Source organism: Spirosoma oryzae (genome assembly GCF_003002825.1).
Classification (GTDB): Bacteria; Bacteroidota; Bacteroidia; order Cytophagales; family Spirosomataceae; genus Spirosoma; species Spirosoma oryzae.
Window position 1 is genome coordinate 1 of record NZ_PVTE01000037.1, and the last position, 45,970, is coordinate 45,970.

A 45,970-nucleotide genomic window follows, 5' to 3' on the forward strand; every position below is an offset into this window, starting at 1 on the left:
GATGACAGCGTCAAGGGTCATAGTGAAGATAGATACAGAATGTCCAAGAACGGAAACTTACGATCAAAGCCCGACTTGTGGGTAAACCTCACCCCCCTGAAGGGGGAGCGCTCCGCAAATAGATTTCTCCCCCTTCAGGGGGCGGGACGGTCGGCCGCTGCCGGGTAAACGGGCCCGCACTTAACAGCCTCTGAAGGGGATAACTGCAGACTGTACCGGACAAGCCAGCTGTCCGCTCTACGCACCAGTTGTCCGCGATTGGACAACGAATCGTGTATACTATTCAAAAAGATACTTGATAATCAGGTCGATAGTTTGATGGCACAGCGATTGACCGTGGCTATACAGCCGTATCCGTAAACGCACTGACGAGCCGGGTGTGCTGGGCGGTGGTGAACGCACCGGAAAAGACCTGGATGCCCATGACGTTGGCCGAGAAAACAACGTCGGCGGTCGAGAGGACATCCGGTATAAAGAAGCCCTGCTGCTGATCGGGAAATAGCCGCAACAACTGCTTGCGGGCCGTCCCGTCAATACAGCCGGTTTTCAGGTCGGGGGTGTATAAGACGTTGTCAGTCAGCCAGAAGAGATTGGCCGCCTGACACTCGGCCAGGTGGCCGTCCGTGTTCAGCAGGAGTACATCGTCGAGCTGTTGCTGCACCTTATAGATACCGGCCAACACATAAGGTAACGAATTCAGAGTTTTATGCGCCGAAACAGGAGAGTTATGCAAACGAAATGTATCGTAAACACGTATTTTTGGTTTTTGGGTAATCGCGAACGGATGACCCGCGCGGGCCGTAAGCAGGTAGTTTGTCTGGCTGGTAGCGGGCGTATACAAACCACCCGGTTGTCGCCAGACCTGAATCTTGATGCGAGCGGTAGTATCTGTCAATCCATTGCGTCCCAGCAGGCCGAGCAACTGATTGTGCAGTCCGTCGGCAGTGAGGTTAGCCGGCCAGTCGAGGTGCAGTGCCGTCATGCCGGCCTGCAAACGGGCTACATGGTCGGGCCAGAACCAGACTCGGCCGCGCTCGTAGCGAATGGTCTCGAACAGACCGTCGCCGTATTGAAACGCCCGATCGGCGGGCGGCAGCGACAGGGTATCGTCGGCCAGAATAGTCGAATTATAAACCAGGCTCATGGGATTTTACGCCGTTCATCCAAAACTGACGACTGGCTCAAAGGTAAGTTCGTAACATTGATCGCTCAAAGAATACTAACTATGCACGTTTCTACGTCGACAATTGGTTTGCTAACGGGTCTGGCGCTGACAGCGCTGTCGCCCGTATCAGCGCAGACAACCCCAGGCGTGGCTACGCCGGGTGTAGCCACGTCGGAGTCGGCCGTAAAAACGTCGGGACGCCTGAACCTGCAACAATGCATAGACATCGCCCGGCAGAACAACATCCAGCTTCGGCAAGGGCAGCTCACCGTTGCCAATGCCGATTTGCAACTGCGTCAGTCGCGCCTGAACAAGCTACCGACGGCGGTGTTTCAGGGAAACCAGTCGATTAATGGCGGACGCAGTATCAACCCGCAGTCCAACGAATTCGTCCAGCAGACAATTAACTCCAGCAGTTTTCAGCTGAATACGTCGGTCACGATTTACAATGGTGGCGTGTTGCAGGCGTCCATTCAGCGCGATAACCTGGCGCTTCAGGCCAGCGAGCAGGAACTCCAGGCGACGCAGAACAACGTAGCGCTGACGGTAGCGCAGAATTACCTGAATGTGCTGACGGGTACCGAACAACTGGCCGTGGCCCAGCGGCAGGCCGACGTAACCCGCGCCCAACTCGACCGGACACAACGGCTGGTTACTGCCGGTTCGGCACCGGAAGCCAACCTGTTTGAATTACGAGCTACGCTGGCCAGTAACGATGTCGACATCATCAACGCGCAGAATACGCTCGACCTGGCACGGGTCGCGTTGTTGCAGGCAATGAACGTACCCATCGATCAGGCGTTCGAGGTCGAGCCGATCAACGTTCCCGACCCCGGTCTTGACCCGTACACGGCTTCGGTCCAGCAACTGTACGATGTTGCCGCCACAAATCTGCCGGAAGTAAAAGGGGCCGACCTGCGGGTGAAAAGCGCCAATGTGGGCGTGCAGGTAGCCAAAGGCGGTTTGTACCCGACTCTGTCGCTGAACGGTAACCTGAGCACAATCTACTCCAGTGCGGCCAGTACACTCATAGCTACCGGATCTTCGACGCAGACCACGGTAGGTTTCACTACAGACCCGGTTACGGGTACCAGCATTCCTATCTACACAACCACGCCTGACTACAGCCGGGCTGGTATTAATTACGGCACGCAATTGCGTAACAACTTCAGCCAGTCGGCGTCGTTGTTCCTGCGGGTACCGATCTTTCAGGGTAACCTGTCGCGCAACCGGATTACGACGGCTAAAATTCAGCAACAGACGGCTGAGTTGACCGCGCAAAACACGCGGCTGCAATTGCGGCAGCAAATCGAAACGGCGTATACGAATATGAAAGCGGGCGCTAACCGCTTCCGGGCCACGCAGGCGCAGGTGGCTTCGCTGGAACGGGCATTTCAGGTTGCCGAAAGCCGCCTGAATGCTGGCGCTATCAACGCCACCGACTACAGTATTGCCAAAACAAACCTCGACCGGGCGCGGGCCAGTCTGGTACAGGCTAAATACGATTACGTGTTCCGCACCAAAATTCTTGACTATTACCAGAATAAACCGTTGACCTTCTAACGGTTTATGGTATTCAGTTTACGGTTTTCAGTGAGGCTACGCGCCAGCTAAACACCGTAAACTGAATATTGTAAACTGAAAACTTTACCCCCTCTATGAAGAAAAGTAACCGAATCTGGTGGCTGCTTGGCCTGGCAATTGTGCTGTTGGCGGGTGGTCTGATGGCTGCCAAACAGATGGGCGTCATTGGCAAACAAAAGGCTACCGAAGTTGATTTTGCAACGGTTAAAACGGTTGATATCACCGAACGCGTCAGTGCGTCGGGGCGGGTTCAGCCACAGGTCGAAGTAAAGATCAGCCCCGACGTGTCGGGTGAGATTATCGGATTGTATGTCAACGAGGGGGACCCCGTCAAGGCGGGGCAGTTGCTATGCCGTATTCGGCCCGACAACTATGAGTCGGTAATGGCACGGTCGAAAGCCACCGTCAACCAGAATCGGGCGCAGCTGGAGCAATCGAAAGCATCGGTGGCTCAGTCGAGTGCGCGGCTGTTACGGGCTAAAGCCGACTACGACCGGAACCGTAAGCTGCTGGCCGACAAGGTTATTTCAACGGCTGATTTTGAAACCAGCGAAGCAAACTACAACGTAGCGAAGCAGGAACTGGAAGCGGCCAATGCCAGCGTTCGGGCGGCTCAGTTCAGCATCCAGAGTGCCGAAGCCAACATGCGCGACGCCAGCGAAAACCTGCGTAAAACCACGATTTACGCACCCGTGACCGGGACCGTATCCAAGCTGAACGTCGAACTGGGTGAGCGTGTGGTCGGTACGTCGCAGATGGCTGGTACGGAGATCATGCGCATCGCCAACCTGCAAAACATGGAAGTGCGCGTCAATGTCAACGAGAACGACATCGTGCGGGTGGGCATGGGCGACACGACCGATATCGAAGTAGACTCTTACACAACGGCCGGTCGTAAATTCAAAGGGATCGTTTACGAAATCGCCAATACGGCAAACGGGCTGGCGTCGGGTTCGTCGGCCGCGTCGACTTTGTCAGCCGATGCGGTGACGGAGTTCGAGGTGAAAATCAAGATTCTGAACAACTCCTACACTGACTTGCTGGCGCAGAAAGACAAACGCGGGTATCCCTTCAAACCCGGTATGACGGCTTCCGTCGAGATTATCACCGACCGGCGGCCGGGGGTGCTGGCTGTACCGATTGCTGCCGTCACGACGCGGGCCGACAGCGCTGCCGTGAGCGACGACCGCGACGAGAAAGCGGATGAGACCGTGCGGGAGAAGAAAGAAAAGCCTAAAGAGATCGTGTTTGTCAACGTGGGCGGTAAGGCCCAGCAGCGCGAAGTGAAGACGGGGATCAGCGACTACGAGAACATCCAGATTTTATCGGGTCTGAAGCCGGGCGAACAGATTATTTCGGGACCGTTTATTGCCGTGTCGAAGAAGCTGAAAAATGGCGAACTCGTCGCCAAGCGTGATCCGAAGAAACTAAAGAAGGAAGCGACGACGGAAGAATAAACGCAATCGCTGCTGTACATACACCATAAGACGCCCGGTAAACCACCGGGCGTTTTTGCTTTTCCGGTAAACCAACTGTGCCGATGAAACGCCTGCTTACCACGCTGATACTTGGCAGTTTGCTCTGCCTGCCAACCCTGCTGCCTGCACAATACCAACCCAACTGGGCGTCGATCGACAGTCGGCCCGTACCAGCCTGGTTTGAGAATGCCAAGTTCGGCATCTTCATTCACTGGGGACTGTTTTCGGTTCCGGCCTTCGGCCCGACGGCCCGCGACGGCGTCGGCGTATACGATCGGTATGCGGAGTGGTACTGGCAGAAGTCGACCGACCCGAAATCGAAGACGTACCCTATTTTCAACGCCTTTCAGGACCGTGTCTATGGAAAAGATTTCAAGTACCAGGATTTTGTCAAAGGGTTTACCTGTGAGCTGTTCAAGCCCGACGAATGGGCCGATATGTTTAAACAGTCGGGGGCGAAGTATGTCGTGCTGACCAGTAAGCACCACGAAGGCTTTACGTTATGGCCGTCGGCGCAGGCCTGGAACTGGAACGCGGCCGACGTGGGACCGCACCGCGATCTGGCGGGCGATTTAATGAAGGCCGTGCGGGCCAAAGACCTGCGGATGGGCTACTACTACTCGCTCTACGAGTGGTTCAACCCGCTCTATAAGAAAGACGTCAACGCCTATGTCGATCAGCACATGATGCCGCAGCTGAAAGACCTGGTAACGCGCTACAAACCCGATATTGTCTGGACTGACGGCGAGTGGGATCACCCGAGCGAAACCTGGAAAAGTACGGAGTTTCTGGCGTGGCTGTACAATGAATCGCCCGTGAAAAACGACGTGGTGGTGAACGATCGCTGGGGGAAGGAAACCCGCTCGAAGCACGGCGGTATCTACACGACCGAATACGATCTGGTTCACGACGCCAACTCGACCGGGATGACGTTTAATCACCCCTGGGAAGAGTGCCGGGGAATCGGTTCGTCGTTTGGGTACAACCGCACCGAAAATCTGGAAGACTACTCGACCAGCGATCAACTGATCGGTATGCTGATCGACAAGGTGGCGCGGGGCGGTAACCTGCTGCTGAATGTTGGGCCTACCGCCGACGGCCGTATTCCTGTCATTATGCAGCAGCGGCTGCACGACATCGGCGATTGGCTGGCTGTCAATGGGGAAGCGATCTACGATACGCGCAAGTGGGAGGGGGCACCGGCGGTTACCAAAGACACGAAGGTCTACTTCACTCGCAAAGGCAGCGATCTCTATGTACTCTGCACCGAATGGCCGACCCAACCCATCACGGTGACGGGTATCAGTAAGGCGGGCCGTACGTCGATGCTGGGGTACAAAGGGACTGTCGGTACCACCACCACAGGGAAGACTGTACGCATCACTATGCCCGCTGTTTCACCCAACGCTGTACCTTGCCAACACGCCTGGGTGATTAAGCTAGCTGGCGTGCTGTAAAAAGGCGCCATAGTTAATTGTGTACATAGGGTAGATATTGATATATTTATTGTGTTTACGACTGAAAGTTCCAAATAATGTATTTTTTGGGCGACTTAATTAAAATTTAACGAATGTTAGATTTTTCTAAATCCGTATGTCACTAAGTATCGTAGATAGTGGAGTTGTTAATTTTTTCTAAACTTCATCTGTCTACTTTCAATGAAAAAACGTCTAACGTTAGTAGCTGTACTGCTTGTATCGATTCAGCAACTGTGGGCACAGGCCTTCGTCGACCCAGAACTAAAAGCTGTAGCTGCCGCCAACCCGCTTGCCGAGGTTGTGGTGACCTTCGATGGTAATGGTGCCCCCACCGCCGGGCAGGTTTCGTTGTTGCAGCAGTTGGGTATTACCCGGGGTATCACCTTCCGGGCCGTACCGATTGCCGGGGTGCTGGCGACGGCTGCGCAGATCGATGCGCTAGCTGCTCAGCCGGGGGTAAAGTCGCTTTTCCTGAACAAGAAGCTTGATTATTACAACTTCGAAGACACGCACCTGACGGGGGTGAAACGGCTGCGTGCCGACAAGACCATAACGGCGCGGAACAAAGGTATTCCCGTGTCGGGGCGTGGTATCGGCGTGTTGATCAACGATAGTGGTATCGACGGCACGCACGATGACATCAAGCTGGGAACGCACCTGGTGCAGAATACGCTGGGGACGACCAACCTGCACTCGCTCAATGCGCTGTTGCCCGTGTCGTACATCGAGGGTGTTCCCAATACCGATACAAACTCCGGCCACGGTACCCACTGCGCTGGTACGATTGGTGCGAACGGGGCCAAGTCGAACGGGAAATACGAGGGGGTTGCGCCTGGTGCATCGCTGATCGGTTACGGGTCGGGTGGTGCGCTGCTGATTCTGGACGCAATCGGTGGTTTCGACTACGCGCTGACCCATCAGTATCAGTACAACATTCGGGTGGTGAGCAATTCGTTTGGTTCGAGCGGTGCGTACGTGCCGCTGCACCCGATCAACCTGATTACCAAGAAATTGTATGATCGGGGCGTTGTTATCGTCTTTGCCGCTGGTAACAGCGGTCCCGGTGCCGACACGCATAACCCATACGCGATTGCACCTTGGGTAATCTCGGTCGGTGCCGGCGACAGATATGGCCGTCTGGCCGATTTCTCGTCGCGGGGCGTTATGAACCAGAGCGGTAGCTTCCAGATCGATGGCGAAACCTGGACGTACAAAAACGAACCGACGATCGTAGGACCCGGTGTCGACGTAATTTCTACCCGTGTGATGAGCCCGCTGATGGCAACGGCTGCACAGCAGGATGCAGCGGTTATCGAACCGGCTTACCTGCCTTTCTATACGCACAAGAGCGGTACGTCGATGGCGACGCCACACGTAGCGGGTATTGTCGCGCTGATGCTGGAAGCCAACCCATCGCTGACACCCGACCAGGTACGACAGATCATACAGAAAACGGCCACCAACATGCCGGGCCGTGAGTCGTGGGAAGTAGGAGCGGGCTATGTCAACGCCTATGCCGCTGTCGATCAGATCTTCCGGGGAACGGCGTTCGGCCCAACGGTCAACAGCAGCCGCACCTTTGTCAGCAATGTCAACACGCAGGTCAATCGGCAGAGCTTCTCGATCAACTACAATCCGGCACTGACAACGGGCAATCAGATGACGTTTGCGGTTGCCGCCGGTACAAACAGTATCGAAGCAAAAATCAACGCAACCGGTTTGCTGGGTGAAACGGGCAACCCTGTCACACTGACACTGATCGACCCGGCGGGTGTACAATACCGGGCTGGTATTCCGGTTGCCTTTGCCATAACGCCGGATCGTAGCGTGGCCGTCGCTTCCCCGGCAGCGGGTACCTGGACATTGCGTATCGATGGCCTACGGGGCGCAGGGCTTCCTGAGACCATAGCCGGCAACATCACGTTGCTGACCGCCAGCGGTACGAGTGGAATGAGCGATATCGCCGGCCATCCCGCCGAAGCATCGATAAAGGCGGCCGTCGCTAACCGATTGGTCGATGGTATAGCGGGCAATTTCCGGCCGAACGAATCACTGAAGCGGTACCATCTGGCGGAGTACCTACTGATGGGACAGGGTGTGCGTCAGTTCATGCCAACCAGTGGTAGTCCAACGTTTACTGATCTGTCGGCTGATCAATGGCTTGTGGCTGAGTCAGTTATCGCTAAAGGCGCTGCGTTGCGCGACAACAAGCACGCGTTCAGTGGTGTACTGCTGCCGAAAAGCACAAACACGTTCGCGCCCTGGGATGTAGTGAACCGGGCATCGCTGGCGTATTCGGTCGTACAAAGCCTGGGCCTGCAGGAGGCTGCTCTTGCCCGCGCTGGTAAGCCGGTAACCGTTACGATGGATGGTAAAACATATACTATCGAAGACGCTGCCAACATCCCGGCTGGTCTGGAAGGCTACATCGGTATCGCGCTTGACCTGGGGCTGATCAATGCATACTACAACGTAACGCAGGGGCCGTACGATATACAACCCGTATTACACGCAACGTTCAAGCCTGCACAGGTTGTTTCCCGCGCCGATTTCGCCGTCGTTGTTACCCGTACGTTCCCCCGTTGGGAAGCGCTGACGCAACCGTCGGCGGGTCGGGTTGCCGCTGAGGAATTTGTTCGTACCACCACGGCTTACCCGAACCCATTCTCGGGTAGCACGACCATCCAGTACAGTCTGCCCAACGAAGAGCACGTAAAAGTTGAGGTGCTGAACGTTATGGGCCACAGCCTGAAAACGCTGGTAAACGAGCAGAAACCGGCCGGCCGTCATGAAGTGCAGTTTGACGGAAGCCAACTGCTGCCCGGTAGCTACCTCGTGAATGTGAAAACGGCAACCGGTATGGCTACACAACGCCTGATCGTCAAATAAGTAGTGACTATCCAAAAAGCGAACGGCCCGGTTATATAGACCGGGCCTTTTTTGATACAGATCGCCGTCCCTTACTCAACTGTTACGATAACACGCTGATAGCGGGTCAGGGCCGGACTGCCTGTATCGGTTGCGTCGAGAATCAGGTGAATTGTTTGGCCTTGTTTCGCATCCGCCGGAATGGCGAACGACACCCTGGCCTGGTCGGGCTGAGCAAGTGTAACCGCACCGGGGTACGTACCTGCTTCGGCGTACTGCCACCAATGATACCGAACGGTGTTGCCATCGGGATCGGTCGCGGAACCGGTCAGCGCAACGGTTTGACCGGCTCTGGCGCGTCGATCGCGCGGCTGATCCAGTGTTACGACGGGCGGGTGGTTGGCTGCTTTATAGGGTTTGACGCACCAGTCGGCGCGGGCCGCAAAGTCGTTTTGTAGCGCGGGAATCCAGCGCGTCTGCGGGTAAGCCGCGTCCTGCTTTTTGGTAAATGGGTTGTAATCGGTAACCGTTTTGCCGTCTTCCCAGCGATATGGATTCGTCGGCGACTGAACCATACGGCCACCCCAGCCACCGTAGGCGATGTTTTCTTTGCTCCGTAGCCCCACGTCGATCAGGTAGAAGAACGCCGGCGAGTCGCCTTCGGAAATGAAGTCATACCGTTGCCGATCGTATTTTTTAGCTTCGGCCATGTCGCCATGCGTGTGTTCGGGGTCACCGGGGAGTTGTTTGCCATCGCCCCAGAGGTAATAACCGTCGAGCAATGCCCCGTGCGAGCGACTATTCTTGTCGAACCACGGACCGCTTAAGTAGGGCTGCAACTCTGTCGGTACGACGCGCGGCCACAGGTAGGCAAAGCTCCAGAACTGATCGGAATTGTACAGCACCCGAATCTGGGGCCAGTTTGGTGCCACGTATTGCTGATACGTCGCGTCCTGATCGAGCACGGCGTAGATGATCGCCTTGTCCGACACTTTTTTGCGGATAGCGGGCCATTGCGCCGTGTTTTTATACTGCTCTTCGATCGATTTCAGGGCACGGGCCACGGTGTTGGTACCGCCCCAGATTTGCAGGTAAACGGGACTGGGATCGTTGTCGAGTAGTATTGATTTGATTGAGTTCGACCCGTCGGTATCTTTGCTCATCTCACCCTCGAAATCGATGTTGCCAACTCGCACCAGGCTGCGCAGATAGGCCGGCGTGGGGTAGCCTGTGGCATGTTTGCGGAGGGTAGGGTATACCTGTGCGTATCGGTCGATGTACGATTCCATCCAGGTGGTGCCGGGCCAGCGCAGTTCGGTTCGTTCGCCGTAGCGTTGCGCCGTACTCGCCATCGTCGAGGTGAATCTGGTACCTTTTCCATCACCTTTGTAATGCCACTGCGAACTGCTGTAGACCAGCCCCACCAGGTTGAATTCATTGCTGTACAGCAGCAGTCGGACGAAGGTGTCGACGTCGTCGACTTCGCCATCGGTCGTTACGATCGTACGTGCCTTGGGCACTTTCGGGGTGGTCTGCGCAACGGCCGAAACGGATAATAGCAGTGCGAGTAGAAGATGTTTTGCCACAGTAAGCGAAGTTGTTCTTGACAGGATCACGGGATGTGTAAATACGCTGAAAATCCTGTTCATCCGCCCGGCGGCCACCGTGGCGCGGCCCGGCTGTAATTCTGTCCTATAAATGTAACATCATCGCAACGCCCGGCGGTGTGCTTTAAGGCTGTATTTCGTGCGCTGCCTGTTTTTTGCTTCTTTTACCCTATGAAAGTAAGTCAACCGACGCGACTGACCATGGTGGGCGGGGGCAGCTGGGCAACAGCACTCGTCAAAATCCTGTCAGAGAACAACGTTACAATTAAATGGTGGATGCGCAGTCAGGTCGACGCCGACCATATCAAAAAGTATAATCATAACCGGAGTTACCTGAGCGACGTACAGATTAACCCCCGTCGGGTGAAGGTCTGTACCCGAATTCGCGATGCCTTCCGCGACAGTGAGGTGATTATTCTGGCCGTACCGGCTGCCTTTGTCGGTGAAGCACTGCGGGGTATTCAGCCGCAGCATTTCGCGGGTAAAACCGTCGTGTCAGCCATCAAAGGAATGATTCCGGCCACCAACCAGCTCGTTACCGACTGGGTGAGCGATCAGTATGACGTACCGGCCGCACAGATTGCCGTTATCGCCGGGCCCTGCCATGCCGAAGAGGTAGCCCTCGAAAAGCAGTCGTACCTGACGATTGCCTCCCAGGATGTTGCCTGCGCCACTGCCGTCGCCGATCTGCTGCGCTGCCGGTTCGTGCAGACAACCCCTGTCGATGACATTTACGGAATCGAATACAGTGCGGTGATGAAAAACATCATTGCCCTGGCCTGCGGCATCACCCACGGACTTGGCTATGGCGACAACTTTCAGGCGGTACTCGTATCGAACGCCATGCAGGAGATTCGCCGGTTTGTCGATGCCCTGCACGCCAAGCACCGCGATCTGAGCGGGTCGGCTTACCTCGGCGACCTGCTCGTAACGGCCTATTCCCCCTTCAGCCGGAACCGCACCTTTGGTAACCTGATTGGTCGGGGGTACACCATTCAATCCGCGCAGGCCGAAATGAACATGATTGCCGAGGGCTACTATGCCGTTAAAAGCATTCACGCCATCAACGAGCAGTGTGCCGTGCCGATGCCCATCGTCGACGCGGTCTACAATATCCTCTACGAAAAAGCGACACCCACCAGTGAGATGAATGCGCTCAAGCGGCTGTTGTTGTAGTGGTATTCAGTTTACGGTTTTCAGTATACGGTTTACGGCGGGTGACACCAGCATCGGCAGTTTATTTGTGAATGAGCTACGAGTTGTCCAGCTAGCTTTAACGGACCTTTAAAACGTAATCGTAAACTGAATACCGAAAACCGTAAACCAACTTAATGGACAACATAAAAGATCTCTTTACTGTGTTTCCCCGGCCGGGACGGGTGGCGTGGATTGGTATTCGGCCCGAACGACGCAGCCCGATGACGGTGGTCGATGCCGTGGAGGTGTCGCCGAAGAAGGGACTGGTCGGCGACCATTACAGCGGACAAAGCGGTAACCGGCACGTAACGCTGATTCAGGCCGAGCACCTGCCTGTAGTGGCCGCGCTGACCGGGCGTGAGACCCTCGATCCGGGCGTGCTGCGCCGGAATATCGTCGTGTCGGGGCTAAACCTGCTGGCGCTGAAAGATCAGCAACTTCAGATTGGCGACGTGCTGCTCCAGATAACGGGACAATGTCATCCCTGCTCGAAAATGGAAACGGCGCTGGGACCGGGGGGCTACAATGCCATGCGCGGCCATGGCGGTATGACGGCTAAAGTACTTGTCGGCGGCACAATCCGGCAGGATGATGCCGTTACGGTTGTTGCTGCGGGGGCCACTGCTTCTAGGGACGTTGACCCGACTGCTGCCGAGCCGGTGGCTGACTCGACTGCTCCGGATCGGCCACGATCCCGTTCGACCGACGCGGGTTGAGATAATACTGATTCCGCATCTGCTGAATGGCGTTGATCAGATCGTAGTCAGCGGCTTTCAGCAGAAAGTCGTCGTCAAAATCGCAGTAATCGTAGAAACGATCGACTTCATCCGGTTTCAGCGACGTGGCCTGCTCGACTAGCAGACGGAACCGTTCGAGCGCCAGCGCGTGCCGCCGGTCCTGCTGCATGATGTAATACGCTTTCCGGTCAGACTTGGGCCGTTTGCCGAATAGCTCGTACAGTAAGGTTACTCCGGCTCCGTCGGCCAGCCGGTCGAAGGCCTGCTCGCCCGTCACTTTGCGGGATGCAACCGGCTCGTCGAGGATTTCCCGAATCTCGCGCTTTACCTCTTCATACCGCTTCCCTGTAACCGTCACTTCGGCCAGGTCGACGACGCGGTAGGGCATGGGGGGCAGGGCGCGGGCAACGATCGTCGGGTTGTCGGAACCGTCGTAGCGAATCCCCACGCGGTTGTATAACTGGCTGTTGAGGATGATGGAGTCGCCGGGTAGCAGCGTCAGGAAAAAACGACCGGCGGCATTCGTCCGGGCCCGTTGCGTCGTTCGTTTGTTGATAACCGTCACTTTATCGACCGGCTTCTTCGAGACCTGGTCGACTACCGTCCCGATAATGTACTTACCCTGCGCCCGTGCCTGATTCAGACCGCAGCAGGCGGTCAGGCAAATGAGCAGGAAAGCGGTCGCGTAGCGCATAGGCAGTAAAACGGGCTGTGCCACCGCAAGAGGCAGTGGCACAGCGGTGTGACGTCGTAAAAATAACGGTTTAGGGACGGTAGTCGGTTCGGGTTGCCGTTAAAAATCGTTAATGGGCTATCCGCGCGGCCAGGCCGATCACTTCAGATTCCGGAGATAAGCGATACTTTTCGGCACCTGTATATCTTCGTGGTTGCTCTCATCTTCAATGAAATAATGCCGGATGCCGACCTTTTTGGCCGCCTTCAGGATGGCGGGCATGTCGAGTTGCCCATCGCCCAGCACGACGTCATTTTCAGGTGGTGTACCGCCAGTCAGGTCGCCTTTTACGCCCTTCTTCAGATCTTTCAGGTGCATCAGCTTCCAGCGGTTGCCGTATTTGGTTAGCAGCGCCACCGGATCGCCACCACCAAACTGGGTCCAGAGAATATCCATCTCGAACGACACATAGCGCGGGTCAGTCTGCTGGATGATATAGTCGAGCAGCGTACCGTTCTGGTAGGGCTGAAACTCATACCCGTGGTCGTGGTAGCAGAACATCAGGCCGTTGTCTTTGAGGATTTTGCCCACCCGGTTGAAATCAGCGACAGCCTTTTTGGCATTGTCGAGGGTAAAATTGCCCTTCTGATGCGGAATCCAGGCGACCATAACGTAAGTAGCGCCCAGAGCTTTTGCCATCGTTACCACGCTCATCGGGTCAGCGACGATCTGCTCGTAGCCAGCCCCGGTCGCCGGCATCTTGATTCCCCGCTGATCGAGCATTTTCCGGTACGCGTCGGCGGTCAGCCCCTGCGGTACGCCCCCTTCCATCTCGGTGAAGCCCAGCGCCTTGATCGTGTCGAGCGTTGCTGCTACGTCTTTGGGGAACATGTGCCGATACGTATAGGCTTCGACCCCTAGTGGGAAGGTGTACAGTCGCTGTGCCAGCACCGGTTTCAATGGCGTGACGAGTAGCAAAGCAAGGAGAAGTAATGGCAGAAATCGGGTTCTCATGGCAGGGCAGGCGGGGTTGTTGTCCGGCCTGTGCCGACAAAAGCAAGTCTGCTTCCCTGACTACTATGATGAGGAAATAACCTGATCTATTGGTGTCGTCGGAAAGCAGTAGCACTATCGTCGGCAACGGTTGACCCCACCCCAACCCCAACCCCTCCCCGTCAGGGAGGGGCTCCGCCTTTCGAAAATGGTAAGTCCCTCTCTGACAGGGAGGGGTTGGGGTGGGGTAACTGCAAATGCAACAATAAAAACGATTGCCTCCAGCATAGACCTAAATGGTTTCTAAAACCGTTTAGGTCTGTCGGTGGCTACCTTTGCTGGTACACCTTATTTCTCCATCGTTGCAAGTATGAAAATCTATCTGCTGGTTGCCAGCCTGCTTATTGCCAGTGTGCCGAGTTATGCGCAGTCGTTGCAGGAAAAGATCGAGCGAGTCATCAACGGAAAAAAAGCGACAGTGGGCGTAGGTATTTATGACTTCGGCAGCCGACAAACACTGACGATCAATGGCGACGAACACATGCCGATGCAGAGCGTGTACAAGTTTCACGTTGCCCTAGCAATACTGCACGAAGTAGACAAAGGGCGGTTCAAACTCACGCAGAAAATGCGCGTGAAAAAAAGTGATCTGACGCCCGGTCTGCATAGTCCGATGGGGGAGGACTATCCGAATGGAGTGGATCTGCCACTATCAGAACTGATCCGGTACATGGTGGCCGAGAGCGACGGCAGTGCCTGCGACTATCTGTTCCGGCTGTTGGGTGGGCCAAAGCAGGTCGACACATTTATCCATGGACTCGGCATTCGGGACGTCGCCATCCGGGAGACGGAAGCGGTGATGCAGGCGCGGGGTAACTGGGACATTCAATATGCCAACTGGACAACGCCGAAGGCAATGCTTAGCCTGCTGACGCGCTTCTACCAGCGTAATGTGCTCTCGCCCAGTAGTCACGACTTTCTCTGGAAGACCATGGTTAGCACGACGACGGGCGAGAACCGGCTTAAGAAATTACTGCCGGCCGGTACTGTGGTAGCGCACAAAACCGGTACGTCGGCAACAAGGGAAGACGGGCTGATGGGTGCTGTCAACGATGCCGGTTTTATCATACTGCCAACCGGTAAATGTATAGCCATCAGTGTATTCGTTACCAACTCAACTGAAGGTATAGCCACCAATGAGCAGATCATCGCCGACATCGCCAGACTGGCGTACGACCATTTCGCCAGATCGAATTAATCGGTGGTTCGCGAAACTCAGTCCAGCGAGCTAACAAGTGGAGTGTCTTCACGCGTACTGTTAATCTCGGTTAATTTGACCGGATTTGGGACAACTTCAGTCAGCGATAGTACGGTTTTGAGGGGCAGCCAGACAAATTTTTCGTCCAACTGAATATAGTAGGTTCTGCCCGCTTCAAGTGATAACGTGAGACTGGATGAAGCGCTAAGCGTAGGAAAGGCCAGCTTCGTCGTGAAGGTATGCATACCAGGTACAAATCGGACCTGACGGTGACTGTGCTGACTTAGCTTACCGACAGGCTTCCCCTGATCGTATAGCCAGTACTTGATGGGTATCCAGGTTCGGGGTGCACTCTGGTAAAAATAGACCGTCGCAAACTGAGCGTCGGGCTGACCTGCGCCGGATGGTACCGACTGCGCGAACCCACCGAGACTACCCAATAAGGCTATTCCCAGCGTAAAAGCTTTAGTGATTGTTTTCATGCTGCGTCGAGTTTTATGAAGTCGTGTAACCAAGTATCAAGGTACTCATTTTTAGTAAGTTCCAAGCGAAGGTCTGCCGAAAAATCATGTGCTTTCGCTGGATTGACAGCATAAAAAATCCTCGTCGCTTGTCGCCACGAGGATTGTGCATTTTCGTGAAAAAAAAGGGTCAAGATGGCCTTAGTGCGGTCAGGGTTACGAAACGCTGACACCTTCCTGTAATCGGGACAGGTTCATCTCGGTGAAGTCGCGGATGACGTCGTTGACAAACGGGCGCAACTCGTCGGGCGATTGCGTGGTTGCGACGCCGACGACGTACGCGCCGGACGCTTTTGCTGCCTGAATACCCGTCATCGAATCCTCAAAAATGACGCTTTCTTCCGGGCTGACGCCCAGCATCGACATGGCTTTCTGGTATACCTCCGGGTCGGGTTTGGGATGTGTGATCGAACGCTCGTGAAGCAGTACGTCGAAATACGGACGCAGGTCCAGTTCGTCGAGTACGAAATCGAGATTAGCCAGCGGTGCCGACGTGCCCACTGCCGTTTTGATACCCGCTTCCTTGAGGGCTTTCAAAAAGGCCGGAATACCGGGAACGGGTGTAATGACGGACTTGTACAGATCGCGAAACAGCGCTTCTTTCTCGTCGCCCAGTTGCTGAATTTCAGCCTCCGTCAGCGGCTTGTCGGCAAACAGGTGCCGGACGATCTGCGAGTTATGCTTACCCGATACATGCTGAAGAAAATCCGCATCGGTGAGCGGCTTGCCGTGTTGCTCGAAATAACGGTGCCAGGCGGTGTGGTGGGTCGGATTGGTGTCGACAATAACGCCATCCATGTCAAAAATAACGGCTTTCATAGCGGTTTACGGTTTAATAGTTTTCAGTTTACGGTTTATGATCGTCCGACGCACTGTAGTTATACCGTAGTGGACTACCGTAAACTGTATACCGAAAACCGTGAACTAATATAGATTCACCTTGCGGGCGACCAGCGAGGAGACAAGCATCATCAGGCCAACGAAGCCCAAGCCGTAATAGAGCCCGGCGGCTTCGGCGATGAAGCCGATAAGGGGTGGTCCCGCCAGAAAGCCGACGAAGCTAAACGACGCGAAGGTAGCCAGACCGGCTGCGGGGGGAATCCCCGGAATGCGCAGGGCGGCCGCGTACAGAATCGGGGCACCCAGCGAACAGCCGACCCCCAGCAGGGCAAAACCGATCAGCGCCGTGGCCGGGTAAGGAACCAGAATGGCCAGCGCCAGTCCGGCTGCGCCGACCAGACCGCCGATTTGTAGCCAGCGACGCGCGCCGATGCGGGGCGTGATGGCATCGCCGACGAAGCGTAGTCCCGTCATCGTCAGGGAAAAACAACCGAAACCTAATGCGGCTACCTGACTGCTGGCGTCCAGTGTTTCGCGCAGGTAAACGGCGCTCCAGTCGAGGGCGACACCTTCGCCCATCGACACGGCTACACCAATCAGAATCATCAGCCACAGGTCGAGCGTTGGTTTGACGAAGGAGGAACCTGCTTTCTCGCCGGTTTCGGTGCGGCTACTCGACGGAATCTGTGCCAGTTTGGGTTGGAGGACCAGCGTCAGCACTAGGATCAGCGCCGACATAACGAAGACATGCAGCGACGGCGATATGTGCTGGGCAATGACGACCCCGGCAATGGCCGACCCCAGCAGACCACCAAGGCTCCACATGCCATGACAGGCCGACATAATCACGATATTCTGCTGGCGTTCGAGGTTCGTGGCCGCCGTGTTCATAGCGACGTTGATAAGCGAAGCGTTCAGGCCCATCAGAAACAGGCCCAGACTCAGCACGTAGGCGTTGGGCGCATTGATCGGGATGCAGACGGCCAGTGCCAGCCCCACCGCCGACCACAGGCAGGCGCGGGCTTCCCCCAGTCGGGCAATGATGCGCCCCGTCAGCGGATTCATGAGCAGCAGGCCGACCGGCATGGCGAACAGCACCAGCCCCAACTGGGCGTCAGACAGGCCGAGCTTGGCTTTTACGTGCGGAATGTGGGCAATCCAACTGCCGAAAAGCAGGCTGTCGGAAGCGAAGACCAGCCCCACCGCCAGGGCCAGCGGAGACGAGAAAAACGTCAGTACGTTTTTGATGAACGGGTTGCGGTGCGCGTTCAGGGAAATGGTCGTGTTCATAGGTACAAAAATAGCCGGTCGTACCCGGCTGTTTTTGTCATGTGTTGGCTGTAATTGATGCTGTATTGATGCTTCGGTTGCCGAAGGCTACTTGTTCATGGTTAATGCGCTATCATTTTTCAGGTAGCCTTTCATCGCCTTCCGCAGCTTTTCAACTTTTGGCAGTGAGACGCCTTGAATGTAAGGCTGGTCGGGATTCTGAGCAAAGTAGTTCTGGTGGTACTGCTCAGCGGGCCAGAAAACGGTGAACGGCGTCACCTCCGTTACGACCTTACCGGTATAGTGATGCGAATCGTTGACGCGTTTGATTGCTGCTTCGATGGCTTTTTTCTCGTCCGGCGTCCGGTAGAAGGCAATCGAGCGGTAATCGCGGCCACGGTCAGGACCCTGCCGGTTTAAGGTCGTGGGGTCATGACCGGCGAAAAAAGCGTCGAGCAGTTTGTCATACGAAATGACTTTGGGATCGTAGTAAACCTGTACCGTTTCGGCATGGCCCGTCAGGTCGGTACTTACCTCTTCGTAGGTCGGGTTTTTGGTTTTGCCACCCGCGTAGCCCGAAATGACCTCCCGGACTCCTTTCAACTGATCCATGCCTTCGTCCAGTGCCCAGAAGCAGCCACCGGCAAAGTCGGCGACGGCTTCGCCCGGTTTCGGCGTGGGTAATTTGGCCGGTGCCCTTTCATTCGACTGAGCCTGTGCACAGCCCGTGAGTAGTAAAATACCTGCGACAAACGCCAGTAGGTTTTTCATATCGTTCAGTAGTACGTGTATAGTCTATAAACGATTATTTTCCCTTGCCGGTTTCCTTGCTGTCTGCGGTTTTCGCCCGTTGGGTTGCAGGTAAACGGGCGGGTGACGATGCGCCCCCCGTCAATTTAGTCCCTGGGGAAATAGATGCTGAACGTACTCCCCTGACCAGGTTGACTGCGCGCGATGATCGCACCACCGTGGTTGGCAACGACTTTGCTACAGATCGCCAGCCCGATACCCGTACCAGCATACTCGCTTCGGGTGTGAAGCCGCTGAAACACCTGGAAAATACGATCCAGATACTTCTCGTCGAACCCAATGCCATTGTCGCTGACGTCGATGCGGTAATAGGCATCGGCTACCCGTACCGATCTGGCCGAGTCAGGTAGGGCGTCGGCGGGTACAGTGACACAAGTAATCGTGACGACAGGCTGTACACCGGGCCGGTGGAATTTCAGGGCGTTGCTCAACAGGTTCTGGAACAACTGCCCCAGTTGGGAAGCATCGCCCGAGATCGTTGGTAGTGGCTCAATCCGAAAGGTGCTGTCGGCTTCGTCGGCCAGCAAACTCAGGTCGGCTATTGCGTCGTCGATGACCTGCCGGAGCGACACCAGCTGAATAGAGTCCGGCTGAATCGCGATGCGGGAGTAGCTGAGCAAATCCCGAATCAGTGTCGACATCCGGCTGGCAGCCAGCTGCATTCGGTCCAGGTAGGCGGTACCCGAGCCGAGTTGGTCGTTGTATTCGCTTTTAAGCAGATCGCCGAACTGCTGAATCTTGCGCAGGGGTTCCTGGAGATCGTGGCTGGCGATGTAGGCAAACTGACGGAGGTTTTCGTTCGATCGCTGCAGGTTCTGAACCAACACCTGTAACTGCGCCGTACGGTCCCGCACCTGTGCTTCCAGACTGGCTTCGACCTGCTTCTGTTCGTCAATATCTGTATTACTACCGATCCATTGCTGCACGTTTCCTTCTGCATCGCGGATGGGGTAGCCCCGGATCAGAAACCAGCGATACACACCATCGTGCCGACGAATCGGAGCCGTTAACTCGAACGGCTCACCCTGTTGCCAGGCTTTTGTCACAAACGCGACGACGCGGTCGACGTGGTCCGGGTGGTAAACGTACTGCCAGCCCCAGCCTTTTTTGTGTCGTGAATCAGTACCGGCATAGTCGTACCAGCGTTGGTTGTACCAGGCTACGCTGCCGTCGGCATTAGCGATCCAGGCCAGGTGATCGATGGAGTTCGCCAGCGTACGAAAACGGGTTTCGCTGGTTCGCAGGGCTTCTTCAGCCTGCTGGCGAACCGTAATGTCCTGCGCAATGCAGCTAAAGCGTTGCGCTATCCCTTCGCTGTCGAACTGCGTTTGCCCTCTGGAACGGATGGTGCGCTTCTGGCCCGTTACGGCGTGTAGGATGCTATACTGAATTTCGCACCGCCCACCCGACTCGTACTGAAGCGCGTGCATGAAACTGTCCAGCATGCGTTGCCGGTCTTCCTCAACAATCCGGTCGAAAAAGAAGCGGATACTGGCTTCGGCTGTATTGGGTATACCAAACAGCGTTTTCATCCGGTCGTTGCTCCGAAACTGTTCGGTCTGTACGTTCAACGACCATATACTGATTTCAGCTGCGTCGACGGCAGCCATCAACTCGATACGTCTGGCTTCGACTAGCTGGCGGGACGTTACCAGCTCGGTCACGTCGTGGCCAACGGCCAGTACACCGGTGATCGTGCCGGCTGCGTCGCGGAATGGCTCCAGCGATAGACTGATATACAGGTGTTCCGGGCCTTCATGCCGGGGTACGCTAACGGCCAGTTCGCTAAGTACGGCGGGTTCGCCCGTCGTCAACACGGCCCTTACTGACTCGTAGATTGTCTGTCCAAAGGCACTGGGCAAAGCGTCGAGCAGGGGTCTATTCAGTACCTGTTCGCTGGTCCGGTCCCAATAGCGTAACATGGGCTTGTTAGCGACGGTAACCGTCAGTTGTGGCCCACTGAACAGCGCCATGGCAGCCGGGGCCTGCTCCACCAGTTGCTGAAACGGCTCGTGCGGGTCTCGTTGCCACTGCGTGTCTGGCTGGCTTTCGTCGGGCAGGTTGAAGGCTACCCCCGCCAGACGAGTGATTTGCCGGGTTTCATCGACGCTGCTTCGCCCCATAAATCGAATCCGGCGCGAGCGTGTTTCGCGCTCACCGATCGTGCGGTACGTCTGGTCGAATGAACCCTCACCATGATGGGTGTTCAGGGCCTGCTGAATAGCTGTGTGTACCCGATCAACATCGTCGGAGTGAATATGGGCGATGAATCGGGCGTAAGGCAGTTGATTCTCGCGGGTCAGGCCAAACAAGCGACCAGTACGATCATCCCAGGTGATCATACTGGTGGCCGGATCGAATTCCCAGAACCCTAATCCAGCCGCCTGGAATACTACATTTGCATCGAGCCGTTCTGGTGACTGGGCAAATAAATCGAACGTATCGTTCATTGAAGAGTTGGGACTGCCAGGATACGGGTTATGGTACAGCCAAATATAAGTCTGTTTATAGGGAGTTTATGTATTTTTACCTAGTACTTACCCAGCGGTAAAGCGAGTCGGTGCGATGGGAATCGTATGCAATCGTGTGCATGATCTTGATGGCGACACGTCTGCTGAAAGTGAGGTAAAGTACATAAAAATTGTCTTCTACCCAGAGAAGCTGTATCGTAGTCTGTGATTCATGAAACTCCAGTTTGAGCGCATCGAGCCCGGTGCCGGCAGTTCGTTTCGGGTGTTGCACGCCAAAGAAGCCGAGCCGTGCCGGGTGTTCTGGCACCATCACCCTGAGTATGAGATCGTGTTTGTCCCGACCGGGCAGGGCCGGCGGCATATCGGGAATAGCATCGGCCACTACGACGGGGGCGATCTGGTCTTTATCGGGCCTAACCTCCCGCACCTGAATTTCAGTTACGGGCACGTCGGCGATGCGTTTGAGGAAGTTGTGGTGCAGCTGCGGGCCGACTTCCTGGGGGAGCCGTTTCTGAACCGCCCGGAGCTGACAGCCATACGCCGGCTATTCGAGCGGTCGCATACTGGTTTGCTGTTCGGGGCCACCACTCGGCTGGCCGTGACCGAACGGATGATGCACTTGTCCACGCAAACGCCGTTTGAGCGAATGCTTACCCTACTACAGGTATTACAGATTATGGCTACCGCTGTTGACAGTGTACCGCTGCATGCCGACGGGGTGCGGTTTGAACTAAACCCGAAAGAGCAGGCGCGTATCGATCGGATATGCTTATACGTCGAGAGCCATTATACTGAGCCCATCGACATTCGCACCGTTGCCGATATGGCTAACCTGACCGTGCCGGCCTTCAGCCGTTATTTCAAACGCATGACGCACCTGACATTTACGGACTTCGTCAATGAATACCGGGTCAGTCAGGCGCAGCGGCTTCTGCATTCAGCCCGTACCATTTCCGACGTAGGGGCAACCGTCGGCTTTTCAAACCTGTCGCATTTCAACAAGACCTTCCGTGAATCGACCGGCCAAACGCCAAGCGCCTACCGGAAGGGATTGAGTGATTGAGTGATTGAATGATTGAATGATTGACTAGGCTGACACTCAATCATTCAATCACTCAATCATTAAAAAAAGAGTGATTGAGCGGGTGACTCGCGTCAGCCCATTCAATCACTCAGTCACTCAGTCACTCAACAATTCAAATCACTATACGCCCGGATACCCAGGGTTCTGCGTTTTCAGGTTCGGGTTGTTCAGCAACTCCTGCCGAGGAATGGGCAGCAGCAGGTGCTTCTCCTGAAGGGCCTGATTGGAGCTTGGGTTGATGTGGCCGACGAAGTTGTCGAAGCCGTTGGTTTTGTCGTTGTAGACTTTCCGCAGCCGGACCATGTCGAACCAGGTGAGTTGCTCATAGCATAGCTCGTGCCAGCGCTCCCGCAGCACCGCGTCGCGGAAGGTCGCCTGCGTAAAGCTGCCCAGCGCGGGCGTTGTCAGCGCGGCCCGGTCACGAATCCGCTTCATGGCGTCGTAAGCCGCCTGATTGGGGCCGCCCACTTCGTTCTGTGCTTCGGCGTAGATCAGCAGCGTCTCGGCAAAGCGAATCTGCGGCACGTTCAGGTTGTTCTGACGGGTACCCGCCACACCCGATGTACCGTTGGCAGTCCGGTTGAAGTGCTTGAACACGTAGGGAGCGCCCAGGCTGAACTGCGCACCGTTGCCATTGGTGTAGTAGGTCGTGTAGAAATAACCCACCTGGTCTTTGGCCCGCAAATCGCCACTTTCGTACGAGTTGTAGAACGAACCCGTCGGAACCGAACTACCCGTTCCACCGGGGCCGTTGTAGGTCACCGGTTTGAAGTTGGGGTAGAAATTGTCCATCGGGTTACCGGCAACTGACGTGTTGTACTGGATCATAAACAGGTGTTCCAGCCGGTTTTTGTTGCTTTCCCGGTGTACGTCGTCGTAGGTCGAAAACAGGTTGATCGACGAGGGGTTTGCGTTGGCGTAGGTGATTACTTCCAGCGCTTTGTCGGCGGCCAGTTTGTAGTACGACGCCCCTTTGCTGAGCGGAAAACCAGCCATCGTCAGGTACACTTTCGATAACTGCGTCTTGACCGCAGCCAGATTCGCCCGCCCGCTAACGTCGGTCCAGGCCAGCCCGGCGGCTTCAGCCGCTGTCAGATCCTCAACGATCAGTTTGTAGACGTCTTCCTGCGACGTGCGTACCGGCATAAAATCCGCTGATACGGCCGATTGCGGCTGTGTAATCAGTGGAATATCGCCCCAGAGCCGAACGGCGGTGAAGTAGGCCGATGCCCGCAGGAAGCGCGCTTCCCCCAGGATCTTGGTCCGCTGTGCAGCATCCATCTGCGGAATTCCCGGTACGCGGGCGATGACCAGATTGGCGTTGGCAATGAGTCGGTACAGGCCATTCCAATAGTTGACTACGTGAACGGTGTTGCCGTCGTGAACCAGCCCGTACAGGTTGTTCAGATCGGAGTTCTGCGCCGTCTCGGTGGTTGACGTACCGGTCAGTGCTTCCAGCAACTGCCAGTTGGTGGAGAAGATTCCAGCATCACCGCCCATAAATCGCAGCCCCGAATAAGTAGCGGCAATACCCGCTTCGGCATGGTCAGGGATTGTGTAAAAATTATTAGGGCTCAGGTTCGAGGGAGCTTGCTCTTCCAGAAACGTCTTACAGCCGACGAAGCTCGTCAGGGCAAAGCCAAACAGGACTGCTCGGCCAATATGTTTTATTGTGGTATGTGCCATACAATGAGATGCAGGTGTTTGAGTGTCTTACGACATTACAGGCCAATTTGCAGACCCAGCAGGTAGGTGGTTGGCTTTGGATAGTTGTGCCAGATCATGCCTTGCGAGAAAGCACTGTTGCCGGTACCCTGGTTGGTCGGCGTAACTTCCGGGTCGCCAACGATCGGATCTTCGAGCAGCAGGAAGAAGTTCTGCGCCGACGCGTACAGCCGGAGCCGGTTCATCTTCAGGCGGTTGGTGACTGCTGCCGGGAAGGTGTAGCCAAACAGCAGGTTACGACCGCGCAGGAACGAGCCATTCTTGATCCAGTGGCTGTCTACATTGGTCACGTAGCCCGCCCGCGTATCCCGAATCTGGGCAATCGGCGTGTTCTGGTTCTCTGGCGTCCAGGCCGTCAGCACTGAGCTGTAGCTGTTGGCCAGCGCCTGCCGGTCTTCACTGGCGTGCAGGTTCATCAGCATAACCTGGTTGCCAAACATGTACTGCAATTCAAGCGTAGCGTCGAAGTTGCCGAAGCGGAAATTATTGGTCAGCGCACCCCAGCCTTTCGGGCTACCGTTACCGATGATGCTGCGGTCGGCGTCGGTGATGGCGCGGTCGCCGTTCACGTCGAGGTACTTGATGTCACCGGGCAGAATCGTCAGACCGTTCCGGTAGCTGGTATAGCGGGCGGCTTCGTCGCGCTCAGCCTCACTCCAGGTACCCAGACGGGTCAGGCCCCAGAACGAACCGACTGGTTCGCCCACCCGGATGACGTTGGTTGGGTTGGTGAAGTTAGGACCACCGACGTTGAAGATATCCGACGGCGTTGCCAGCGACAGCACCTTGTTGCGGTTGAACGAGATGTTGAACGTTGTGTTCCAGCTAAACTGACCCCGGCTGACGTTGGTCGTATTCACCGAGAACTCAAAGCCCTGGTTCTGCATTGAACCAACGTTACGACGGATCGTTGCGTAACCGCTCGAACGAGGTACCGGTGCGTCGAGCAGCATGTCGGTCGTCAGACGGTAGTAATAGTCGGCTTCGATGTTTACGCGTCCTTTGAACAAACCCAGTTCAAGCCCTACGTCGGTCTGCGCCGTTTTTTCCCAGCGCAGATCCGGGTTTGCCAGTCGATCAATGCCGGTACCGCCCGCCCGTGTGTCGCCGTAGATGGTAGCGTAGTTCGAGTTTAGCAGCGACAGCGACGAGTACGGCGGAATTTCGGAGTTACCCGTCAGCCCGTAGCTGGTGCGCAGTTTCAGGTTCGAGATAACGTTGTTGCCTTTCAGGAAGTCCTCTTCCGATACGCGCCAGGCGAGTGCTGCCGACGGGAAGAACGCAAACTTGTTGTTTTCCCCGAATTTAGATGAACCGTCGGCCCGACCGGTAGCGGTAAACAGGTAGCGATTCTTGTAGCCGTAGTTGATCCGTCCGAAGTACGAGTTGAAGGCAAACCGATCCGCGTACGACGATACCTGTGGGTTGGTAGCGCCCGCGCCCAGGTTGTTGAAGCCAAAGTAGTCGGTGGCAAATCCGCTAACCGATGCGCCGATTCCAAACCGGGTGGTTTCCTGCCAGGAAAGACCCAACAGACCCGTGAACGAGTGATCCGGTCCGAACTGCCGGTTGTAGGTCAGGTAGTTTTCCGACGACCAGAAGTTCGTGCGGTTGTTATTACCCGACGCGTTCCCGTTGCCACCGATGTTCAGCGTACGGGTCTGCGACTGGTTGATCTCCTGCGTCTGGATGTTTGCACCGAGGACCGAGCGGAATTCCAGGCCCTTCGCCAACGTGATGTTGGCGTACAGGCTACCCAGCGTCGTCTGCGTGTTCTGGATGTACCGGCGATCCATCAGGCGGTGAACCGAACTCATCGTTCCTTCGGCCTGCGGGTAGTCGCGGTTTTCGGCGAAAATGCCGGTGTCCGGATAGCGAACGGGCAGGAAAGGGAAGTCTTCCACGATCTGCCGGGCTACCGCGTCATTGACGTCGACCAGGTTTTCGGTCTGGTAGTTGTAGTTCAGCGTACCGCCGACTTTCAGCCAGCTCTTCACCTGATCGTCGAGGGTAAAGCGCCCTGAGTATCGCTTCATGTACGAGGTCTTGATCAAGCCCTGATCGTCGCGGTAGTTGAGCGAGATCGAGTACTGCGTCCGTTCGTTACCGCCACTAAAGCCCAACTGGTGGTTTTGCGACAGCTTGTTCTGCGCCGACTCCTTGAACCAGTCGGTGTCGTAGAGTGGATTCAGGTTCGCGTCGAAAACGCCGGGGTGGGCGGCACTGAACGTTTTGCGCCGGGCCACCGGGTCGAGGTTGGCGTACTTGCCGGCCGCCCAGCCCGTGGGGTCGAATTTCGATATGTTCGCGTAGGCCAGGTCTTCCACCGCCAGATACTCACGGGCGTTCAGCACTTTCGGCTTGTTGGGCCCGATGGTGTTGACGCTGAACTGACCGTCGTAGGTAACCCGGCTTTCGCCCGCTTTTCCTTTACGGGTCGTAATCAGGATAACCCCGTTGGCACCCCGCGCGCCGTAGATAGCCGTCGACGACGCGTCTTTCAGGACTTCAACGTTGGTAATGTCGTTGGGGTTGATGTAGTCAATCGGGTTGCTGAACTGATCGCCCGTGCTTTGCGGCAGCATGACACCATCGACCACGTAAAGTGGGTTGTTCGACGAGTTGATCGAACTAAAACCCCGGATACGAACGGTGGTACGACCACCCGGACGCCCGGAGTTGGTGTTTACCTGTACGCCCGGCAACCGACCCGACAACTGCTGATTAAGCGATGGGGCTGGACGCTCCATCAGTTCGGCTTCCTTGATACCCGAAACGGCCCCCGTCAGGTCGGATTTACGCGCCGTACCGTACCCGATAACGACGATTTCGTCGAGTACCTTGTTGTCCGATTTCAGGGTAACGTTGATGGTCGTCTGATTTCCGACGGCGATGTCCTGCGACAGATAGCCCACGTATGAGAAGACCAGTTGCGCGTTACCCTCGGGAACGTCCAGCTTGTAGGTGCCGTCGGCGTTGGTAACCGTACCGCGCTGGGTGCCTTTGATGACGACGCTTACGCCCGGAATCGACTCGTTTTTGTCGTCGACAACCCGGCCCGTGATCGTACGATCCGCTTTCGCCGTTGCGAACAGACCCGGTACGGAGAAATCGGCTGTTGTGCCATGCGCAAACGCAGGCGTCTGTTCACCCGCCATCAGGAAGCAGGCTAGTAAGAATTGCCCCGTAAGCCAGCCCGGCGTATGCCGGCTAGGTACTAGTTTTTTCATAAAATTAAGTGGACTGGTTGGTAGAGGTTCTTAATGTACTGACTACGCATCTATGCTTATTTTCATACAGAGAAGGACACAAGGATGGTTTTACTCGTCTTTTTTTAATAAAATTTATAAACTGGTTAATAGTGTATTAATGACGCATTAATCAATTTTAATATGCAAGTGGCTGTCTTTCAGTATGATGATTTTGTTTTTGCGCTTAAGGTAAGGAAGTGAAATTATATAGAATTAGAGGACAGTACTCCGTAGTGTCCGGGCAGGTGATCCGACGCTGGGGCGCTTTTCCGGGTGCGGGATAACCTACGTAACGATCTGCCGAAACCGTTGCCGCCAGCTCGCCAAATGAGCCGCTTGTGGACTGCGTAACCAGGGTGGCCTGCCGGTCAACAGGTCGCTGTTATCAAATCGTGAAGTTGACCGACCGAATCCGCCGACCGCCTAAACTTGTACCCTGAATCTCAATCTACGACGTTTCGATGGTACGTTTTCGACTACTAACTGCCCTGCCCCTTTTCAGCTGTACCCTGTTTGTTGCCTGCCGCTCGAACCAGCCGAAAACGGCGCAGGTCAACCCCCAACCGGCTGTTGTGCAGACAATCGCGTTCGGCTCCTGTAGCAAGCAAAGTCTGCCCCAGCCCCTATGGGACGACGTTGTCGCGCAGCACCCCAACCTCTGGATCTGGCTCGGCGACAATATCTACGGTGATTCGGAAAGCATGGACACGCTGCGGGCCAAGTATGCGCTTCAGAAAAGTAACCCGGTTTACCAGCAGCTTCGGCAGTCGGCCACGGTGCTGGGTGTGTGGGACGATCACGACTATGGCGTCAACGATGGGGGGAAGGAGTACCCGCGTCGGCGCGAGAGTCAGCAACTGCTACTCGACTTCCTGGACGTGCCCGCCAACGATCCCCGGCGGACGCAGGAGGGGGCTTATTCGGCGCAGACGTTCGGACCGGCCGGCAAGCGCGTGAAGGTAATTCTGCTCGACGGCCGCTACTTTCGCGATCCGCTGAAGAAAGACGGTAAAAATAACGTTCCCGATTCATCGGGCGACATGCTGGGCGAAACGCAGTGGCAGTGGCTGGAAAAACAACTGACCAACTCCGACGCCGACGTCCACATTATTGGCTGCGGCATTCAGTTTCTGACCGACGAACATCCGTACGAGAAGTGGGCCAATTTTCCGACCGCGCAACAGCGACTGTTCGATCTGCTGGGTAAGACCAAGCCGAAAGGGGCCATGCTCATCAGTGGCGACCGGCACATCGCCGAGATCGCCAAGAAACGCATTCCCGGCCTGCCCTACGACCTGTATGACATCACCAGCAGCGGCCTGACGCACGTGTCGAAACCGTACGAAGAACCCAACCGCCACCGCGTCGGCGCGAAGATCACCGAACTCAACTACGGCTTGATTACCATCAACTGGAATCAGAAACCCCTGACGGCCACCGTCCGTATCAACGGCGATAACCAGGCCACCTTCCTGACCCACGAGGTAACGTTTTAACGACGCCAAAGCGGTTGATTAATACCACCGTTGCTCATGAGCAAGTGATCCTACTCATCGTTCGGCCTTATAGAATCCAGCACTAATGTTCCTATTCGCTAGCAGTAACATTTTCTCTGCAGTGATTATTCGTAATATTTGGCACAGGGGCCAATGTGGATGACAAGAACGCTTTAAATCTTCACATCGTTAGCCTATAAACGGCACTATTATGAAACTACCACGTCCACTTTTGCAAGGGCAGAACGATATGGCCACGATACTTAGGTGGCTCTACTCTCCTGCATCTGTACAAGCATATGGAGAGATGGCAGAGGATGATTTCAACATATCTTGGGGCGAGATGTCAAGTGAGGAAGCTAATGCACTGCTAATTGTGTTGGGAGCAGCAGAACAGACAGAGGCTTTAAACAAACAAAGTCCTAGCCTTTTAAGCCTTATGCCCATAGTAGTTTTACAAGGGCTCTCTAACACGTATGTCCGTCTCAACCCTTACAAAAGCGTACTGACCAAGATCAGAGACGGCGAAGTAACCCGCCTGGAAGCTAAAATTCTGGCTGGCGAAATTGCCATCTCGCGTAGCGAAGGAATAACCCTGTCTGGCGATCAGCTAACAAACTTCGTTGCTAATGCCGCGTAACGTTGAGTTTTCCCCGGAAGCATTCGATGAGTTGAAAGAGTGGTTACAGGTCGACAGTAAGATGGCAAAGAAAATACTCGATCTAATCGAGACATGAACCCGCACGCCGTTTGAGGGCATTGGCAAACCAGAAGGGCTGAAAGGTAACCTTAAAGGATACTGGTCAAGGCGAATAAATCTGGAACACCGACTAGTGTACCGGGTCACAGACGAGCGAATATACATTTTCTCCTGTCACGGTCACTACGAATAGTGTCGAGAAACGTAGCGTAGCTCCATTTGGACTGGGTAAGACTCCAGTAGTGTTCTAATGCGCGTTCATAAGCAGGTGGAACCGGAAACCCCTGACGGCCACCGTCCGCATCAACGGCGACAAGCAGGCCACCTACCTGACCCACGAAGTGACGTTTTGACAACGCCGAACTAAAACTCGATTACGCTGCCATCGACCTATGTAGCCCAGACGTCCACGTCTGGTGCCCGTCAGGGCAACTTATGTAGGCGGCAGCTTGTCGTCCGCTTCGCGTCCACCCGGACCTGGAGGTCCAGGCTACACACCAGCGAAGACGGAAAGTTGCGGACGGCTGAGTAAGTTTAATCAGCAGGGGTGCTTTCAGCTGAAATTGCTGACACACAGACTATGGCCGGATCGCTCAATCGCCGTGATTTCCTGAAAGCAGGCGCTGTTGTTTCGTCGTTCTTTATCGTACCGCGCCGGGTACTGGGCGGGCCCGGTTTTCTGGCTCCCAGCGACAAGATCACGCTGGGCTTCATCGGCTGCGGCAAACAGAGCGTAGGCTTACACAAAAACTTCCAGCAGAACCCGCTGACGCAGGTCGTGGCGGGGAGCGACGTGTATGCCAGTAAGCTGGACAGCTTTGTCAAAACGAACAATGAGCGGTACGCACAGCAACTGGGCGAAACCGCCTACAAAGCAACCGACGCCTACCCCGATTTTCGCGAGCTGCTGAACCGGAAAGACATTGACGCTGTGGTGATTGCCACGCCCGACCACTGGCATGCGGCCATGGCGGTGCGGGCGGCCGAAGCAGGGAAAGACATCTACTGCGAGAAGCCGCTATCGCTGACGATTCCCGAAGGCCGGGCGATGGTCGACGCTACCCGCAAACACAAGCGCGTGTTTCAGACGGGCAGTATGCAACGGTCATGGAAGGAGTTTACGCAGGCCGTGCAACTGGTGCGCAGCGGAGCTATCGGACCGGTTAAACGGATTGACATAAGCGTCGGCGGACCGCCCAAAGACTGGGACTTACAAGCCGAAACACCGCCCGCCGGACTCGACTGGGCTTTCTGGATGGGACCCAACGAGATCGAACGACCGTACAACAACGGGCTGGCACCGGCACCGGACGCATCGTTCTGGGCGAAATGGCGCGACTACCGCGAGTTTGGCGGGGGCGGCATGACCGACTGGGGTGCGCATATGTTCGACATCGCCCAGTGGGGACTCGACATGGACCGGAGCGGCCCGACCGAATTGATTCCGCCCGGCGGTAACAAAAACGAAGGATTGATCTACCGCTATGCCAACGGCGTCGAAATGGTGCATCAGCCGGTGGCGGGCAAAAACTACTGTCGCTTTATCGGCACGACGGGCACGGTACACGTTGGCCGGGGGGATCTACAGACAACCCCCGCCGAGCTGGCAAGCCGCGTGTTCAAACCGGAAGACTACACCTTCCAGACCAGCACCAATCATTATCAGGATTTTCTGACGGCCATCCAGACCCGCAAACCCCCCATCTGCGACGTCGAAGTAGGCCACCGTACCGCCAGCGTCTGTACCATCGGCAACATCGCTTACCAACTCCAGCGCCCCCTCCGCTGGGACCCCGTCAAAGAGCACTTCATCGGCGACAAAGCCGCCAACAAACTGCTGAGCCGCCCCATGAAAAAGGAGTGGAAAGTGTAGATATTGAGAATATAATGTTTCGTTATTAAATAAAGATCGTTGAGGATACGAACGTAGGTTTGAAAGCGGCTCGCACTCGCATTCGTATCGGTGGACGTTCCAAAAGGTTTTCGCCGAAAGCCGAGGGATGGGGAAAGTGGCTGTACTGCTCTACGAAAAGAAGAACCCCATCGACAAAATGTTGGTCTTTGTTGGGATCAAGTCAAAAGCCACAATAAGCTTACATTTACATTGCTCCGACTCTGAACGCTCCTGGACGTTTTATAGAGTTATGTCGCTTGCGAAACATATACGAGTCGGTGAGGATAAACGAGGAATCGCTAACATCTACTATTTGGCTTACATTGACCAATCGCTGGCACCAATACGGCATTCGCATTGTGTAAAGGGGAGAATATAATGGCTACGGGCTTTGTAATTAAAGGTTTCTAAAATACAAAATTTGATTCGGGAATAAGTGAGAAAATCGAAATGGTTGATTTATACCGTGGTAGTAGGGGCCTTACCCTTCCTGATTAGATTGCTACTATATGTTATTAGTAAACGAGTACAAGCTGACTATATCATTAATGAAATAGACATGATAACATTCGGGCTTGTATTGAATATTACTAATATAAATGAGTTAGAGGATGATAATGAAATGAGTCAACAGTCAAAATTTAATTATAAAGGTATATCTATAGTCGCTATTGTCTTATTTGCTGTTTTTCTTGGAATAGCGTATGTGGCAGACATGCAGAAAGATAGTTTTTTAGATAAAAGTAATATAAAAATATGCTCGGCTATTCTGAGTTTATTATCACTTGGGTTTAGTTATTCTATCTATAACGGACAAAATACTCAACAAAATGATTGATCTTATCAATGCATTTGTCATATTATCAACCACTATTGTTGGGGGTGCAATGCTATTCTTTACCATACAAAATTTAAGACAAAACAGGCGTAGGAATTATGATGAATTCATCGAAAAGCGAAAACAACGCAACCAAAAAGATTAAGTCTTTTCATTATTTGGATACTGAAAAAATGTATTCAATTTCTTCTCAAATTTTTGAAGGCTTGACTGATTACGTCTTAAAATCAAAGCAAAGTTCGAATCAGGAGACTGAAAGGCAAAAAGGTAGAGAGTGGGGTAGTGGAAAAGTTCTTGCTGATATTATAGAAGAATCGTCTGGAACTACAGAAAAAAGATTTCTGCATGATTACGCATATAATCTATTTGAAGATGCTCTTATACAGGCAGATAGAGTATTAGATATTACAGAAGAAAATATTTCGGAAACTATTGGCTCGATCAATGACAAAGGTTTTGTTAGAGTGACGGGAAGGGTACTCTTTAACGATATTAAAAAGGTGATACACTCTTTAAATAATTTCAACGAATTTGGATATGCTGTATGGTATGTTACCCAAGGTAAGGACTTAGTGAAGACCTACAAAGAAACAAAAGATAAGGCTAACAAGATTGTCGATAGAAATAAAAGAGCAGCTGCTATTTCTCGCTTAGACGGCATAATAAATTTTAAGGAACAAATAGAGAAGGAAGGTTTATATTTAGATCCAGATAATCTAGCAAATATGGGTTACTTATTAGACTATGGATATGAGGGGCAATTTGAAGCACAGATACCTATAGTCAACGAAAAAAACGATTATCTGTTTAGCGCAATATTAAAACGTGAGATGCTTCAAGAGAAGGAAGATATACTTATTAAAAAATATTCTAGAGAGACAGAAAGACGCTTTACTATCTTTGGTATTCCAGTTCAAACTCAGGGTGAGACAGCCAAATTAAACTCACGCAGAGCGTTAGATGAAGATAATGTTGTACTAAAACAGGCAATGATGAACTTCGTATCAGCTTTGACGAAGCTTGAAGGGACATTTACTGGCAAGTTGCCCAATGAGTATGTGATTGACCCCATTGCAGTTTACATAGAAATTTGAGTCAAGAAGAAGGAAATAGTACAAAGTAGAGTTTCAAAGGGTGCCGTCCTGACCCGCCATACTGAAACGGCGGGTTAGGACGGTACCCCAGCAATACGATAAGTAGCAATAGTACACGAGGACGCATGGGGTAAGTTACGCGGGAAATTGGCTTTTGTCAGTGGTCGTCTCGTGGTTGTCAACTGCTAACTCCTTCACCGTATGCGTCGTATCCTGTTTGTGTTGCCCTTGCTGCTGTCGGCAGCTCCGCTGCCGGCACCGCCGGCGCCTACCTTCGACCGGTATTTTGTCGCAGCAGAAAGTTACGAATCGGTGGCCGTGTTCGATGTCGATAACAACGATACGCTCGACATCGTATCGGGTGATTTCTGGTATGAAGGTCCCCGCTTTCGCCGTCGGCACCTGATCGACAATCAGCCCCGGAAGGAGCAGTACTACGACGACTTCTCGACCATCCCGCTCGATGTCAATCGCGACGGGCGTACGGATTTTGTAACGGGAGGGTGGTTCAACCAGACGCTGCGGTGGCTGGAAAATCCGGCTAAGAAAGACAGCCGCTGGACGAGTCACGACATTGCCAACGTCGGTAATATCGAAACGACCCGCGCCTGGGACATCGACGGCGACGGTACGGTGGACATTGTCCCAAACAACCCCAACCATCCGCTCAAATACCTGAAGCTAATCGGGCCGGGTCAGTTCAGTACCGTCACGGTAGCGCCTACGCAGGGCCACGGGCTGGGTTTCGGCGATGTTAACGGCGACGGCCGGGGGGACCTGATCGTGAGTGATGGCTGGCTGGAAGCACCTGCTGATCGCTCGGCTGGCAACTGGACGATGCACAAGGAGTTTGCGCTGGGAACCGCCAGCGTGCCGATTCTGGTGGTCGATGTCAATGGCGATAGAAAGAACGACCTGATTGTGGGGCAGGGGCACGGCTACGGCCTGCACTGGTACGAACAAACGGGCGACGCGACGGGTAAACGCAGCTGGACGAAGCACCTGATCGACGACAAGAATTCGCAGTACCATACCATGGAATGGGTCGACATTACGGGCGACGGCAAACCCGAACTGCTGACCGGCAAACGGTACCGCGCCCACAACGACAACGACCCCGGCTCCGACGACCCGGTCGGCCTGTATTATTTCAGCTGGGATGCGACTCAGAAAGCGTTCACGAAACAGACCATCGCGTATGGCCCCGCCGGTGTCGGCAAAGGGACCGGCATCTACCTCGCCGTCGCCGACCTCCGCAAAACTGGCCGCAACGACATCGTCGTCGCCGGGAAAGATGGGCTGGTGGTGTTTTTTGCCAAATGAATGAGTGAGTGATAGAATGATTGAATGGCTCGCGCCAGCTTATTCAATCATTCTATCACTCACTCATTCAATCACTGATGACATAAGGCTGTCACTGGGTCGGTTGATCTTTGAATCGTCAACCAAAACCAATCGCTTTATGGACCTACTTCCGATTTTTCTGCACGAACTGGCGCAGGAAGCTGCTATCACCCGCAAGTTTCTTAGCCGCGTACCCGCCGACAAATTCGACTGGCGACCCCATCCCAAAAGCATGACGCTGATGCAACTGACGACGCATATCGCTGAACTGCCGTCGTGGGTACAACTGGCACTGACGACCGATGAACTCGACTTCGCTACGTCGCCATACAAGCCAACGGTAGTCAGCAGTACGGATGAATTGCTGGCTATGTTCGAAAAGGCGCTCAACGAGGGCCGGGCGGCACTGGAAGCGGCTTCGGAAGCCACGCTGCCCAAATCCTGGACCCTGCGCGACGGCGATACGATTTACAGCACGACGCCAAAGCACGAAGTCATTCACATGACCTACAATCAGATCACCCACCACCGGGCACAGCTTGGCGTCTATTTCCGCCTGCTCGATATCGCTGTCCCCGCCAGCTACGGACCAAGTGCAGACGAAAGCTGAGTGGTTGAATGATTGAGTGATTGAATGAGTGCTTGCACCACCCTATTCAATCACTCAATCATTCAACCACTCAATCACTGTACCGGCGAGAGCCGGAGGATGCGGCCGGGGTTTTCGAGGGAGACGTACAGGTTGCCGTCGGGGCCTTGTTTGACGTTGCGGATACGGCCCTGTCCTTCAAGCAGTTTCGCTTCACCCGTGATCTGATTATTGCTGATGCTCAGAATGCTCAGGTAGTTGCCCGCCAGCGCCCCCGTTGCCAGACCACCGTTGGCACTACCGAAGCGTTCGTTGGTGATGAATGCCAGACCACTCGTACCGATCGAGGGTGTCCAGGTATGGATGGGGGCCTGAATGCCGTCGCGGGTGGGGCTTTGCGAGATTGTTGTGCCGTCGTAGTTGATACCGTTAGAGACAAGTGGCCAGCCGTAGTTCGCGCCCTTCTGAATGATGTTGACCTCGTCGCCCCCCTGCGGTCCGTGTTCCGTCGACCACAGCTGATTCGTTGCGGGGTTGATCGCCAGTCCCTGCGGATTGCGGTTACCGTAGGCGTAGATGGTCGTCGGGGCTGTGTTGCCGGGCAGAATCGGGTTGTCCGACGGCACCTGTCCGCTGTCGGTCATGCGGTGAATTTTACCCCAGCCCAGCTGCGTGTTCTGTGCGTTTTGGTTGGGTGAATTCGCCCCGCCCTGCGACCGTGGTCCGCCTTCACCGACGCTGAGGTACAGCATGTTATCCGGGCCAAATTCGATCCGGCTCCCGTAGTGCCCCCGCCAGGTGTTGCTGGCATCGGTCTGGAAAATCGTTTCGAGATTGCTGATCTGATTGTTGGTCAGCTTAAACCGGATCAGGTTCAGCTGACCGGCTTGCGTGCCTGCCGTCGACGCGGCATGACTGGCATAGATCCAGCCGTTGCTGGCATACTGCGGATGCACCCGAACGTCGAGCAGGCCCCCCTGATTATCGGTGTAGATAGTTGCGGGTAAACCCGTTATCTCGGTCGCCGTAGTCGCCCCGCTGGGGAGCCGGTACAACTTACCCCGTTTTTCGGTGAAGATCAGTTCGTTGTTGGGCAGAAAGTCCATGCCCCAGATGATTTCGTAACCCGTTAGGACGGTGGACACCTGAAGTTCAGTCGGGCGGGGGGCAGCATCATCCGTGTCTGCCGGTTTAGTACAACTGCTGAACAGACTAGCGCCAGCCAGCAGCGCGCCCAGTGCGAAGAGATTGTGCGTTTTCATACGTTGCGATTAATCAGTTTTTAATCTCAACGTAACAATGATAGAATTGTTGAAGGATAGAATGATTGAATGTGTCGCGTAGAGATGTAAAATCTTGCGTCTCAGCATGCGTCAGCATGTCTAGCAAATTCTATCCGGCAGCAAACACCATCCGGCGGTGAGCCGCAAAGGCCGGGTCGCGTCACGGTGGCCGCCGTTGCGTCTCTACCGTGCATCAGCCAAATGTATCCGGCAATAAAGCTATCCGGCGGTGAGCCGCAAAGGATTGCGGCTCTACAGAAAACAAATGCCTGACCGATTTCGTCAATCAGTCAGGCATTCAATCATTCTATCCTTCAACAATTCAATCTTACGCCGTCAGCGACCAGCCGTCGCGGTACTGGCGCGTGACGAACTGATTGGCTTCGTCGAAGTTGGTAATCTTCGTATTCTTACCGTCCCAGGTCAGCTGCTTGCGGCCGGGGTAGGTAAAGCCTTTACCGTCGGCTTTGGGTGTGCGGAGAGTATAGCTGCGAATCGCCAGGTTACCCATCAGCACCGACTCCGTCAGCGGCCCGGCGAAGTCGAACGAAGACGTCAGCGCCTTGTGCTCCTTGCTGTTGAAACCCGCTTTGCAGGCATCCGTCCAGAACACCTGGTGGCCGTTTTCGGGCAGCGATACCGTTCCGGCTGTGCCCCGTGCGGGCTTCGGAGCGGCTTCCAGTTTCTTGCCGTCTTTCGTGTATAGCTTCGGGTCGTCGCCGTACATACCGCAGGCAATCAGTCCTTTGTCGCCGATCAGGAATACGCCGTTCTCGCCGTTTTCCGGGAACGGTTCCCCTTCCGGCAGCATCTCGGGCCGGAACGGACGCAGTCCACCATCGAGCCACACCATTTTCACGGCCGACTTATTTTTGCTCGACTGCGGGAATTGCAGTTCGACGTGCGACGAGGGGGGGCAACCTTCGGGAATGTATTCGGGTGTCCAGTCTTTCAGGAACACGGCACCGATGCTGGTTTCGACTTGCGTCGGATAACCCAGACCCAGTACGCGGAATGGAACGTCCATGATGTGGCAACCGATGTCGCCCAGCGCGCCGGCCCCGAAGTTCCACCAGCCGCGCCATTTGAACGGGTGATAGGCAGGGGTGTAGCCCACTTTCTGTGCGGGGCCGAGCCACAGATCCCAATCGAGATCGACGGGCGTTTCCGAAGCCGGTTGCGGAACGGGAATACCCTGCGGCCATACCGGGCGGTTGGTCCAGAGGTATACCGTGTGTACGTTACCGATCAGCCCTTTGTCGAACCAGTCGACCATCTGCTTCTGCTGCGGGTTCGACGACCCCTGGTTGCCCATCTGCGTCACGACCTTGTACTTGCGGGCCGCTTCGGTCAGCATCCGGGCCTCGTGAATGTTGTGGGTCAGTGGCTTCTGCACGTAGACGTGCTTCCCCCGCTGCATGGCGGCCATGGCCACAACCGCGTGCGTGTGGTCGGCGGTCGACACCGTTACGGCGTCGATGGTTTTGCCTTCCTTGTCCAGCATTTCGCGGAAATCCTTGTACCGCTTGGCGTTGGGGTGCTTGGTGAAGTTTTCTTTCACCCGGGCCAGACCCCAGTCGACATCGCAGAGCGCGACGACGTTATTCGCGCCATTGTTATACGAGTTATTGATATCGCTGAATCCTTTGCCGCCAAAGCCGACGGCGGCCAGGTTAAGTTTGTCGCTGGGAGCAATAAACCCTTTGCCGCCGAGTACGTGGCGCGGCACGATGAAAAAGCCCGCCGACGCCAGCAGGCCCGACTGAATAAACTGCCGCCGGGAGGTAGTACTACCCGTCTGTTCCGGCGTATTCGCTGAGTGATCTGACATGTTGCTAGAAAAGAAGAAGCTATTTTTTTAGAAAAGCAGCGCACAGGCGGTTTATACTTTCATTTTCTTATCAGTGCCGCTATCAGCGATATATCTTTGTCTGTTTTGATCAACCGTCCTCTATGAAAAAACAGCTACGCTACTGTTTACTAATTCTATTCTGTTCGAGTCTCTCGCTATTTGCACACGGACAGTCGTACACAATCACGGCGCTACCCATGTCTGTCACAGCAGTCTGCACCGGTACGATCATTAAAGTTCCGTATGAAGTAGTAGGCTCTAACGGTCTGGGTAGTGGCCGGTATGTCGTGCAATTGTCTGATGGAGGGTCGTATCAAAACCTGGTCACGTATTACGTCGGTTTTTACAAAGATGGCCTGGGCGCGTTCGTCCCGAACAACTTTGCGCCCGGTACATATACGGTGCGCGTGATCGATAGTCAGGTACAAAGCGTTATAAATGCCAGCCCCACAAAACTGGCTATCCGGTCAAGACCGGTAGCGCCTACGATAGCGGAAACGTTACAATTCTGCCCAGTTGTGGACGGTACAAATCAACCGGCGGGGGCGGTGTACATTGTGCCTACACCCCAGCGAGAGGCAGGTATGGTTATGCGTTGGCAATTAAGTAGGCGAGACGCCTTTGGGTTGCGCGGAGAAGATTATAACCAGGTGAGCATTGCCGCATCGAAGCTGGAGCCGGGCCAATCCTATACGTTGACTGTTTCCCAAGGAAGGCCCGACAATACCTGCTCGGGTGATACCACGTTGCTAACGTTGACCATACGACCATTTCCGAGCGTCGCTCCACCCTCGCTGTCGCTGACGGTTTGCCAGGGCGATCAGGGTGTCGATCTCGCGAAGAAAATACCGGCCCCCGCCGGGCATCAGTATCAGTTCTTCGATGGGACGGGCAAGCCGGTAACAGCATCGATAGAAACCAGTCAGCTTGGAACAACCTCGTACACAACGAAGGTAATGACCACTGACGGTTGCTACGGTGTCGACATGAACGCGCCGGGTCGCCCTGTTCCGACGGGGAACGTCGTTGTGTCGGTGGGTAATCGCCCGGCTAAACCCGTCGTTTCTACAGTACCGATCGTGTTGTGTCAGGGGCAGCCTGCTGGGCCACTAAGTGCGACGACGACGATGGCAAACACCTCGCTGTTCTGGTATGGCCCGGCGGCAACCGGCGGTGTAGGGTCGTTTACCGCCACCGTACCGGCAACGACGGCAGCGGGAACAGGCAGCTATTACGTCGCCCAGCGATTGAGTGAATGCGAGAGCGAACGAGCGGCTATCTCCGTCGATGTCCGTCCCCTGCCGACGGCTGCGCTGACCGGTACGCAAAGCATCTACGAAGGACAGTCGGCGAAGCTGTCGGTGGCGTTTACCGGTGATGCCCCGTGGACGTTTTCGGTGCAGGACAGTTCGGCCACCGGCAGCGGGGCGGTGAAATCGGTGCAGACAGCCGCCAATCCGCATACCCTTGACGTGTCGCCTACCCAATCGACGGCCTACGTGTTGCGGGACGTGCAGAACGGCTGTGGGCTGACGAAACTGACGCTGACGCCGGTACTGGTAACGGTCAATAAGGTGCTGGACGTGGAAGATCAGGCGCTGGCCGACGCTCTCGACGTATATCCGGTACCCGCCGTTACGACGCTGACGGTGAAGCTGCGGGGGCTGTCGCCAGTGCAAACGGCGCGTATCGAACTGATTAGCGAAACGGGGCTGGCGGCCTGGCAAACCGAAACGCGGCAGGAAACATCAGTCCTATCGCTCGATCAGCAACCAGCGGGCGTCTATGTGTTGCGCGTCCGGGTTGGCGACCGGCAGGCGTCGCGCCGGATTGTCAAACGCTGAGGTAGTCCGTAAAAAAGCGTATCATGCGGTTTTCCCTCGATACCGATCCGCTGGTTAACCGCTCATGGTACTATGACTGACAGCATCCCTGTTTATTCGATTCAGACATTTGCCCGTCATGAGCCGGATACGCTTTTTTACATGACGCCCCTGGAGAAACTGGTCGGTGAATTCAAAGGGATCGACCAGTCACACTCACATACGTTCTACCTGCTGATGTGGATACGACAGGGGAGTGGTAGCCACACGATTGATTTCAAAACGTACCCGGTCGCCCCTGACCAGCTGTACTTCCTGACGCCCGGTCAGGTACATAGCTGGCAGTTGGCACCTGATACGCAGGGGTTCAACCTGTTTTTCGATACCAACTTTTTCCGGGCGCGACTGGGTAACCGGCTACAGCAATACCCGTTCTACCACTCGCATCAGCACCTGCCCCTGCTGGACGTGGCGGCACAGCGCACGTTCTTCTCCGATTTGTTTGGTTACGCCTACGACGAATACCGACAACAGCAGCCCAACCGGGCGGAGGTGTTTCTGTCGTTCATCCATATTCTGCTGGAAGCTGCCAGCCGCTTGTACGATCAGCAACTGCCGGCGAGTGCATCGCACTATTACGACCGGCTGCGGCAGTTTGAAGAGTTACTGGAGAATCAGTTCGTGCAGGTCCGTACCGTCAACGAGTATGCGGCCCAGATGAACGTTACGCCCAACCACCTGAACCACATCTGTCAGCAGGTGCTGGGCAAAACAGCCAGCCAATTGCTGCACGAGCGGCTGGTTATCGAAGCAAAGCGCTTGCTGACGCACACGGCGCGGTCGGTGAAGGAAATTGGCTTTCTGCTTGGGTTTGCCGATACATCCTACTTCGTTCGCTTCTTCCGAAAACACACGGGAATCACACCCGTCGACTTTCGCCAGTCGATTGAGACTAATCGTTGATTTGTACCATAAGCGCCTTTGTTTGTCTTGGCATCCGGCGGGTGGGTAGGTTACCTTTGTCCTACCAGAAAGCGAGTTGGTTTAGCCGTCGTCGTCTGGTTTGTCAACACCAAGATCGTATAGCCATGACTTCTTCCAGTCGTTTTTATAGTATCCTGTTCAACAAGTGTCCCCGCTGTCATGAAGGTGATTTCTTCGTGTCGAAGATCGCATTTAGCCGAAATTTCGACAAGATGCACGAGCATTGTCCGCACTGTGGAGAGAACTTCATGCCGGAGCCGGGATTCTACTGGGCGTCGATGTTCGTGAGCTACGCGTTTTTCACAATCTGGAGCCTGCTGACGTTTTTCGTTTTTGTCGTCTGGCTGGAAATCGACCTCGACTATTTCCTGATTGGATTAGTACCATCCATTATTCTGTTAACACCCTATTTCTTTCGCATGGCCCGCCGTACCTGGCTAACAATCTTTATCAAGCCCGCGCCAAAACCGTCAGCGGGTTTGGCGGAGACGGCTCGTAGTTAATGCTGGCATAGAGTTTTTCTGTCATCCCGACGTAGGAGGGATCTCCGGAAGCCGGTGAATTTTCTGCTTTTACCGAAGATCCCTCCTACGTCGGGATGACAGAAAAAGAGAAATTCCCGTTGTTACTACCGATACAAATAGGGGGCGGCTTCATCCTGCGAAGCCGCCCCCTTATTAGTGCAAACGAATGCCATTACAACCGGCCGAAGCGGGCGTGTGCCTGCCGCTCAAGGTCTTCGCGGTGGTCGGGGTGGGCGATGTTGATGAGCGCACGGGCGCGTTGCCGCAGGTTTTGTCCGTACAGATCAGCGATTCCGTATTCGGTGACGATGTAATGAACGTGCGCCCGCGTCGTCGTTACGCCCGCGCCTTCTTTCAGGAACGATACGATCTTGCTCAGGCCTTTGCTGGTGGTCGACGGAAGCGCGATAATGGGCTTGCCACCTTCCGACAACGAAGCCCCCCGCACAAAATCCATCTGTCCGCCAACACCTGAATACTGGTACGTACCGATGGTATCAGCGCACACCTGCCCCGTCAGGTCGACCTCGATGGCGCTGTTAATCGCGGTTACCTTCGGGTTGCGCCGAATGATCGATGTGTCGTTGGTGTAGCTGGCCTGTTTCATGGCCACACCGGGATTGTCGTTGATGAAGTCATACACCCGCTGACTGCCCATGACAAAGGCTGATACGATGCGGTGTGGCAGTACCGCCTTGTGCTCCCCTGTGATGACGCCCCGCTCGACCAGGTCGATGACACCGTCGGAGAACATCTCGGTATGAATGCCCAGTCCCTTGTGGTGAATCAGCTCCGCCAGTGTGGCGTTCGGGATGCCGCCGATGCCGAGTTGCAGCGTCGCGCCGTCTTCCACCAGACTGGCTACGTACTGACCGATCTTCCGGTCTTCCGCACTGATCTCACCGGGTAACACTTCGTAAATCGGCTCGTCGACTTCGATGGCTGCGTGTAGCATCGACACCGGAATCAGTCCGTCGCCGTGCGTGCGGGGTACCCGTGGGTTGATCTGGGCAATGACGTACTTCGCCGACTGAATAGCCGCCAGCGATACGTCGACGGAGGGGCCGAGCGAACAGTAACCGTGTGCATCCGGGGGCGACACCTGAATCAGCGCAACGTCGATCGGTAAAATTCTGCGCTTGAAGAGTAGCGGTACTTCGCTGAGGAAGACAGGGACATAGTCGCCGATGCCTGCGTTCAGCTGCTTTCGCATGTTAGCCCCAATAAAGAACGAGTTTGGCCGGAATGACGCCTGATACTGCGGTTCGAGGTACGGCAGGTAGCCCTCCGTATGAATGTGGCATAGCTCGACGTCGCGTAACTGCGGAGCGCGGTCGATCAGGGCGCGGATGAGTGTGTGGGGCGTCTGGGCAACGCTGTGGATAAAAACGCGGTTGCCCGACTGTACAACGGAAACGGCCTGATCAGGCGTAGTAATCGGAAGAAAGGTTACCATGATTTTGACATACTAACAACCGGCTCCTGAAAGGCGTGGAGTACCTTTCAGGAGTAATCGGACCCTAATTTGTCGCTACCGCACCGTCGAACAGCGGAGCATAATCATCCGACAGTGTGATTTTTATCTTGTGCAGTTCACCCTCGGTCACCATCGACCGGAATACGGTCATGAACTGCTGGGTGTAGCGCTCACCGGTGGCCGCATCGACGCCCAGTTTGTCGCCGACCCGCTGGTAGAACTCGTCTACCTTAAAGCGTTCGCCCTGGTCACGGTCTTCGGGTGATACTTCGCGGATGATGTCGAGCAAAGGTGCGGGTAGCTGAGCGCCCAGATTGTCGGCTGCGTTGCCGGCCAGGTGTGCCGTCAGCGTGTGCAGAAAGGCGCGGGTGATGTCGATTACTTCGCCCTCCGACTGAACGTTCAGTGCGGCTTTGGCTTCGTGAATAAATTCTGGATATTGCATAACGTCAAGTTGAATTGGTATTGGCTGCTCAACCCGGCGTTTGGGTAAGATGTTGGTACAAACCAGAAAAACTACACCACATGCACCGAATTTTATCCGCACTTTTTTGGGTAATTGGCTTCAGTGTCGCGCAGGGGCAGCACAGCGAATTCAGCGTGCAGGCAAGTAGTGGACTTTTTTCGTTTCGGGGGTCGGGAGCCGTATCGCAGACGGGGATACCGCTAATGGGGCCGGGAGTGATGAATCCGTACGGTCGACACAGCGGATCAAGCTACGGCTTAACCGGCCAATGGCAGTATGTCGATCGCTCCGGGCTGATTCTCGGAGCCCAGGCTGGGTACGAATCACTGACGAGCCGACTGGCTGTCAATGGTGTTATCGGTGATTTTAGTAGCTATCCGGCCGATGGTAACGCGTGGCTGAAAAATCAGTATGTGTTACTGCAACCCTTCGCTGGAAAGCGGTTTGGTACCGCACAGTCCAGTCTCGATGTTACGGTGGGCGTCGACCTGGCATACGGTTTGGCTAGTCGCGGAACAATATCACTAACCGCTACTAACCAATATCCAAGTTCTATACTGGCCCCTGTTTCATACAACATGCCAACTGTCGACGTGCGGCCGCGCGTAAACCTAACGGGCTATTATCGGTCGTTCGGTCTGAGCGCAGGCTATTCGCTGGGCGTACTAAGTTATACCCCCAGTTCCCGCTCCGATGCCACGCAGGTATACAGTCAGTACTGGCGAGCCGGGCTAAGCTATCGCTTCGGTCGCCGGCGCTGATGGCTAGTGCGCTTTCAGGTGTGCTGACCAGTCGACGGGGTCGGTGAGCAGTTGCTGAAACCAGTGGCCGGAATCCTTGACGATGCGCTGCTGCGTGCGGAAATCAACGTACACCAGTCCGAAGCGGGGGCGGTAGCCTTCGGCCCATTCGAAATTGTCGAGAAACGTCCAGACGAAGTAACCATCCACGGCGAAACCATCGTTTTTCGCCCGTAAGACACTTTGCAGATAATCCTGGTGGTAGCTGATGCGTTGCGGGTCGTGGACGTGGCCCTGTTGCACGGTATCGTAGAACGCAGCCCCACTTTCCGTAATGTACAGCTTCCGGATGCCGTCGTACTGACTGAATCGCTGAATGACCCGGTACAGGCTGTCGGGGTTGACCTCCCAGCCCATCTCGGTAATCGTCTGCACCCCCCGGCTCAGTGGCGAAATATCCTTCGACCAGATGTACGGCACAAAATAGGTATGCTCGACAACTACGCGGAAGTAGTGTTGCAGCCCGATGAAATCGAAATCAAACGCCAGCTTTTCCAGGTCGCCGGGTTGGGCATGCTTCTTGAAAATGCCGTTCAGAAAGGATAACTCGTCGGTTGGATAGCCCATGCCCAGGGCGGGTTCGATGAAAAGCCGATTCAGCAAGGCATCGACGCGTTTGGCTGCGGCCCGGTCGCGGGTAGCGTCGGTGTATGGATCGACGGGGGAGCAGGAAAAGGTGGTGCCGACATGGGCGTCGGGGACGTTGCGCCGAACAACCCGGCCCCCTTCTGCCTGCGCCAGTGCCGTGTGGTGAATGCTGGGTAGCAATGCGCGCAGACTGCGTCGGCCGGGGGCGTGTGTCCCCGTAAAATACCCCAGCACCGACGACGCCAGGGGCTCGTTCAGGATAATCCAGTGCTTGACTTTGGGACCGAAGGTTTTCGTGCAGACGTCGACGTAATCGGCAAACCAGTCGACGATTTTGCGGTTCGGCCAGCCGCCGAGGTTTTCCAGCGCCTGCGGTAAGTCCCAGTGGTAGAGCGTAATCCAGGGCGTCATGCCCAGCGACAGACAGTGGTCGATAAGTCGGTCGTAGAAGGCCAGTCCGGCTTCATTGACACGACCGCCATGCTGCGGTCCCAATCCGTCGGGTAGGATGCGGGACCAGGCTATCGAAAACCGGAAGTGAGGAAAGCCAAGGGCTTTGTGCAGGCGCAGGTCATCTTCGTAGCGGTCGTAAAATTCGCAGGCAATGTCGCCGTGTTCGCCGGTTTTGATTTTCCCGCGCTGATGACTGAACGTATCCCAGATTGACGGACCACGACCATCGCGGTCGACGGCTCCTTCGATTTGGTAAGCGGCTGTTGCCGTTCCCCAGACAAAATCAGGGCCAAAAGCAGCCCTGGAAACGAGCGCCGGATCAGCGGCAGGCAAGTGCGGTTGAGTAGTCAAAACATCCCGGAAATGGTCCGGCAAAGGTAATTGCTGGGTTTACGATTTATGGCTCACTGGTCAAAGTTCTCAATAACATAACCTTAACCAGTGAACCGTATTGAAGTCTGACAAAATAACTTAGGTTATTGATTGCCTGACTAACCCCTAAATCTGCACGGTAGAACCCGCCGTTACCGGGGCCGTAGGGTTATTGATCGCCTGACTAACCCCTAAATCCCCTGAAGGGGACTTGGCTCACGCTGGTACCAAGTCCCCTTCAGGGCAGGGCTGTTAAGTTCTAGCCTGTTTACCCCCCAGCCCCCTAAAGGGGCTAACCTTGTAGGGGTTTTGAGCCTTCAAAACCGAGCACTTCGCAAAGGAGCTTTTTTACCCCTAAATCCCCTGAAGGGCGGTCGGCCGCTG

Annotated in this window: 35 protein-coding genes and 1 pseudogene; 20 read left to right on the plus strand and 16 right to left on the minus strand. The window is 55.0% G+C overall.

Going from position 1 to position 45,970, the window contains the following annotated elements:
- Nucleotides 1-340 precede the first annotated feature (340 nt).
- Nucleotides 341-1,144, minus strand: a complete 804-nt coding sequence (locus CLV58_RS25455) for an aminotransferase class IV (protein ID WP_106140661.1) — start codon at nucleotides 1,142-1,144, stop codon at nucleotides 341-343.
- A gap of 81 nt (nucleotides 1,145-1,225) precedes the next feature.
- Between CLV58_RS25455 and CLV58_RS25460 the strand changes: the two genes are divergently transcribed.
- From CLV58_RS25460 to CLV58_RS25475, 4 genes are all read left to right on the plus strand, one after another.
- On the plus strand, nucleotides 1,226-2,728 hold the full coding sequence (locus CLV58_RS25460) for a TolC family protein (protein ID WP_106140662.1): 1,503 nt from the start codon (nucleotides 1,226-1,228) through the stop codon (nucleotides 2,726-2,728).
- A gap of 95 nt (nucleotides 2,729-2,823) precedes the next feature.
- Complete coding sequence (locus CLV58_RS25465; protein ID WP_106140663.1) at nucleotides 2,824-4,206, plus strand: efflux RND transporter periplasmic adaptor subunit; 1,383 nt, start codon at nucleotides 2,824-2,826, stop codon at nucleotides 4,204-4,206.
- A gap of 83 nt (nucleotides 4,207-4,289) precedes the next feature.
- Nucleotides 4,290-5,684 carry an alpha-L-fucosidase gene (locus CLV58_RS25470; RefSeq protein WP_106140664.1) on the plus strand — a complete coding sequence of 465 codons (1,395 nt, stop codon included), beginning with the start codon at nucleotides 4,290-4,292 and terminating at the stop codon, nucleotides 5,682-5,684.
- A 201-nt stretch (nucleotides 5,685-5,885) separates the two neighbouring features.
- Nucleotides 5,886-8,594: a S8/S53 family peptidase gene (locus CLV58_RS25475; RefSeq protein WP_106140665.1), complete on the plus strand. Its 2,709-nt coding sequence runs from the start codon at nucleotides 5,886-5,888 to the stop codon at nucleotides 8,592-8,594.
- A 71-nt stretch (nucleotides 8,595-8,665) separates the two neighbouring features.
- On the opposite strand, the gene CLV58_RS25480 is transcribed toward CLV58_RS25475, so the two are convergent.
- Nucleotides 8,666-10,159, minus strand: a complete 1,494-nt coding sequence (locus CLV58_RS25480) for a DUF1593 domain-containing protein (RefSeq protein ID WP_245882468.1) — start codon at nucleotides 10,157-10,159, stop codon at nucleotides 8,666-8,668.
- A gap of 192 nt (nucleotides 10,160-10,351) precedes the next feature.
- Here CLV58_RS25480 and CLV58_RS25485 point away from each other — a divergent pair, with 192 nt between their 5' ends.
- Together CLV58_RS25485 and CLV58_RS25490 are read left to right on the plus strand one after the other, a co-directional pair.
- Nucleotides 10,352-11,356, plus strand: a complete 1,005-nt coding sequence (locus CLV58_RS25485; RefSeq protein WP_106140667.1) for an NAD(P)H-dependent glycerol-3-phosphate dehydrogenase — start codon at nucleotides 10,352-10,354, stop codon at nucleotides 11,354-11,356.
- Between the two features lie 155 nt (nucleotides 11,357-11,511).
- Nucleotides 11,512-12,093: an MOSC domain-containing protein gene (locus tag CLV58_RS25490; RefSeq protein ID WP_106140668.1), complete on the plus strand. Its 582-nt coding sequence runs from the start codon at nucleotides 11,512-11,514 to the stop codon at nucleotides 12,091-12,093.
- Here CLV58_RS25490 and CLV58_RS25495 read toward each other — a convergent pair.
- Nucleotides 12,005-12,808 (minus strand): peptidase associated/transthyretin-like domain-containing protein, encoded by an 804-nt coding sequence (locus CLV58_RS25495; protein ID WP_106140669.1) that lies wholly within the window; start codon nucleotides 12,806-12,808, stop codon nucleotides 12,005-12,007. The genes CLV58_RS25490 and CLV58_RS25495 overlap by 89 nt on opposite strands.
- Before the next feature lie 138 nt (nucleotides 12,809-12,946).
- Nucleotides 12,947-13,801 carry a sugar phosphate isomerase/epimerase family protein gene (locus CLV58_RS25500; RefSeq protein ID WP_106140670.1) on the minus strand — a complete coding sequence of 285 codons (855 nt, stop codon included), beginning with the start codon at nucleotides 13,799-13,801 and terminating at the stop codon, nucleotides 12,947-12,949.
- A gap of 349 nt (nucleotides 13,802-14,150) precedes the next feature.
- Here CLV58_RS25500 and bla point away from each other — a divergent pair, with 349 nt between their 5' ends.
- Nucleotides 14,151-15,038: a class A beta-lactamase, subclass A2 gene (gene bla / locus CLV58_RS25505; RefSeq protein WP_106140695.1), complete on the plus strand. Its 888-nt coding sequence runs from the start codon at nucleotides 14,151-14,153 to the stop codon at nucleotides 15,036-15,038.
- A gap of 17 nt (nucleotides 15,039-15,055) precedes the next feature.
- Here bla and CLV58_RS25510 read toward each other — a convergent pair whose 3' ends face one another.
- The 5 genes from CLV58_RS25510 to CLV58_RS25530 all read right to left on the minus strand — a co-directional run bounded on the left by CLV58_RS25510 (nucleotide 15,056) and on the right by CLV58_RS25530 (nucleotide 20,928).
- Complete coding sequence (locus CLV58_RS25510; protein ID WP_106140671.1) at nucleotides 15,056-15,520, minus strand: hypothetical protein; 465 nt, start codon at nucleotides 15,518-15,520, stop codon at nucleotides 15,056-15,058.
- A gap of 195 nt (nucleotides 15,521-15,715) precedes the next feature.
- On the minus strand, nucleotides 15,716-16,378 hold the full coding sequence (locus CLV58_RS25515; protein ID WP_106140672.1) for an HAD family hydrolase: 663 nt from the start codon (nucleotides 16,376-16,378) through the stop codon (nucleotides 15,716-15,718).
- Nucleotides 16,379-16,483: 105 nt separating this feature from the next.
- The gene (locus CLV58_RS25520) at nucleotides 16,484-17,689 is read right to left on the minus strand and encodes an MFS transporter (RefSeq protein WP_106140673.1); all 1,206 of its coding nucleotides are present in this window, start codon (nucleotides 17,687-17,689) and stop codon (nucleotides 16,484-16,486) included.
- 87 nt (nucleotides 17,690-17,776) lie between these two features.
- On the minus strand, nucleotides 17,777-18,439 hold the full coding sequence (msrA, locus tag CLV58_RS25525) for a peptide-methionine (S)-S-oxide reductase MsrA (protein ID WP_106140674.1): 663 nt from the start codon (nucleotides 18,437-18,439) through the stop codon (nucleotides 17,777-17,779).
- A gap of 125 nt (nucleotides 18,440-18,564) precedes the next feature.
- Entirely contained in the window at nucleotides 18,565-20,928 is a 2,364-nt protein-coding gene (locus CLV58_RS25530) for a PAS domain-containing sensor histidine kinase (RefSeq protein WP_106140675.1), read from the minus strand.
- A 232-nt stretch (nucleotides 20,929-21,160) separates the two neighbouring features.
- Here CLV58_RS25530 and CLV58_RS25535 point away from each other — a divergent pair, with 232 nt between their 5' ends.
- Complete coding sequence (locus CLV58_RS25535) at nucleotides 21,161-22,012, plus strand: AraC family transcriptional regulator (RefSeq protein WP_106140676.1); 852 nt, start codon at nucleotides 21,161-21,163, stop codon at nucleotides 22,010-22,012.
- 141 nt (nucleotides 22,013-22,153) lie between these two features.
- On the opposite strand, the gene CLV58_RS25540 is transcribed toward CLV58_RS25535, so the two are convergent.
- Nucleotides 22,154-23,719 (minus strand): RagB/SusD family nutrient uptake outer membrane protein, encoded by a 1,566-nt coding sequence (locus CLV58_RS25540; protein ID WP_106140677.1) that lies wholly within the window; start codon nucleotides 23,717-23,719, stop codon nucleotides 22,154-22,156.
- Nucleotides 23,720-23,754: 35 nt separating this feature from the next.
- Nucleotides 23,755-26,988, minus strand: coding sequence for a SusC/RagA family TonB-linked outer membrane protein (locus CLV58_RS25545; RefSeq protein ID WP_245882469.1), 3,234 nt, complete (start codon nucleotides 26,986-26,988; stop codon nucleotides 23,755-23,757).
- A 482-nt stretch (nucleotides 26,989-27,470) separates the two neighbouring features.
- On the opposite strand from CLV58_RS25545, the gene CLV58_RS25550 reads away from it, so the two are divergent.
- The 8 genes and pseudogenes from CLV58_RS25550 to CLV58_RS25590 all read left to right on the plus strand — a co-directional run bounded on the left by CLV58_RS25550 (nucleotide 27,471) and on the right by CLV58_RS25590 (nucleotide 34,985).
- A complete protein-coding gene (locus tag CLV58_RS25550) occupies nucleotides 27,471-28,505 on the plus strand; it encodes an alkaline phosphatase D family protein (RefSeq protein WP_106140678.1) in 1,035 nt (344 codons plus the stop codon).
- Between the two features lie 211 nt (nucleotides 28,506-28,716).
- Nucleotides 28,717-29,145, plus strand: a complete 429-nt coding sequence (locus CLV58_RS25555) for a hypothetical protein (RefSeq protein WP_106140679.1) — start codon at nucleotides 28,717-28,719, stop codon at nucleotides 29,143-29,145.
- 112 nt (nucleotides 29,146-29,257) lie between these two features.
- Nucleotides 29,258-29,398, plus strand: a pseudogene (locus CLV58_RS29080) (Txe/YoeB family addiction module toxin); the annotation flags it as partial.
- A 387-nt stretch (nucleotides 29,399-29,785) separates the two neighbouring features.
- On the plus strand, nucleotides 29,786-31,078 hold the full coding sequence (locus CLV58_RS25565; protein WP_106140680.1) for a Gfo/Idh/MocA family protein: 1,293 nt from the start codon (nucleotides 29,786-29,788) through the stop codon (nucleotides 31,076-31,078).
- Nucleotides 31,079-31,658: 580 nt separating this feature from the next.
- Nucleotides 31,659-31,937 carry a hypothetical protein gene (locus CLV58_RS25575; RefSeq protein ID WP_211300905.1) on the plus strand — a complete coding sequence of 93 codons (279 nt, stop codon included), beginning with the start codon at nucleotides 31,659-31,661 and terminating at the stop codon, nucleotides 31,935-31,937.
- A gap of 98 nt (nucleotides 31,938-32,035) precedes the next feature.
- The gene (locus CLV58_RS25580; RefSeq protein WP_106140683.1) at nucleotides 32,036-33,031 is read left to right on the plus strand and encodes a DUF6414 family protein; all 996 of its coding nucleotides are present in this window, start codon (nucleotides 32,036-32,038) and stop codon (nucleotides 33,029-33,031) included.
- A gap of 201 nt (nucleotides 33,032-33,232) precedes the next feature.
- The gene (locus tag CLV58_RS25585; protein WP_106140684.1) at nucleotides 33,233-34,354 is read left to right on the plus strand and encodes an FG-GAP repeat domain-containing protein; all 1,122 of its coding nucleotides are present in this window, start codon (nucleotides 33,233-33,235) and stop codon (nucleotides 34,352-34,354) included.
- 139 nt (nucleotides 34,355-34,493) lie between these two features.
- Nucleotides 34,494-34,985 carry a DinB family protein gene (locus tag CLV58_RS25590; RefSeq protein WP_106140685.1) on the plus strand — a complete coding sequence of 164 codons (492 nt, stop codon included), beginning with the start codon at nucleotides 34,494-34,496 and terminating at the stop codon, nucleotides 34,983-34,985.
- Between the two features lie 74 nt (nucleotides 34,986-35,059).
- Here the strand turns inward: CLV58_RS25590 and CLV58_RS25595 are convergent, their stop codons facing one another.
- Entirely contained in the window at nucleotides 35,060-36,226 is a 1,167-nt protein-coding gene (locus tag CLV58_RS25595; RefSeq protein WP_106140686.1) for a PQQ-dependent sugar dehydrogenase, read from the minus strand.
- 349 nt (nucleotides 36,227-36,575) lie between these two features.
- A complete protein-coding gene (locus CLV58_RS25600; RefSeq protein WP_106140687.1) occupies nucleotides 36,576-38,078 on the minus strand; it encodes a Gfo/Idh/MocA family protein in 1,503 nt (500 codons plus the stop codon).
- Nucleotides 38,079-38,296: 218 nt separating this feature from the next.
- Here CLV58_RS25600 and CLV58_RS25605 point away from each other — a divergent pair, with 218 nt between their 5' ends.
- The 3 genes from CLV58_RS25605 (at nucleotide 38,297) to CLV58_RS25615 (ending at nucleotide 41,409) form a co-directional block, all read left to right on the plus strand.
- Nucleotides 38,297-39,943 (plus strand): T9SS type A sorting domain-containing protein, encoded by a 1,647-nt coding sequence (locus CLV58_RS25605; RefSeq protein ID WP_170108804.1) that lies wholly within the window; start codon nucleotides 38,297-38,299, stop codon nucleotides 39,941-39,943.
- A gap of 72 nt (nucleotides 39,944-40,015) precedes the next feature.
- Nucleotides 40,016-40,885, plus strand: coding sequence for a helix-turn-helix domain-containing protein (locus CLV58_RS25610; protein ID WP_106140689.1), 870 nt, complete (start codon nucleotides 40,016-40,018; stop codon nucleotides 40,883-40,885).
- Nucleotides 40,886-41,010: 125 nt separating this feature from the next.
- The gene (locus CLV58_RS25615; RefSeq protein WP_106140690.1) at nucleotides 41,011-41,409 is read left to right on the plus strand and encodes a DUF983 domain-containing protein; all 399 of its coding nucleotides are present in this window, start codon (nucleotides 41,011-41,013) and stop codon (nucleotides 41,407-41,409) included.
- 193 nt (nucleotides 41,410-41,602) lie between these two features.
- On the opposite strand, the gene CLV58_RS25620 is transcribed toward CLV58_RS25615, so the two are convergent.
- Both CLV58_RS25620 and CLV58_RS25625 read right to left on the minus strand, forming a co-directional pair.
- On the minus strand, nucleotides 41,603-42,886 hold the full coding sequence (locus CLV58_RS25620) for an acetyl-CoA hydrolase/transferase family protein (protein ID WP_106140691.1): 1,284 nt from the start codon (nucleotides 42,884-42,886) through the stop codon (nucleotides 41,603-41,605).
- Nucleotides 42,887-42,950: 64 nt separating this feature from the next.
- Nucleotides 42,951-43,352, minus strand: a complete 402-nt coding sequence (locus tag CLV58_RS25625; protein ID WP_106140692.1) for a DUF2267 domain-containing protein — start codon at nucleotides 43,350-43,352, stop codon at nucleotides 42,951-42,953.
- A gap of 80 nt (nucleotides 43,353-43,432) precedes the next feature.
- On the opposite strand from CLV58_RS25625, the gene CLV58_RS25630 reads away from it, so the two are divergent.
- A complete protein-coding gene (locus CLV58_RS25630; RefSeq protein WP_106140693.1) occupies nucleotides 43,433-44,134 on the plus strand; it encodes a hypothetical protein in 702 nt (233 codons plus the stop codon).
- A 3-nt stretch (nucleotides 44,135-44,137) separates the two neighbouring features.
- On the opposite strand, the gene CLV58_RS25635 is transcribed toward CLV58_RS25630, so the two are convergent.
- Nucleotides 44,138-45,565, minus strand: a complete 1,428-nt coding sequence (locus tag CLV58_RS25635; protein ID WP_245882470.1) for a GH1 family beta-glucosidase — start codon at nucleotides 45,563-45,565, stop codon at nucleotides 44,138-44,140.
- Nucleotides 45,566-45,970: the final 405 nt, after the last annotated feature.

Excerpts from the sequence above, each read along its gene's own strand:
- CLV58_RS25455 (WP_106140661.1), bottom strand. The coding sequence starts at position 1,144 with ATGAGCCTGGTTTATAATTCGACTATTCTGGCCGACGATACCCTGTCG.
- CLV58_RS25460 (WP_106140662.1), top strand. The coding sequence starts at position 1,226 with ATGCACGTTTCTACGTCGACAATTGGTTTGCTAACGGGTCTGGCGCTG.
- CLV58_RS25465 (WP_106140663.1), top strand. The coding sequence starts at position 2,824 with ATGAAGAAAAGTAACCGAATCTGGTGGCTGCTTGGCCTGGCAATTGTG.
- CLV58_RS25470 (WP_106140664.1), top strand. The coding sequence starts at position 4,290 with ATGAAACGCCTGCTTACCACGCTGATACTTGGCAGTTTGCTCTGCCTG.
- CLV58_RS25475 (WP_106140665.1), top strand. The coding sequence starts at position 5,886 with ATGAAAAAACGTCTAACGTTAGTAGCTGTACTGCTTGTATCGATTCAG.
- CLV58_RS25485 (WP_106140667.1), top strand. The coding sequence starts at position 10,352 with ATGAAAGTAAGTCAACCGACGCGACTGACCATGGTGGGCGGGGGCAGC.
- CLV58_RS25490 (WP_106140668.1), top strand. The coding sequence starts at position 11,512 with ATGGACAACATAAAAGATCTCTTTACTGTGTTTCCCCGGCCGGGACGG.
- CLV58_RS25495 (WP_106140669.1), bottom strand. The coding sequence starts at position 12,808 with ATGCGCTACGCGACCGCTTTCCTGCTCATTTGCCTGACCGCCTGCTGC.
- CLV58_RS25500 (WP_106140670.1), bottom strand. The coding sequence starts at position 13,801 with ATGAGAACCCGATTTCTGCCATTACTTCTCCTTGCTTTGCTACTCGTC.
- bla (WP_106140695.1), top strand. The coding sequence starts at position 14,151 with ATGAAAATCTATCTGCTGGTTGCCAGCCTGCTTATTGCCAGTGTGCCG.
- CLV58_RS25510 (WP_106140671.1), bottom strand. The coding sequence starts at position 15,520 with ATGAAAACAATCACTAAAGCTTTTACGCTGGGAATAGCCTTATTGGGT.
- CLV58_RS25515 (WP_106140672.1), bottom strand. The coding sequence starts at position 16,378 with ATGAAAGCCGTTATTTTTGACATGGATGGCGTTATTGTCGACACCAAT.
- CLV58_RS25520 (WP_106140673.1), bottom strand. The coding sequence starts at position 17,689 with ATGAACACGACCATTTCCCTGAACGCGCACCGCAACCCGTTCATCAAA.
- msrA (WP_106140674.1), bottom strand. The coding sequence starts at position 18,439 with ATGAAAAACCTACTGGCGTTTGTCGCAGGTATTTTACTACTCACGGGC.
- CLV58_RS25530 (WP_106140675.1), bottom strand. The coding sequence starts at position 20,928 with ATGAACGATACGTTCGATTTATTTGCCCAGTCACCAGAACGGCTCGAT.
- CLV58_RS25535 (WP_106140676.1), top strand. The coding sequence starts at position 21,161 with ATGAAACTCCAGTTTGAGCGCATCGAGCCCGGTGCCGGCAGTTCGTTT.
- CLV58_RS25540 (WP_106140677.1), bottom strand. The coding sequence starts at position 23,719 with ATGGCACATACCACAATAAAACATATTGGCCGAGCAGTCCTGTTTGGC.
- CLV58_RS25545 (WP_245882469.1), bottom strand. The coding sequence starts at position 26,988 with ATGAAAAAACTAGTACCTAGCCGGCATACGCCGGGCTGGCTTACGGGG.
- CLV58_RS25550 (WP_106140678.1), top strand. The coding sequence starts at position 27,471 with ATGGTACGTTTTCGACTACTAACTGCCCTGCCCCTTTTCAGCTGTACC.
- CLV58_RS25555 (WP_106140679.1), top strand. The coding sequence starts at position 28,717 with ATGAAACTACCACGTCCACTTTTGCAAGGGCAGAACGATATGGCCACG.
- CLV58_RS25565 (WP_106140680.1), top strand. The coding sequence starts at position 29,786 with ATGGCCGGATCGCTCAATCGCCGTGATTTCCTGAAAGCAGGCGCTGTT.
- CLV58_RS25575 (WP_211300905.1), top strand. The coding sequence starts at position 31,659 with ATGATAACATTCGGGCTTGTATTGAATATTACTAATATAAATGAGTTA.
- CLV58_RS25580 (WP_106140683.1), top strand. The coding sequence starts at position 32,036 with ATGATGAATTCATCGAAAAGCGAAAACAACGCAACCAAAAAGATTAAG.
- CLV58_RS25585 (WP_106140684.1), top strand. The coding sequence starts at position 33,233 with ATGCGTCGTATCCTGTTTGTGTTGCCCTTGCTGCTGTCGGCAGCTCCG.
- CLV58_RS25590 (WP_106140685.1), top strand. The coding sequence starts at position 34,494 with ATGGACCTACTTCCGATTTTTCTGCACGAACTGGCGCAGGAAGCTGCT.
- CLV58_RS25595 (WP_106140686.1), bottom strand. The coding sequence starts at position 36,226 with ATGAAAACGCACAATCTCTTCGCACTGGGCGCGCTGCTGGCTGGCGCT.
- CLV58_RS25600 (WP_106140687.1), bottom strand. The coding sequence starts at position 38,078 with ATGTCAGATCACTCAGCGAATACGCCGGAACAGACGGGTAGTACTACC.
- CLV58_RS25605 (WP_170108804.1), top strand. The coding sequence starts at position 38,297 with ATGTCTGTCACAGCAGTCTGCACCGGTACGATCATTAAAGTTCCGTAT.
- CLV58_RS25610 (WP_106140689.1), top strand. The coding sequence starts at position 40,016 with ATGACTGACAGCATCCCTGTTTATTCGATTCAGACATTTGCCCGTCAT.
- CLV58_RS25615 (WP_106140690.1), top strand. The coding sequence starts at position 41,011 with ATGACTTCTTCCAGTCGTTTTTATAGTATCCTGTTCAACAAGTGTCCC.
- CLV58_RS25620 (WP_106140691.1), bottom strand. The coding sequence starts at position 42,886 with ATGGTAACCTTTCTTCCGATTACTACGCCTGATCAGGCCGTTTCCGTT.
- CLV58_RS25625 (WP_106140692.1), bottom strand. The coding sequence starts at position 43,352 with ATGCAATATCCAGAATTTATTCACGAAGCCAAAGCCGCACTGAACGTT.
- CLV58_RS25630 (WP_106140693.1), top strand. The coding sequence starts at position 43,433 with ATGCACCGAATTTTATCCGCACTTTTTTGGGTAATTGGCTTCAGTGTC.